The organism is Phytohabitans aurantiacus (assembly GCF_027923225.1).
Classification (GTDB): Bacteria; Actinomycetota; Actinomycetes; order Mycobacteriales; family Micromonosporaceae; genus Phytohabitans; species Phytohabitans aurantiacus.
On the sequence record NZ_BSDI01000078.1, the window covers coordinates 1 to 50,860 of the forward strand.

At 71.8% G+C, this 50,860-nt stretch carries 39 protein-coding genes and 1 pseudogene; 24 read left to right on the forward strand and 16 right to left on the reverse strand.

Going from position 1 to position 50,860, the window contains the following annotated elements; translation table 11 throughout:
- Positions 1 to 169: 169 nt before the first annotated feature.
- Positions 170 to 826 (reverse strand): TetR/AcrR family transcriptional regulator, encoded by a 657-nt coding sequence (locus QMG73_RS42160; RefSeq protein WP_281905200.1) that lies wholly within the window; start codon positions 824 to 826, stop codon positions 170 to 172.
- Positions 827 to 872: 46 nt separating this feature from the next.
- Between QMG73_RS42160 and QMG73_RS42165 the strand changes: the two genes are divergently transcribed.
- The 3 genes from QMG73_RS42165 to QMG73_RS42175 are packed head-to-tail and all read left to right on the forward strand — an operon-like array spanning position 873 to position 3,016.
- Positions 873 to 1,535, forward strand: a complete 663-nt coding sequence (locus QMG73_RS42165; protein WP_281905202.1) for a lysophospholipid acyltransferase family protein — start codon at positions 873 to 875, stop codon at positions 1,533 to 1,535.
- A complete protein-coding gene (locus QMG73_RS42170; protein ID WP_281905203.1) occupies positions 1,532 to 2,359 on the forward strand; it encodes a metallophosphoesterase family protein in 828 nt (275 codons plus the stop codon). Before QMG73_RS42165 ends, QMG73_RS42170 begins: the two co-directional genes overlap by 4 nt.
- On the forward strand, positions 2,360 to 3,016 hold the full coding sequence (locus tag QMG73_RS42175; protein ID WP_281905205.1) for a 4'-phosphopantetheinyl transferase family protein: 657 nt from the start codon (positions 2,360 to 2,362) through the stop codon (positions 3,014 to 3,016).
- Here the strand turns inward: QMG73_RS42175 and QMG73_RS42180 are convergent.
- The 5 genes and pseudogenes from QMG73_RS42180 to QMG73_RS42200 all read right to left on the reverse strand — a co-directional run bounded on the left by QMG73_RS42180 (position 3,013) and on the right by QMG73_RS42200 (position 5,957).
- Positions 3,013 to 3,546, reverse strand: a complete 534-nt coding sequence (locus QMG73_RS42180) for a GNAT family N-acetyltransferase (RefSeq protein WP_281905207.1) — start codon at positions 3,544 to 3,546, stop codon at positions 3,013 to 3,015. The genes QMG73_RS42175 and QMG73_RS42180 overlap by 4 nt on opposite strands.
- Before the next feature lie 67 nt (positions 3,547 to 3,613).
- Positions 3,614 to 3,865, reverse strand: a complete 252-nt coding sequence (locus QMG73_RS42185; protein ID WP_281905208.1) for a hypothetical protein — start codon at positions 3,863 to 3,865, stop codon at positions 3,614 to 3,616.
- Between the two features lie 9 nt (positions 3,866 to 3,874).
- Positions 3,875 to 4,291, reverse strand: a complete 417-nt coding sequence (locus QMG73_RS42190) for a hypothetical protein (RefSeq protein WP_281905209.1) — start codon at positions 4,289 to 4,291, stop codon at positions 3,875 to 3,877.
- A gap of 79 nt (positions 4,292 to 4,370) precedes the next feature.
- Positions 4,371 to 5,084 (reverse strand): annotated as a pseudogene (locus QMG73_RS42195) (sodium:solute symporter family transporter); the annotation flags it as partial.
- A 78-nt stretch (positions 5,085 to 5,162) separates the two neighbouring features.
- Positions 5,163 to 5,957 (reverse strand): SGNH/GDSL hydrolase family protein, encoded by a 795-nt coding sequence (locus QMG73_RS42200; RefSeq protein ID WP_281905210.1) that lies wholly within the window; start codon positions 5,955 to 5,957, stop codon positions 5,163 to 5,165.
- A gap of 133 nt (positions 5,958 to 6,090) precedes the next feature.
- Here QMG73_RS42200 and QMG73_RS42205 point away from each other — a divergent pair, with 133 nt between their 5' ends.
- The 3 genes from QMG73_RS42205 (at position 6,091) to QMG73_RS42215 (ending at position 7,929) form a co-directional block, all read left to right on the forward strand.
- On the forward strand, positions 6,091 to 7,227 hold the full coding sequence (locus QMG73_RS42205) for a lipase family protein (protein WP_281905212.1): 1,137 nt from the start codon (positions 6,091 to 6,093) through the stop codon (positions 7,225 to 7,227).
- A 4-nt stretch (positions 7,228 to 7,231) separates the two neighbouring features.
- Positions 7,232 to 7,639: a PPOX class F420-dependent oxidoreductase gene (locus tag QMG73_RS42210; protein WP_281905214.1), complete on the forward strand. Its 408-nt coding sequence runs from the start codon at positions 7,232 to 7,234 to the stop codon at positions 7,637 to 7,639.
- Positions 7,640 to 7,713: 74 nt separating this feature from the next.
- The gene (locus QMG73_RS42215) at positions 7,714 to 7,929 is read left to right on the forward strand and encodes a hypothetical protein (RefSeq protein WP_281905215.1); all 216 of its coding nucleotides are present in this window, start codon (positions 7,714 to 7,716) and stop codon (positions 7,927 to 7,929) included.
- 533 nt (positions 7,930 to 8,462) lie between these two features.
- Here the strand turns inward: QMG73_RS42215 and QMG73_RS42220 are convergent.
- The gene (locus QMG73_RS42220; RefSeq protein WP_281905216.1) at positions 8,463 to 9,806 is read right to left on the reverse strand and encodes a ferredoxin reductase family protein; all 1,344 of its coding nucleotides are present in this window, start codon (positions 9,804 to 9,806) and stop codon (positions 8,463 to 8,465) included.
- On the reverse strand, positions 9,806 to 10,762 hold the full coding sequence (locus QMG73_RS42225) for a LysR family transcriptional regulator (protein ID WP_281905217.1): 957 nt from the start codon (positions 10,760 to 10,762) through the stop codon (positions 9,806 to 9,808). Before QMG73_RS42225 ends, QMG73_RS42220 begins: the two co-directional genes overlap by 1 nt.
- Before the next feature lie 89 nt (positions 10,763 to 10,851).
- Between QMG73_RS42225 and QMG73_RS42230 the strand changes: the two genes are divergently transcribed.
- The 8 genes from QMG73_RS42230 to htpG all read left to right on the forward strand — a co-directional run bounded on the left by QMG73_RS42230 (position 10,852) and on the right by htpG (position 24,475).
- The gene (locus tag QMG73_RS42230) at positions 10,852 to 14,061 is read left to right on the forward strand and encodes a S8 family serine peptidase (RefSeq protein WP_281905219.1); all 3,210 of its coding nucleotides are present in this window, start codon (positions 10,852 to 10,854) and stop codon (positions 14,059 to 14,061) included.
- Positions 14,062 to 15,087: 1,026 nt separating this feature from the next.
- A complete protein-coding gene (locus tag QMG73_RS42235; RefSeq protein WP_281905221.1) occupies positions 15,088 to 16,305 on the forward strand; it encodes an esterase-like activity of phytase family protein in 1,218 nt (405 codons plus the stop codon).
- 50 nt (positions 16,306 to 16,355) lie between these two features.
- Positions 16,356 to 17,183 carry a polysaccharide deacetylase family protein gene (locus tag QMG73_RS42240; RefSeq protein ID WP_281905223.1) on the forward strand — a complete coding sequence of 276 codons (828 nt, stop codon included), beginning with the start codon at positions 16,356 to 16,358 and terminating at the stop codon, positions 17,181 to 17,183.
- A 32-nt stretch (positions 17,184 to 17,215) separates the two neighbouring features.
- Complete coding sequence (locus tag QMG73_RS42245) at positions 17,216 to 18,487, forward strand: SGNH/GDSL hydrolase family protein (RefSeq protein WP_281905225.1); 1,272 nt, start codon at positions 17,216 to 17,218, stop codon at positions 18,485 to 18,487.
- Between the two features lie 80 nt (positions 18,488 to 18,567).
- Entirely contained in the window at positions 18,568 to 19,917 is a 1,350-nt protein-coding gene (locus tag QMG73_RS42250) for a glycoside hydrolase family 6 protein (protein ID WP_281905227.1), read from the forward strand.
- Positions 19,918 to 20,013: 96 nt separating this feature from the next.
- A complete protein-coding gene (locus tag QMG73_RS42255) occupies positions 20,014 to 20,682 on the forward strand; it encodes a hypothetical protein (protein ID WP_281905229.1) in 669 nt (222 codons plus the stop codon).
- A 136-nt stretch (positions 20,683 to 20,818) separates the two neighbouring features.
- Positions 20,819 to 21,862, forward strand: coding sequence for a methyltransferase (locus tag QMG73_RS42260; protein ID WP_281905231.1), 1,044 nt, complete (start codon positions 20,819 to 20,821; stop codon positions 21,860 to 21,862).
- A 765-nt stretch (positions 21,863 to 22,627) separates the two neighbouring features.
- Positions 22,628 to 24,475: a molecular chaperone HtpG gene (gene htpG / locus QMG73_RS42265; protein WP_281905233.1), complete on the forward strand. Its 1,848-nt coding sequence runs from the start codon at positions 22,628 to 22,630 to the stop codon at positions 24,473 to 24,475.
- A 127-nt stretch (positions 24,476 to 24,602) separates the two neighbouring features.
- On the opposite strand, the gene QMG73_RS42270 is transcribed toward htpG, so the two are convergent.
- The 3 genes from QMG73_RS42270 to QMG73_RS42280 form a co-directional block, all read right to left on the reverse strand.
- Positions 24,603 to 25,400, reverse strand: a complete 798-nt coding sequence (locus QMG73_RS42270) for a class I SAM-dependent methyltransferase (RefSeq protein ID WP_281905235.1) — start codon at positions 25,398 to 25,400, stop codon at positions 24,603 to 24,605.
- Between the two features lie 44 nt (positions 25,401 to 25,444).
- Positions 25,445 to 26,875, reverse strand: a complete 1,431-nt coding sequence (locus tag QMG73_RS42275; RefSeq protein WP_281905237.1) for a ricin-type beta-trefoil lectin domain protein — start codon at positions 26,873 to 26,875, stop codon at positions 25,445 to 25,447.
- A 260-nt stretch (positions 26,876 to 27,135) separates the two neighbouring features.
- Positions 27,136 to 30,255 (reverse strand): ATP-binding protein, encoded by a 3,120-nt coding sequence (locus tag QMG73_RS42280; protein ID WP_407676934.1) that lies wholly within the window; start codon positions 30,253 to 30,255, stop codon positions 27,136 to 27,138.
- A gap of 111 nt (positions 30,256 to 30,366) precedes the next feature.
- Here QMG73_RS42280 and QMG73_RS42285 point away from each other — a divergent pair, with 111 nt between their 5' ends.
- The 5 genes from QMG73_RS42285 (at position 30,367) to QMG73_RS42305 (ending at position 36,358) form a co-directional block, all read left to right on the forward strand.
- On the forward strand, positions 30,367 to 31,338 hold the full coding sequence (locus QMG73_RS42285; protein ID WP_281905238.1) for an alpha/beta hydrolase: 972 nt from the start codon (positions 30,367 to 30,369) through the stop codon (positions 31,336 to 31,338).
- Between the two features lie 74 nt (positions 31,339 to 31,412).
- Positions 31,413 to 32,399 carry a helix-turn-helix domain-containing protein gene (locus tag QMG73_RS42290; protein WP_281905240.1) on the forward strand — a complete coding sequence of 329 codons (987 nt, stop codon included), beginning with the start codon at positions 31,413 to 31,415 and terminating at the stop codon, positions 32,397 to 32,399.
- 79 nt (positions 32,400 to 32,478) lie between these two features.
- A complete protein-coding gene (locus QMG73_RS42295) occupies positions 32,479 to 35,226 on the forward strand; it encodes an AfsR/SARP family transcriptional regulator (RefSeq protein WP_281905243.1) in 2,748 nt (915 codons plus the stop codon).
- A gap of 26 nt (positions 35,227 to 35,252) precedes the next feature.
- A complete protein-coding gene (locus QMG73_RS42300) occupies positions 35,253 to 35,756 on the forward strand; it encodes an anthrone oxygenase family protein (protein WP_281905245.1) in 504 nt (167 codons plus the stop codon).
- Positions 35,757 to 35,767: 11 nt separating this feature from the next.
- Positions 35,768 to 36,358, forward strand: a complete 591-nt coding sequence (locus QMG73_RS42305; protein WP_281905247.1) for a hypothetical protein — start codon at positions 35,768 to 35,770, stop codon at positions 36,356 to 36,358.
- Positions 36,359 to 36,728: 370 nt separating this feature from the next.
- Here the strand turns inward: QMG73_RS42305 and QMG73_RS42310 are convergent, their stop codons facing one another.
- Positions 36,729 to 38,057 carry a cellulose binding domain-containing protein gene (locus QMG73_RS42310; protein WP_281905248.1) on the reverse strand — a complete coding sequence of 443 codons (1,329 nt, stop codon included), beginning with the start codon at positions 38,055 to 38,057 and terminating at the stop codon, positions 36,729 to 36,731.
- Between the two features lie 236 nt (positions 38,058 to 38,293).
- On the opposite strand from QMG73_RS42310, the gene QMG73_RS42315 reads away from it, so the two are divergent.
- Together QMG73_RS42315 and QMG73_RS42320 are read left to right on the forward strand one after the other, a co-directional pair.
- On the forward strand, positions 38,294 to 38,722 hold the full coding sequence (locus tag QMG73_RS42315; protein WP_281905249.1) for a hypothetical protein: 429 nt from the start codon (positions 38,294 to 38,296) through the stop codon (positions 38,720 to 38,722).
- Positions 38,723 to 38,793: 71 nt separating this feature from the next.
- Positions 38,794 to 42,117 carry an AfsR/SARP family transcriptional regulator gene (locus QMG73_RS42320; RefSeq protein ID WP_281905251.1) on the forward strand — a complete coding sequence of 1,108 codons (3,324 nt, stop codon included), beginning with the start codon at positions 38,794 to 38,796 and terminating at the stop codon, positions 42,115 to 42,117.
- 332 nt (positions 42,118 to 42,449) lie between these two features.
- On the opposite strand, the gene QMG73_RS42325 is transcribed toward QMG73_RS42320, so the two are convergent.
- Both QMG73_RS42325 and QMG73_RS42330 read right to left on the reverse strand, forming a co-directional pair.
- Complete coding sequence (locus QMG73_RS42325) at positions 42,450 to 43,838, reverse strand: hypothetical protein (RefSeq protein ID WP_281905252.1); 1,389 nt, start codon at positions 43,836 to 43,838, stop codon at positions 42,450 to 42,452.
- A 74-nt stretch (positions 43,839 to 43,912) separates the two neighbouring features.
- Complete coding sequence (locus QMG73_RS42330; protein WP_281905254.1) at positions 43,913 to 45,499, reverse strand: pectate lyase family protein; 1,587 nt, start codon at positions 45,497 to 45,499, stop codon at positions 43,913 to 43,915.
- 262 nt (positions 45,500 to 45,761) lie between these two features.
- Between QMG73_RS42330 and QMG73_RS42335 the strand changes: the two genes are divergently transcribed.
- Both QMG73_RS42335 and lexA read left to right on the forward strand, forming a co-directional pair.
- Positions 45,762 to 46,169, forward strand: a complete 408-nt coding sequence (locus QMG73_RS42335; protein WP_281905257.1) for a VOC family protein — start codon at positions 45,762 to 45,764, stop codon at positions 46,167 to 46,169.
- An 840-nt stretch (positions 46,170 to 47,009) separates the two neighbouring features.
- Positions 47,010 to 47,678, forward strand: a complete 669-nt coding sequence (gene lexA, locus QMG73_RS42340; RefSeq protein ID WP_281905260.1) for a transcriptional repressor LexA — start codon at positions 47,010 to 47,012, stop codon at positions 47,676 to 47,678.
- A 217-nt stretch (positions 47,679 to 47,895) separates the two neighbouring features.
- Here the strand turns inward: lexA and prfH are convergent, their stop codons facing one another.
- Both prfH and QMG73_RS42350 read right to left on the reverse strand, forming a co-directional pair.
- Positions 47,896 to 48,504, reverse strand: coding sequence for a peptide chain release factor H (prfH, locus tag QMG73_RS42345; RefSeq protein ID WP_281905261.1), 609 nt, complete (start codon positions 48,502 to 48,504; stop codon positions 47,896 to 47,898).
- Complete coding sequence (locus tag QMG73_RS42350) at positions 48,501 to 49,595, reverse strand: RNA ligase RtcB family protein (RefSeq protein WP_281905262.1); 1,095 nt, start codon at positions 49,593 to 49,595, stop codon at positions 48,501 to 48,503. The genes prfH and QMG73_RS42350 overlap by 4 nt, the downstream gene beginning before the upstream one ends.
- A gap of 121 nt (positions 49,596 to 49,716) precedes the next feature.
- On the opposite strand from QMG73_RS42350, the gene mmuM reads away from it, so the two are divergent.
- Complete coding sequence (gene mmuM / locus QMG73_RS42355; protein ID WP_281905264.1) at positions 49,717 to 50,622, forward strand: homocysteine S-methyltransferase; 906 nt, start codon at positions 49,717 to 49,719, stop codon at positions 50,620 to 50,622.
- Positions 50,623 to 50,860 lie beyond the last annotated feature (238 nt).

A 50,860-nucleotide genomic window follows, 5' to 3' on the forward strand; every position in this document is an offset into this window, starting at 1 on the left:
CGCCCCGCGCGCCCCGCGCCGTGCGCGCCCCGCGCCCGGCGCGCCGCGCACGCCGCGCGCCGCGCACGCCGCGCACGCCGCGCACGCCGCGCGCGGTCGCGGCGGCGCCCCGCGGCCGCCGATCAAGGGCATGTGCATCGATCAAGGGCAAACGCACGCGGAAATGCGCTCAAACCACGTGCGTTTGCCCTTGATCGGCGGGAGGGGGAGGGGAGGCGGGAGCGGAAGGGGGAGGGGGGAGGAGGTGGGACAGGGTGTGGCGGGCGTAGGCCGCCGCTGGGGTGCGGCGGAGGCGGAAGCCGTGGTGGGCGGCCAGCATGACGCCGGTCAGGTCGAAGACCAGTTGCTCCGGGTCGGTGCCCGCGGGCAGTTCGCCTGCCGCGATCGCCTGACGGGCCTGGATGCGCAGGTCGCGGTGCCACAGCTCGGCGAGGCCGGCGATCGCGTCGCGTACCGGGCCGTCGCGGTCGTCGAACTCGGTCGCGGCCGCGATGAAGAAGCAGCCGCCGGGGAAGACGCCGCGTTCGAGGTAGGAGAGCCACGCGGTGCACAGGGCGCGCAGCCGTGGCAGTCCGGGTGCGGTGCCGGCCGCGCGGTCGGCTACCTCGCGTGTGAATACGGCGGCCGCCGCGTCGACGACCTCCAACTGGAGGCTCTCCTTGGTGCCGAAGTGGCCGAGCAGGCCGGACTTGCTCATGCCCAGGTCGGCGGCCAGCCGGCCGATTGTCAGGCCCGAGAGGCCTTCGACGGAGGCGACGGCCGCGCCGTGCGCCAGGATGGCGGCGTGGGTGCCGGCGGTCGCCTCGACGGATCTGCGGGGACTCACAGCGGTCGACGATAGCATCCGAACGTTCGGTCGCTATAGTTCGCTCATGCTCGCACTGATCACCCGGCAGCTCGTGGCGCCGATGGCCCGGCTCGTCTACCGCCCGGTCGTCGAGGGCCGCCATCACGTACCCAGGCGTGGTCCGGTGATCCTGGCCAGCAACCACCTGTCGTTCATCGACAGCATGGTGATCCCGCTGGTCGCGCCGCGGCCGGTGACGTTCCTGGCCAAGGCCGAGTACTTCGACCGGCGCCGCACCCGCTGGTTCTTCTCCGCGTTCAACGCGGTGCCGGTGCGGCGCGGCAACCACCGGGTCGCGCAGGCGTCGCTCGACGCGGCGTTGGAGGTACTCGAGGGTGGCGGGGCGTTCGGCGTCTATCCCGAGGGCACGCGCTCGCGCGACGGGCGGCTCTACCGCGGTCGCACGGGCGTCGGCTGGCTGGCGCTCACCTCGCGGGTGCCGGTCGTGCCGGTCGGGCTCACCGGCACCGAGGAGATCCAGCCGGTGGGCGCGAAGCTGCCCCGGGTGCGGCGGGTCACCGTACGGTTCGGCGCGCCGATCACTTTCGGGCCCGAGTACGGGGAGGCGGGGCAGGCGCGGGCGCGGCGGCGGGTCACCGACGAGATCATGGACCGGATCGCGGAACTGTCCGGACAGGAGCGGGCCACCGTCTACAACGAGCGCGGCATCGATACGATCCCCGGGTGACCCGGCTCCTCGCGATCAGCGATCTGCACGTCGCGTACCAGGAAAATCGCGACTTCGTCAGCGGCCTGCGCCCCACGGAACCGGACGACTGGCTGCTCGTCGCCGGCGACGTCGGCGAGATGGCCGCCGATGTCGAGTGGGCCCTCGGGCTGCTGCGCGAGCGATACGCCGAGGTGGTGTGGGCGCCGGGCAACCACGAGCTGTGGACGCCGCGCGACGACCCGGTGCGGCTGCGGGGCGAGGAGCGCTATCAACATCTCGTCGACGTGTGCCGCCGGCTCGGCGTGCACACACCCGAAGACCCATACCCCGTCTGGGATGGCCCCGGTGGGCCGGTCACGGTCGTGCCACTGTTCACTTTGTACGACTACTCGTGGCGCCCCGACGGCACGTCCACAAAGGACGAGGCGCTCGCGCTGGCCTACGAGCGCGGTGTCGTGTGCACCGACGAGATCCTGCTGCACCCCGACCCGTACCCGAGCCGCGACGCCTGGTGCGAGGCGCGGATCGCGGCGACCGAGCGACGCCTGTCCACATTGGAGCCCGAGGTGCCGGTGGTGTTCGTCGGCCACTATCCGCTGGTGCGCGAGCCGACCAGGGTGCTGTACCACCCCGAGTTCGCGCAGTGGTGCGGCACCGACCGCACGGCCGACTGGCACCGGCGGCATCGCACCGCCGCCGCCGTCTACGGTCACCTGCACATCCCGCGCAGCACCCGGTACGACGGGGTGCGCTTCGAGGAGGTCTCGGTGGGATACCCGCGCGAGTGGCGCAAGCGGGGGAGCGTGCCGCCCCAGCCGCGCCAGATCCTGCCGGAGTCATAGGTGATCGAGGAGATCCTGCCGCCGGTGGTGGTGGCCGAGGAGGCGTTCGCCGATCCGCCGGGCGTGCCGCTGTTTCCCGAGGAGGCGGCCGCCGTCGCCAAGGCGGTCGCCAAGCGGCGCGACGAGTTCACGACGGCGCGGTACTGCGCCCGTGCCGCGCTGCGCCGGCTCGGTGTCGCGCCGGTGCCGATCCTGCCCGGCGAGCGGGGCGCGCCCCGGTGGCCGGCCGGCATCGTGGGGAGCATGACGCACTGCCTCGGATATCGGGCCGCCGCGCTGGCGCGCCGCCGAGACGTGGTGACGATCGGGATCGACGCCGAGCCGAACGAGGCGCTGCCGGACGGCGTACTCGATGCCATCTCGCTGGAAGCGGAGCGTGAGCTGCTCGCGCGCCTTGCCCTCGACGCGCCTCGGGTGCACTGGGACCGGTTGCTGTTCAGTGCCAAGGAGTCGGTCTACAAGGCGTGGTATCCGCTGACCGGGCGGTGGCTCGACTTCTCCGAGGCGGATGTGGCGATCGACCCGGCGGCGGCGGGGTTCACGGCGCGGCTGCTCGTGCCCGGGCCGGTGGTGGCGGGCGTGGAGTATCGGGAGTTCGCCGGCCGCTATCTGGTGCGCGGCGGTCTCGTGGTGACCGCGATCGCGGTGCTGACCTAACCTTCGAGGTCGGCCGGGCGCATGCGGAAGACCTGGAGCCGTAGGCCGTAGTACTTCTCGGTCTCGCCGACCCAGTCCATGCCGATGTGGCGCGCGACCGCGCCGGCGCGGTCGTTGGCGGGTCGGGTGACGGCGAACACCTCGTCGAGGCCCTCGTCGAACGCCCACCGCGCGAGCCGCTGGCCCGCCTCCACCGCGTATCCCTTGCCCCAGACGTCGCGGTGCAGATGCCAGCCCATCTCCAGGTCGTCGCCGCCGGGTGGCAGCGGCAGCAGCACCGCGCCACCGATCACGCGGCCGTCGTCGCGGCGTTCGATCGCCCAGCGGCCGGCCGGCGGCACGAGGCGCTCGTCTTCGCCGATCCAGTGCTGGAGCACGAGTCGCATCGCGCCGAGGTCGGCGACCGTGTCCATGGCGGGGCTCAGCCACCTGGCGATGCTCGCGTCGCCGTAGACGCCGAGCGCCGTCTCGGCGTCGTCGAGGTGCCACGGCCGGAGGGTGAGCCGCTCCGTCGTCAGTTCTTTCGCCACCAGGCCACTGTATGCCGGCAAGGTGACCACCACGTCCCTCTCGCGTCACGCGATGTAGTGGCCGGCGTCACTCGGGTGGTGGCGATGGGGGCTCCGCTGGCCGGAGCCACTGCCACACGAGGAACACCAGGCCCAGGGCGAGCATGCCCAGCCCCGCCCACAGGTTGATCCGTACGCCCTCGGCCTTGTCGATCTCGGCCCGCGAGTCGAACAGGCCCGCGGCGCCGACGATGAGGCCGTACGCCACGAACAGCCCGCCGATGACGCGGCGCACGTCGAACAGGCGCGCGGCGGCTGAGCGGCGTTCTTCGTCCGACATGTGTGCCCCCTAGAAGACCGGGATGTAGAACAGGACCGCGAGGATCACCGCGATGGCGCCGAGCAGGGTCGGGTTGCGGTACCAGGCGACGCGCTCGGCGAGCAGTTCGCCGCTCGGGGTCACCCCGTACACGAGCCCGCGCAGGTCGTCGTCTGGCTTGGGGCTCGTCAACGGGGTCAGGGCCGCCGCCACGATCAGCACCAGGACGAACGCGATACCCGCGCCCCAGAAGCTCTCCTCGAGGTCGGAGTTGAAGTTCAGCACGCCGGCCTTGTAGAGCAGGTAGGTGGCGAGCGCGCCGAGGGTGCCGGTGAGCAGCGACCAGAAACCCGCCCACGCGGTCATCCGCTTCCAGAACATGCCCACGATGAACGTGGCGAACAGCGGCGCGTTGAACATCGAGAAGAGCGCCTGGATGTAGTTCATGATGTTGCTGAAGCCGGCCGCGGGCGGACAAGGCCCGCTGCACCTCGGCGAAGTTCGTCGTCCAGTACCCGAACGAGAGCACGAAGCCCAGCCCGAACGCGATGCCGATCCAGTTGGCGCCCAACGGGTTGCCGGTGCCAGCGGTGTCGGCCCAGGAGTGCAGCCCGGCCTCGCCGAGCTGGCTGCCGCGCACCGCGTCGGCGAGCCCGCCGAATCCGCCCACCTTCACCAGTCCCAGGACGGTGATGGGCACCAGGCCGGCAAGGATCACGAAGAACTGGAGTACCTCGTTGTAGATGGCCGACGACAGGCCGCCGACGATGATGTAGGCGAGCACGACGAACGCACCAACCACAATGGACGTCCACAGTGGCCAGCCGAGCAGCGCCTGCGTCACGAGCGCCAGCGCGTACAGGTTGACGCCCGCGATCAGCACCTGCGCCACGGCGAAGCTGAGGGCGTCCAGCAGGTGCGTCGGCCGGTTGAAGCGCAACCGCAGGTACTCCGGCACGCTGCGCACCTTCGAACCGAAGTAGAACGGCATCATGACGATGCCGAGGAACACCATCGCCGGCACCGCGCCGATCCAGTAATAGTGGACGGTCATCGCGCCGTACTCCGCGCCGTTGGCCGCCATGCCGATGATCTCCAGGGCGCCCAGGTTGGCCGATACGAACGCCAGGCCGGTCACCCACGCCGGCAGCGACCGGCCGGAGAGAAAGAAGTCGACGCTGGTGCGCACCGAGCGGCGGGCCGCGAAGCCGACCCCGAGCACCGTTACGAAGTACATCATGAGCAGGACGTAGGCGAGCGCGTCCAGTCGCAGCCGTAGGCCATCCTCCACGATGGCCTACGTACCCCGTGGCGCGCTTTACACACCCGCTCGCAGGGCCGCTTCCACCGCCGCCGCGTAGCCGGTCTGGCCGGCACGGTTGGGGTGGTAGGACTCGCTCAGCGGGTTCGAGGTGCCGTTGAGCCACTCGACGTCGTCACAGACCGCGTGGCCGGTGAAGTGGGCGCGGGCGTCGACGAACCCGAATCCGTGTGCCGCCGCCCGGTCGCGGGTCGTCACCGCGAGCAGGTCGGCGGCCGCGTTCAGCTCCTTCTGCTCGCCGGGGGAGATGCGCGCGATCAGGTTGCACTCCTCGCCGTTGAACAGCCGCGGGTACCCGACGACGACCACCCGCGCTGCCGGTGCCAGCGCGCGGATGCGGGCGTACAGCTGGTCGAGGCGGCCGGGCAGGACGGTACGGATCTGGTTCTCGGCGCTGTCGATCTGGGCCCAGCAGGTGTACGGCCACGGCAGCGCGCACCGGCTGATCGCCGAGGACCAGCCGATGTCGTTGCCACCGGCCGAGACCGTCACGTAGGCGGTGGCCGCGTTGAGGCTCGCCAGCTGTCCATTGAGGACGCCCGAGACGGTGGCGCCGGAGCACGCGGCGAACGTGAGCGTCGCGCCGAGGCGGGCGGCGTCGAGCACGGGGTACGCGTACTGCGAGCGCTGGCAGGAGCCGCTGTCGGAGTAGTAGGAACGGGTGCCGGTACCGGAGGAGTAGGAGTCGCCGAGGGCCGTGTACGCGGGTGCCGCGGCGTGGGCCGGTTGGGCGATCCCGAGTACGGCCATCAGTGCGGCGGTGATCAGGAGGGCAGGGCGGCGTAGGGGCATGGTGGCCTCCCCAAATCGGAGATCGTGGATCTCAGGGTGACAGCATCATTCGACCTTGGGAAGGCTGCTGAAGGAAGTTTTCAGCCGGACTGTGGCACGATGACGTCCGGACATCGATAGCCATGGAGGTGTCGTGCGTGCCATCCGTGCCATCCGTGCCATCGCGACGGTGACGGCCACCGCGATCGTCGCTGTCGGCGCCGCGGTGCCGGCGTCGGCGGGCCACCGACCCACCGCGCCCGGCCGCCTCGTCAGCGCCGAGCCGCTCCCCGACGAGCTGCGGCTGCCCGGTGCCGGCACCGCCTGGCGGCTGCGATACACGTCCACGTCGTGGAGCGGCCGCGCCACCGTGGTGAGCGGCACCCTCTCGCTGCCGCCCGGCCGGCCGCCCCGCCACGGGTGGCCGGTGGTCAGCCTCGCGCCGGGCTTCGGCGGCACCCCGGACGCCTGCGCGCCATCCCGGGCCGGCGTGCCACCGTTCGCGCTGCCGTTCGGCCAGGCGCTGCTCGCCGCCGGGTACGCCGTCGCGGTCACCGACTACGAGGGCATCGGCACGCCGGGGGAGAGCTCGGTCGTGCACGGTCCCGCCGAGGCGTACTCGGCAATCGACATTGTGCGGGCCGCGCGCCGCCTCGCGGCCGTGAGCCGCGTGTGGGCCGCGGTCGGTTACTCCCTCGGCGGGCACGCGGCGCTGTGGGCGGGGCACCTGGCGCGGCGGTACGCGCCAGAATTGCGGCACACCGGCACCGTGGCGATCGCGGCGACGACACAGTGGACAGCGCAGTTCGCCGCGCCACCGTTCCGCGACCCGGCGGCGCCGTTCAGCCCGATCGTGCCCTACATGGGGCGCACGCTCGCCCTGACGCACCCGGGGGAGTTCCGAGCCGCGGACTGGTTCACGCCGGCGGGGCTCGATCTGGTCGAGCTCGCCGGGCGGGCGTGCGTCGAGGAGATGGCCGGCACGATCGCGGGCGTCACCAACGGCGCCGCGCTGCGCGACCCGGCGGCCGCGGCGGACGCCTTCGCGGCGCTGCTCGCGCCGCACGAGGTCCCCATTGGACGGTACCGGGAGCCGGTGCGGCTCGCGCACGGCACCGCCGACACCCTGCCCGCGGCGCTCAGCGAGATCACGGCCGGCCAGCTCGCCGCGGCGGGCACGGACGTCGAGTACACGCCGGTGCCGGGCGCCGACCACTTCACGGTGCTCGCCGCGGTGGCGCGCGCCACGGTCGACTGGCTCGCCGAGATGTTCACCGGCGTGCCAGGGTAGAGGCATGACGATGCCGCCGCGCAGCCACGCTGACCTGCTCGAACGCCCCACCTTCGCCAACCTGGCCACCGTGCGCCCGGACGGCGCGCCGCAGGTCAACGTGATGTGGTTCGCGTGGGACGGCGAGCGCATCCGGATGACCCACAAGCGCACGCGCCAGAAGTTCCGCAACATCGGGCGGGAGCCGCGCGTCGCACTGTCCATTCCGGACCCCGACGACCAGTACCGTTTTCTGGAGGTGCGCGGCATCGTGGAGAGCATCGAGGACGACGACGAGAAGGCATCGTTCTACCAGTCGCTGCAGGAGCGGTATGGCCGGGTGTACCCGATTCATGACGCTCCCGACCGCGTGATCGTCACGATCCGGCCGGAGTCTTTTGTCGCTGTGGTGGATGGCACGGTTCAGAAATAAACGTCTGTCACTATACTGATCGTCGCGTACCCGTTACGCGGTGCATCGGTCGGTGGCAGTCAAAGGGGAGTGCCGTGGCGACGTTCAGGCTGAAGGAGATCGCGGCAGACGAGCTCATCGTCGAGGCGACCCGCGTGGTGACCGACGGGGCCAACATCTACTTCGAAGACTACGTCGACGGCGTCTGGCGCATCTCCCTGTCGGTGCCGGCCGAAAACGTCGAGCGCCTGCGCCGCTCCACAGGCGAGCGCCAATGGATCGCCATCCGCCCCCAACCGGTCACGGAATAACCCCCCGCGCGCCCCGCGCGGCCTCCGCGCGCGCCCCTTTCCGCCGATCAAGGGCGAATGCACGTGGTTGGATCTCTTTTCCGCGTGTATTTGCTCTTGATCGATGAGAATGCCCTTGATCGACGCGGCTGAGGTGAGCGATCCGGCCTTGCCGGACGCCGCGTTGTTCAAGCGCGGCGCGCTCGTCCGATTTTGAGCTGCCGCGGCGTCCGTCGCGGTCCAAACCGTTGCTCCCGCGGCCTCACCCTCCGCGTCCCCACGACCTAGCCCGTTCCCAGCCCTTGGTGATCGGCGGCCGAGGCCAACGCGCGGGCAAAGCCCGGGCCGGAACGTGAATCGCGCAGGGTGAGGCCGCGGGAGCAACGGTATGGACCGCGATGAACGCCGCGGTAGCTCAAAGCGTCGCAAGCCAGCGCGCCGATCAAGGAGATCCGCATGGATCAAGGGCAAAAACACGCGGAAAAGAGATCAAACCGCGTGCATTCGCCCTTGATCGGCGGGGAGAGCGGGGCGGGGCGCGGGCGCGGGGAGGGTTAGGCGAGGGTGAAGCGTTCGGCGTGGATTTGGCGGGTGGGGACGCCTAGGGCTTTTAGGCTGCGGAGCACGGCCTCGGTCATCGGGAGCGGGCCGCAGACGTAGATGTCGCGCTCCGTGATGTCGGGCACCGCGGCGGCCAGGTTTTCGGGTGCGAACGGCATGTTGGGCGGCGAGCCGGCGCCGGTGCGGCCGGTGAGCAGGTGGACGCGGGCGCCGCGCTCGCGGGCCAGGGACTCCAGCTCGGGCAGCAGCACCGCCTCGGCCTCGCTGTGCACGCGGTAGAGCACCACGGACGGCTCAGTCGACTCTTCCAGCAGGGCGCGGATCGGGGTGATGCCCACGCCGCCGGCGATGAGCAGCAGCCCGGGGCGGGTCTGGTGAAGGGTGGTGAAGGCGCCGTACGGGCCCTCGGCGAAGACGCGGCTGCCGACCGGCACGCCGCGCAGCCCGGCGCTGGTCTTGCCGACGGCCTTGGCGGTCAGCCGCAGCGAGCGGCCGTTCGGTGCGGCCGACAGCGAGAACGGGTTGGCCTGCCACCAGTTGTTGTGCCCGGGAAACCGCCAGATCATGAACTGCCCGGCGCGGGCCGGCAGCTTGTCGAGGTGCCGGCCGGTGACGTGCACGGAGACGACGTTGTCGGCCTCGGGCACCACAGCGGCCACCCGGAACCCGTGATAGACGTTGCGCCACACCGGCACCACGATCCGACCGACGACCAGGGCGGTCAGGACCAGGACCCAGACGGTCCACCAGTACACCTCGGCGGCGGTCGACTGGGTGAACGTGGTGCCTTCGAGGGCCTGGTGGGCGAGGCCGATGCCGACGGCGACGTACAGCAGCAGGTGCAGGGCGTGCCACACCTCGTACCCGAGGAGGCGGCGGATCTGCCGCATCGACAGGGCGGCCACCACGACGATGATGCTGGCGGCGATCATGCCGAGCATCGAGGCGGTCACCCCGGCCAGGCTCCAGAACGTGTCCCACGGCCCTTCCGAGCCGAGCGCGGTGTATCCGGAGACGACGATCGTGGCGTGCGTCAACACGGTCCACAGCAGCGTGAAGCCGATCCAGCGGTGCCAGCGGGTGAGCCGGTCCATGCCGAGGCGGCGGTCGAGCCACGGCACCCGGGCGACGAGGGTCAGCTGCAGCATCATGATCAGGGCGGTGTGCAGGCCGAAGAACTTGCCCACCGTCAAGATCGAGTTCTTGCCCTTGCCGTACTTGATGAAGAGGATCTCGATGACCAGTACGTGCGCTAACCAGGCCCCGAGCAGCACATACGTGGCCAGCCTTCCCGGGGCCACCGCCGTGCGGGTCAGGGGCCGAGCCGTCGCCGTCATCAAGATCTCCCGCCGTCGTCCGGGTGTATCCCGGCATTATCGGTGAGAGGAGCACGTCGCGAGGCCAGATACGCCGCTACGAGCGCGTCGCGCAGCCGGGGAGCGTGGGGGGCGAGCGGGCCGCGCGCCGGCCAGATGAGCCGCTGGCGCACCCACATCGGGTCGCCGGCCAGCGGCCGCACCACCACACCGGCGCGTGCCGGGGTCAGCGCGTGGGCCAGCGCCACCCCGTGGCCCTGCCCGATCAGCGGGAAGACCAGCTCACCGCTCATCCGCTGCACCCGCCGCGGGGTGAACCCGGCCCGCCGGCAGGCGGCCCGGAACTGCGCCCGCATGCGCACGTCCTTGCCCTCCCCGGCCAGCCACTGCTCGTCGGCGAGGGCGTGCAGCGGCACCTTGTCGTGCCCGGCGAGCGGGTGGCTCTCGGGCAGTAGGACGAAGATCGGCTCCAGCGTGAGCTCCGCCTCGCCCAACTCCGGCGGCAGCGCCAACTCGAACCCGGGATAGTCCACCCCCAGCCCGAACTCCAGCCGCCCGCCGGCCAGCAGGTCGATCAGCTCCTCCGCGGTGTCGGCCACGTGCAGGGCGACGTCGGCCCGCGGAAACAGGGTGCGGGCGGCGGTCATCATCAGCGCCGTCAGCGGGCCGGGGATCGAGCCGAGCCGCACCGCGTCGAGGGCGGTGTCGGCGGGCCCGCGCTGGCGCACGTCGCGCAGCAGGTCGCCGTACAGGGTGAGGATGCCGGTGGCGTGGGACAGGACGATGCCGCCGAGCGTGGTGAGGCGCGCGCCGCTGCCGTCGCGCTCGAACAGCGGGGCGCCGAGCGCGCGTTCGATCCGCTGGAGCTGCGCGGTCAGGGCCGGCTGGGTGTACCCGAGCGCGGCCGCCGCCCGGCTGATGCTGCCCGCCTCGGCGATCGCGGCGACCACGCGCAGGTGCCGGATCTCCAGGTCCATAACGCGATGCTATGGGGTGCTGGGATTACCCGGAAGATCATCGAACTCGCGACAGTGTGCGAATGCGCCGGATAGCGATAGTGCTCTGTATGGCCGTGGCCTCTAGTGGGGTAGCCCCAGCCGCCGCCGCGTCACCAGCGTGGCGGGTGAACACCGAGGCGCCGGGCGGGCACTGGGTCACCCTCGTGACCGGCGACCGCGTGTACCTCGACGGCGACCGCGTCGCGATCGAGGCGGCGGCCGGGCGCGAGCGGGTCGGCTTCAGCCAGTACAGCCGGGAGGGCCACCAGTACGTGGTGCCGAACGACGCGCTGCGGCTGGTCTCGTCGGGCCGGGTCGACAGCCGGCTGTTCGACGTGACCGGGCTCGTGGCGGCCGGCTACGACGACAGCCAGGTCGCCGAGGTGCCCACCATCCTCAGTGGAGTCAGCCCGCGATCGGGCCGGGTCACCCGGTCACTGTCCAGTGTGGGCGGTTCGGCCGTGAAGGTGGAGAAGCGGCGGGCGGCCAGCTTCTGGGCCGACGTGACCGCGAACAAGGCCGGCAAGGTGTGGCTCGACGGCCGGCGCACGGTCAGCCTCGACCGGAGCGCGGCGCAGATCGGCGCGCCGGACGCGTGGGCGGCCGGATACGACGGCAGCGGCGTCACCGTCGCGGTCCTCGACACCGGCGCCGACGCCACCCACCCCGACCTGGCCGGGCGGATCGCCGAGCAGCGCGACTTCACCGGCACCGACCTGCGCGACACCGTCGGTCACGGCACGCACGTGGCAGCCACCATCGCGGGCACCAGCACGCGGTACCGGGGCATCGCGCCTGGCGCCACCCTGCTGATCGGCAAGGTGTGCCCGACCAGGCAGTGCAGCGAGTCGGCCATCCTCGCGGGCATGGAGTGGGCGGCGCCGCGCGCCGACATCGTCAACATGAGCCTCGGCGGCCCCGACACCGGCGACGCCGACCCGCTCAAGGTCGCCCTGAACGCGCTGACCGCCAGCACAGGAACGCTCTTCGTCGTCGCGGCCGGCAACAACGGCGCCGAGGGCGGCGTCTCCTCGCCCGCCACCGCCGACGCCGCCCTCGCGGTGGGCGCGGTCGACCGCCAGGAGAACCTGGCCTCCTTCTCCAACCGCGGGCCGCGTGCCGACGGCGGGATCAAGCCCGACATCACGGCACCGGGCGTCGACATCGTCGCCGCCCTGTCCAAGGACAGCGGGTATCCGGCCTCCTCGCCCGGGTACACGCAACTGAGCGGCACGTCGATGGCGACGCCCCACGTGGCCGGCGCCGCCGCGCTGCTCGCGCAGCAGCACCCGGCCTGGCGGGCCGGCGAGCTGAAGGCGCAGCTCATGGCGTCGGCACGGTCGAACCCCGCGCTGACCCCCAACCAGCAGGGCGCCGGCCGCGTCGACCTGACGCGCGCCGTGCGCCAGGCCGTGCTGGCCGCGCCGGTCAGCCTCGCGCTCGGCACCCAGGCGTTTCCGGCCGGCGACGACACGCCGGTCGTGCGGACCGTGACCTATCGCAACGAGGGCGCCGCGCCGCTGACGCTGGCGCTCACCACGCCCGCGACCGGCCCAGACGGTGGTCCGGCGCCCGCCGGCATGTTCGCGGTCAGTCCGGCACTTTTGACGGTACCGGCGGGCGGCACCGCCTCGGCGACGCTCACCGCCGACACGCGCGTGACGAGCCCGACGGGCGCGTTCCACGGCGCGGTCGTGGCCAGCTCCGCGGATGGCACGATCTCTGCTCGGGTACCGCTGACGATCGCCAAGGAACACGAGTCCCGCCGGCTCACCGTCACCGTCCTGGACCGCACCGGCGCACCCGCGACCGACTACTCACTCAACATCGTGGGCGTGGACTTCCCGGTCATCAAGGTGCCGTACAGCGCGACCGGCACCACGACCACGTCGCTGCGCGTCGGGCGGTACGACCTCCAGGCCACCGTCGTCACGCCAGAACCGGGCGGTGGCAGCTCGACGCTACTGGTGCGGCCCGCGTTCACGGTCGGCTCGGGCGGTGACGCGCAGGTCGTGCTCGACGCCCGGCAGGGCACGCCCGCGTCGGTGACCGTGCGGCGCGAAGGGGCCGCCAGCCGCCTGGCCGACCTCGGGTACCACCGTGTCCTCCCGTCGGGGTACAGCCTGCCCTACCGGGTCATCGGCAACACGTTCGACAAGCTGTACGCGGCCAGCCTCGGTGACCCGCTGCCGGCCGACGCGGGCACGCTCACGGCTGAGGTGCGCGCGTTCTGGGCACGGTCCAATGCGGACGGTACGTTTACGGACTCGCCGTACGAGTACGACCTGGTGTGGTACAAGCGGGGCGCGCTGTTCCGGAACTTCCGGCACGTGGTGCGCGACAGCGAGCTGGCGAAGGTGACGCACCGGTTCTACTCGGTGACGCCCGACGCGCGCAGCGCCATCATGCACAACTGGGGCTTCCCGGCCGAGGGCGGTTCGGCGCTGTCGGGCCCGATCCCGTTCACGATCCCGGGTGAGCGCGTCAGTTACCACTCGGCCGGAGGGGTGAACTGGGACAGCCGGCTCGACCAGCGCGGCCCGGGGTACGGCACCCAGTTCTGGACGGCGCCGGTCACGTGGAAGGCCGGCAAGCAGTACACAGTGGAGTGGCAGAAGGGCCCGGCCTCGCCCATCTTCAACAGCGACCTGGTCTTCTTCACCCGCAAGGGCAACATGATGTCGTTCAATGTGCCGCCGTTCGGTGACCAGGCTGGCCACACCGGATACTCCACACTGGACACCGGGAAGATGTCGTTCTATCGTGACGGCACGCTGCTGGCCGACATCCCCACGTACTTCTACGACGCCGGCGGTGCCGTGCCCGCCACGGAAAGCACGTACCGGCTGGAGTACGCGGTGACCCGGGGCGCCGACGGCTCCTTCGACAACGCGACGGCGATCAGTGGCGCCTGGACGTTCCGCTCCGCCGAGACGCCCGCCGACAAGGCGACCTCGCTGCCGCTCGCGTCGGTGGCGTTCCGGCCGGCGCTGGACCTGGAAAACAGCGCACCCGGCGGCCGGCCGTACGCGGTTCCGCTTACCATCGAACGCCAGCCGGGCGCGGCGCCGTCCGCCCTGCGCAAGGCAACGGTCGACGTCTCGTACGACGAGGGCGCCACCTGGCATCGCGTCCCGCTCCTGCCGACGGGGCGCGCGAGCTGGCTGGCCCTGCTCAGCCACCCGAAGCAGGGGTCGGTGTCGCTGCGCGCGAGCGCCGAGTACGCCGACGCCGCTACCGTCACGTACACCGTGACCCGCGCCTACAACCTCCGCTAACCCCGCGCCCCACCGCGCCCTCTCCCCTCCGCGCCCTCTCCCCGCGCTGCGCTGCGCTCCGCGCCCGTCCCCTCCGCCGGCACCTCCGCCCACCGTGACGGCGTGTCGCCACGCCTGGCCCGCCGATCAAGGGCGAACGCACGTGGTTGGATCTCTTTTCCGCGCGCGTCCGTCCCCAGGCCGGCCCGGCACGGCGTGTCGCCACGCCCGGCCCGCCGATCAAGGGCGAACGCACGTGCTTTGATCTTAAAACCACGTGCGTTCGCCCTTGATCGTGCGGATTTCCCTTGATCGGCGGCCCGTGCGGTCCGCGTGTCGTGGCGGGTGTGGTCCGGCCGCGACCTGTGCGGTCCGCGTGGTGCGACGGGTGTGGTCCGGCCGCAGCCTGTGCGGTCCGCGTGTCGTGGCGGGTGTGGTCCGGCCGCGGCCTGTGCGGTCCGCGTGGTGCGACGCGCGCGGTCCGGCTGCAGCCTGTGCGGTCCGCGTGGTGCGACGGGTGTGGTCCGGCCGCAGCCTGTGCGGTCGGCGTGGTGCGACGGGTGTGGTCCGGCCGCGGCCTGTGCGGTCGGCGTGTTGCGGCGGGTGTGGTCCGGCCGCGGCCTGTGGGGTCCGCCTGTGGCGCGCCGGCGTGTCGGTGGCCTGGCGTGGCGCCCGGGTGCTCGACCGGTACGGGCGTTGGCGCGGCGAGGAACGGCCGTTGCGCGAGATCGTGGTGAGTAGCTGTCCCTGTAGGGGCAGCAGATCGCCACGATCTACAGCCGGTGGCGGTGCCCGGCCGGCGCGCTGGTTGTGTGGCCGCGGAGGGTGAGGCCGCGGGAGCAACGGGCATGGCGCACGGCGGACGTCGCGGTAGCTCGGAGCCTGGTTCTGAACTTGACCCCGACGCCCGGGCTCCAAGATTTCCGCCGACAGCGACCGCTGCCCGCGTCGGGTGCTCGGTCTGTCGCCAGGACACGTCATCTGGTGTTCACCTTGGGTTCAGGGTGGTGTCGCGGGTTGGCGAGTGGTGGGCGCTTGCATCCCCTCGTGACGATCTCCGCGATACGCATCAAGGCTGTAGCGTCTGTGGCCGCGCTGGTGTCGGTGCTGCCGGCGACCGCGGCGGCGGGTAAGCCGTCTGAGGCGCCCACGCTGCTGGGCAGGGCGCTGCTGCCGGCGACGGACTATCAGCCGGGGCCGGTCTCCGGCACGCTGCTCGCCCCGACGACGGTCAACGGCGTGACGCCACCCTTTCCGGGCCAGCCGATTCCCGGGTTTTCCGCCGTCATCCCGGCCCGCGCCGGTGACCGGTCGGGCAAGCGGCTGCTCGCCATGCCCGACAACGGGTTCGGCGCCAAGAATAATTCTGCCGACTTCCTGTTGCGCGCCTACTGGATCCGCCCCGACTACCGCACCGGCGACGTAAACGTGGACGGGTTCCTGAGCTTCCGCGACCCGGACCGCAAGGTGCCGTTCCCCATTGTCAACGAGAACACCGCGGAGCGCCTGCTCACCGGGGCCGACTTCGACATCGAGTCGCTGGCCCGGGACGCGCGCGGTGACCTGTGGATCGGCGACGAGTTCGGACCGTACCTGGTCCGGACCGACCGGACGGGCAAGGTGAAGCAGGCGCCGATCCCGCTGCCTGACGGTGGCAAGTCGCCGCAGTCGCCGGATCTGGCACCGGGCGAGACGCCGACGGTACCGGCCAGCCGGGGCTTCGAGGCGATGGCAGTGAGCAGGGACGGCTGGAGGCTGTACCCGATCCTGGAGGGTGCGCGGACCGACGATCCCGACCAGCGCCGCCGGATCGTGTACCAGTTCGACGTGCGGAAGAACCGGTACACGGGGCGCACGTGGTCGTTCCGGGTCGACGATCCGTCCTTTGTGGTCGGTGACGCGGCGGTACTCGACGGCAAGCGGCTCATCCTCATCGAGCGTGACAACGCGATGGGGCCGGCGTCGGCGGTCAAGAAGCTCGTCGTCACCGAGTTGGGCAAGGCCGACGCGCTGACCCGCCGTACCGTCGTCGACCTGCTCGACATCGCCGACCCGCGCGGGGTGTCCACACCGGCTCGGCCGGGAGAGTACGGCGTGGGGCCGGTGTTCAAGTTTCCGCTCCAGTCGGTGGAGTCGGTGCTGCCGCTCTACGGCGACAAGGTACTCGTCGCCAACGACAACAACTTCCCGGGCAACGACGGCCGGATTCCGGGCCGGGCCGACGATACCGAGCTGATCGTGATCGACGTGCCAGGTTTGCGGTAGCGCGACCACGCTACGATCCCTGCTCACACCGACCACAACGGGGGAGAGCTGTGGGCAGGGATCGCCGTGCTGTGCTGCGCCAGGCGCTGACGTTCGCGGGTGGCGTCGCCACCACCATGTCGGCACATCGGATCGCCAAGGAGGTCGGGCCCGATCGCCTTCCGCTGAGCGGAGGGTACGCGCCCGGCGGGGTCGCCAGCAGCGGCGACACGGGTATGCGGGGCGAGACCGTCGCCCGGCGCGGGGAGACGGTGGTGCGGTGGCGGGTGCGCACCGAGAAACCGTTGGTGGCGTTGACGTTCGACGACGGGCCCGGTCCGGAGTGGACACCCATGGTGCTGAACGCGCTCGACCGGCACCGGGCCAAGGCGACGTTCTTCGTCGTGGGCGAGCGGCTGACCCGGCACGAAGGGTTGGTGCGCAACAGGATCGCGCGGCACGAACTGGCCAACCACACCTGGTCGCACCAGGACCTGGCGCGGCTCGACGAGGCCCAGGTACGCGACCAGCTCCTGCGGACCCACTTCGCGATCAAGCGAGTGACGGGTGAGTCGCCGACGGTGATGCGACCGCCGTGGGCGCACCTGGGTGGCAGCACGCTCGTGGTGGCCGAGGAGTTCGGGTACGACGTGGTCATGTGGTCGCATCAGATGCACGAGAAGCGCTTCAAGGCCAACCCGCCGGCGCAGGCGCGCGACATCGTCGACAACGTCGGGCCGGGCTCGATCGTGCTGGCGCACGACGTCGGCAAGCGTGAACGGCTGGTGGCGTTGAGTCAGCTCGACGCGATCATCGTCGGGCTGCGGATGCGCGGGCTGGAGCTGGTGACCGTCTCGGAGCTGATCGCGGCGGCGTCCCCCACGGGCCAGTCACATTGACTAGGATGGATCACCTTGGGGAGGTGGTTCCATTGCGCAGGTGTGCGCTTGTCGCCGTACCGCTGCTGCTGACGCTGCTCGGAGCTGGAGGGTCGGCGGTCGCTGGTGCGGCGCGGACGCCGGATGCCACAGTGGACGCTGGTGCGTCCGGTGGGTGGGTGACCACGTGGGGTGGCAGCGCGATGGCGCCGTCGGCGCTGGTCTCGTCGGTGCAGGAGCTCGACGACCAGACCGTGCGCAACATCGTCTACACCTCCGCGGGCGGCGGTGAGCTGCGCATCCGGGTGAGCAACGCGTTCGGCGACCGGCCCGTGCGGATCGGCGCGGCCACCGTGGCGCGCCAGCTGCGCGAGGCGGAGGTCGACGCGACGACGCTGCGCGCGCTGACGTTCGGCGGGCGGCCGGGCGTGCGGCTGCCGGCCGGTGGCCAGGCGCTCAGCGACCCCGTCCGCATGCCGGTGCCGGCGCTCGCCAACCTCGCCGTGAGCCTGTATGTGCCGGAGGCGACCGGCCCCGCGACCTACCACCAGGACCCGCAGCAGGACAACTGGCTGGCGGCCGGCGACCACGCGGCCGACGCCGGCGCGGCCGCGTTCGGCACCAAGGTGGGCACCTGGTTCTTCGTCGACGCGGTGCAGGTGCGCGGCCGCGCGCCCGGCACGATCGTGGCGGTCGGCGACTCGATCACCGACGGCACCTCCGGCCAGTGGAACGCGAACACCCGCTGGCCGAACTACCTGGCCAGGCGGCTGGTCGAGCGATACGGCCAGGCGGCGCCGGCCGTGGTCGACGAGGGCATCAGCGGCAACCGGATCCTCAACGACTCGACGTGTTTCGGTGTCAACCTGCTCGAGCGGCTCGAGCGCGACGTGTTCAGCCAGGCGGGCGTGCGCACCGTCGTGTTGCTGGAGGGCATCAACGACCTGGGCTTCAGCCAGACCGACAACAGCGGCTGCACCGCGCCGAACACCGAGGTCAGCGTCGCGCAGCTCGTCGCCGCGTACCGGCAGATCGCCGCACGGGCGCACGCGCGCGGCCTGAAGATCTACGCCGGCACGCTGATGCCCGCGCAGGGCTTCTCATACTGGAACGACGCCGCGGAGCGCAAGCGGCGCGAGGTAAACGCGTGGATCCGCGGGTCGGGCGCCTTCGACGGCGTCGCCGATTTCGCGACGATCATGGCGTACCCGGGCCGTCCCGAGCTGCTGGATCCCAAGTACGACAGCGGCGATCACCTGCACCCCAACGACGCCGGATATGAGGCGATGGGCCGGGAGGTGGCCCGAATCCTGACCGGAGAGTGACCGGATGGTGACTTGACACCGGTCGGGGTGCGGGCGAGCCTCGATCCATTGAATTCGATGCGTTGACGTCAGGAGACATAATGCCTCGCACGGCGTTCCGCCGCGGCCTGACCGCCATCGGCGCGGCCGCGATCTTAGTCCTCTCAGCCGGCACCACCAGCGCGTCCGCGCACGGGCGCGACACGGGCCGCCTCTACGTCCCGCCGCCGAATCCCGCGGCGGTCACCCACATCGCCGACCTCGCCAAGTCTGGCAAGATCCGCGACGCCCTGCTGCTGGCCAAGATGGTCAGCAACCCGCAGGCGGTGTGGTTCACGGGCGGCACGCCCGCCGAGGTCAAGGCCAAGGCCCGCCAGACGGTCGCCGCCGCGGCCAAGCAGCACGCGGTACCGGTCCTGGTCGCCTACAACATCCCGTTCCGCGACTGCTCGCTGTACTCCGCGGGCGGCGCGCTGAACACGGCCGACTATCTGGCGTGGGTCGACGCGTTCGCCGCCGGCATCGGCAAGAGCAAGGCGATCGTGCTGCTGGAGCCCGACGGGCTGGGCATCATCCCGTTCTACACCGACCTCGGCGGCACCCAGGAGTGGTGCCAGCCGAAGGACGCGGCCGGCAACCCGCAGCCCGGCGCGTCACCCGCCGAGCGGTTCACCGCCATGAACGGCGCCGTCGACCGGCTCAAGCGGCAGCCCGGCGTCAGCCTGTACCTGGACGGCACCCACAGCGGCTGGCTGGGCGCCGGCGACGCGGCTGACCGGCTGGTCAAGGGCGGCGTGCAGCGGGCCGACGGGTTCTTCCTCAACGTGTCGAACTACCAGCCCGACCCGCAGCAGCAGAAGTACGGCACGTGGATCTCGGGCTGCATCGCGTTCGCCAACAACCCCGAAGAGGGCGGCTGGCGGCTCGGAAACTACAGCTGGTGCGCCAGCCAGTACTACCCGGCCAGCCCCAACGACTTCAGCACGTGGGGCCTGACCGACAAGTGGTACGCCGACAACCTCGGCACCGCCGTGCCTACCACCCGGTTCGTCGTCGACACCAGCCGCAACGGCCACGGGCCCAACGACATGTCGGCGTACGCGGCCGCGCCGTACAACCAGCCGGCCGGTGTGGTGAGCACGCTGCGCAACGGCAGCTGGTGCAACCCGCCCGGCCGTGGCGTCGGCCTGCGCCCCACCACGAAGACCGGTGTGCCACTGCTCGACGCGTACGTGTGGGCGAAGATCCCCGGCGAGTCCGACGGCACCTGCGACATCCGGGGCGGCGCCCGCGCCTGGGACTACACCGCCTACAACCCGTGGAACGTGCCCGCCGAGCGGCAGGACACCTTCGACCCGCTGTGGGGCCAGGTGGATCCGGCTGCCGGTGCCTGGTTCAGGGACCAGGCGCTCGAACTGGCCAAGCTGGCCAACCCGCCGCTGAAGCGGTAAGCCCCGGTCCGTGCGGGGCGCCGGCTCCTTCTGGGCCGGCGCCCCGTTGCCGCGTCCGGCTACTCTGCGCCTGTACGACCTCATCGGAGGTGCGGCATGGTGGATCAGGCTTCCGGGGATGTCCGCGTACGGCTCTGGGTGGCCGGGGTGTCCGGAGTCCTCGCCGCCATCCTGCTGTTCTACTTCGCACACCGCGTTTACGTCGAGACGGCCTCGTACGCGGCGTACCGCGCCGGCACGCTGGCATCGGAGCCGGCGGAGGTCATGGATGCCGAGTACTACAGCGGCACTGGCGGATACGCCGGCGGAAACGCGCAGGAGGTCACCTTTCGCCTGCACAGCGGCGGTGAGCGCAGCTCCCTGGTGCGGGTCCGGGACAGGTACCTCGACGTCGAGAAGGGGAACACCGTCCGGCTGGGCATGTGGCACGGGCACCTCGTCACCGTGGAAGGCGCGTACGTGCGCACACCGTGGACACCGGGCGCCTCGCTGGTGTTCGTTCTGCTGCCGCCGGCGTTCGTGCTCGCGGTGCTGCAGTGCTACCGGCTGCTGAGGTCGCGGCGCGAGCGACCGGAACTCCTGCCCAATGACAACTCCAGCGTCTCCTACATTTCGGCTGCCGGCCTGCTCGCGTTCGGCACGGGCCTGGTCATGCTGCTCATCCAGGACGTTCCCTGGTCGGCGGTGCCGGCGTTCGTCGTGAGCGCCCTGGGACCGTTGACGTGGTTCACGGTCCGCGAGATCCGGTTGCGCCGTTCGTCGTGAGCGCGGTTACGGTCCGCGGGAACTGCGGGTGGGGCCGCGGTGAGGGCGTCGTCCACGGAGGACGTTCAGGGCTGCGCGCACCTGACGGTGGCCGGTACGATCTGATCGACATTGGACGATCACGCGGGGGGCTCGCATGTCCGATCAGCCGGCGCAGCGCGTGTTCACCCCGCCGACCCAGCCGGGCCCCGACGCGGTCGCTGACTCCGCGCCGCCGAATCCCGGGCGGATCATCGAGCTGAGCGCCGGATACATGGTGGCGAAGGCGCTGTTCGCGGCTGTCGAGTTTGGACTGTTCGCCGCCGCGGGCGAGAACGGTGCGACACCGGCGGAGCTGGCGGAGCGTTGCGGGATTCCCGAGCGGAGCGCTCGCGCCCTCGGTGACCTGCTGGCCGACGCGGGCCTGATGGTGCGCGACAGTGGCGGGTTCCGCAACGCGGCCGACACCGAGCTTTTCCTGTCCGGGCGCGGGCCGGCCGACCTGCGGCCGCTGCTGCGGTACTGGGATCAGGTCAGCTATCCGGCGTGGGAGCGCGCGACCGAGGCGTTCCGCACTCGGCGGGGTGTGCGCGGTGACCTGACCGAGGAGCAGACCGCGGTGTACGAGGCGGCCGTCGCCTCGATCACCGCTGAGACGGCCGCTGACCTGGCCCGCGAGTACGACTTCAGCGGCCACCGGCGGGTCCTCGACGTGGGTGGCGGGGTGGGCACGTTCGTGGCGCCACTGCTGTCCCGGTACCCCCATCTGAGCGCGACGGTGCTCGACCTGCCCGAGGTGGCCGTGGAGGTCGCGGCCCGCGCGGCGGCCGGGCCGCTCGCTGGCCGTCTCGACGCGGTCGGCGCCGACTTCTTCGCCGACCCGCTGCCCCGCGACCATGACGCGATCCTCGTGGCGAACGTGGTGCACCTGTTTCCGCCGGACCGCATCGCCGAGCTGTTCGGCAGGCTGCGCGAGGTGGCCGACGCGGACGCGCGCCTGCTGCTCGTCGACTGGTGGCGCACCGATATCGCGCCGCATCCGTCGGCGCGGTTCGGCGCTGGTGAGTTCCTCGTGATCAGTGGCGGAGACCTGTACCAGGTCGACGAGGTCGCGGGGTGGCTCGCTGAGACGGGCTGGCGGTTCGAGCGGTTGCAGCCGCTGCCGCCGCCGGCTGGCGTGATCGTGGCGTCGCCGGCTTAAGGCCGCGATCGGGCCGCCTTGGCGCGCGCCGATCAAGAAGCCGTGGCCCTCTGGGCCGCCATAGGTCGGTGAAAGAGGGGCAAACCAGCCCGCGCCCGTCCTTCCCCTGACGCTGCCGCCGGGTTTGAGGGGTTGGCGGCGGCGTTTTCGCCGCGCCCTGCGCGCCGATCAAGGGCAATCGCATGGATCAAGGGCGAATGCACGCGGAAAAGAGATCCAACCGCGTGCGTTCGCCCTTGATCGGCGGGAGGCGTGCGGGGCGTGGCGACACGCCGTCACCGGCGCCCGGCGGCGGGGGAGAGGACGGGCGCGGGCTGGGTTGCCCCTCCGTCAGCCACCTGTGGCGGCCCGGCGCGCGAAGGCGTCTTGATCGACGACCCTTCGCGGGACTAGGGCGAGCCCACAACCAGGACCGACATCCGAGCTACCGCGACGCCCGCCGCGCGCAAGACCGCAGCTCCCGCGGCCTCACCCACCGCGCACCCACAACCCACGCGGGCGAAGCAACAAAATCCCTGATACTGCGGCCTCCGGCTGCCGCCGAGACGACAAAAACAGGGTTCCTGCCGCCTCAGCCAGGGCCGGACGGCGAGGCGGCGACAAGCGCGGAGCGCGACCAACGCGGACAGAGCCCGCCGCAAGATCGCGCTGCGGGGTACGACGCTGATCGTGGAACGCCCCGCGTGCTCCCGAGGAACGGGGGGCCCGCGCTCGGCGAGTATTCTCTTGGGCGGCAAACGCGTGTTCGCGGAGAAGGGAGATTCGGTGAGCAGGGAAACGCTGGAGTTTCAGGCGGAGACGCGGCAACTCCTTCACTTGATGGTCCATTCGATCTACTCGAACAAGGACATCTTTCTCCGCGAGCTGATCTCCAATGCCTCCGACGCGCTCGACAAGGTCCGGCTCGAGTCACTGATCAATAAGGAGCTGCAGGTCGACACCTCCGACCTGCACATCGCGATCGATGTCGACAAGGACAAGCGCACGCTGACCATTCGCGACAACGGCATCGGCATGAGCCACGACGAGGTGGTCTCGCTGATCGGCACGATCGCCAAGTCGGGCACCGCCGAACTGTTGCGCAAGCTGCGCGAAACGACCGACGCGGGCGCCTCTCAGGAGCTGATCGGGCAGTTCGGGGTCGGTTTCTACTCGACCTTCATGGTCGCCGACCGGGTGACGCTGGTGACCCGCAAGGCCGGCGAGAGCCAGGGCACGTTCTGGGAGTCGACCGGCGAAGGCACATACGAGATCGAGACGCTCGACGAGGCGCCGCAGGGCACGGCGGTCACGCTTCACCTCAAGCCGGAAGACCGCGACGACCAGCTGTTCGACTACACCGGGGAATGGAAGATCCGCGAGGTCGTCAAGCGGTACTCCGACTTCATCGCGTGGCCGATCCGGATGGCCGGCGAGGAGCAGCCGCTCAATTCGATGAAGGCGCTGTGGGCGCGGCCGCGCAGCGAGGTCAGCGACGACGAGTACCACGAGTTCTACAAGCACGTCAGCCACGACTGGACCGACCCGCTCGAAACGATCCACATGAAGGGCGAGGGGACGTTCGAGTACGAGGCGCTGCTCTTCGTGCCGGCCCGCGCGCCTTTCGACCTCTTCTCCCGTGACGGAAAGCGCGGCGTCCAGCTGTACGTCAAGCGGGTGTTCATCATGGACGATTGCGAGGCGCTGATCCCGCAGTACCTCCGCTTCGTCAAGGGCGTCGTCGACGCGCACGACCTGTCGCTCAACATCTCCCGCGAGATCCTGCAGCAGGACCGCCACATCCAGATCGTCCGCCGCCGGCTGATCAAGAAGGTCCTGACCACGCTGAAGGACCTGAAAGCCGCCGATGGCGAGAAGTACACCACGTTCTGGAGCGAGTTCGGCCGCGTACTCAAGGAGGGTCTGCTCGAAGACCCCGACAACCGCGAGCAGCTGCTCGACCTGATCATGCTGTCCTCGACCGCGGCCGAGTCGACGTCGCTGCGCGAGTACGTCGAGCGGATGAAGGACGGCCAGAAAGACATCTACTACATGACCGGCACGTCGCGCGCGATGGTCGAGAAGTCGCCCCACCTGGAGGCGTTCCTCGCCAAGGGATACGAGGTGCTCATCCTGACCGACCCCGTCGACGAGGTGTGGGTCGAGCAGGTGAACGAGTTCGACGGCAAGCCGCTCCAGTCGGTGGCCAAGGGCAAGGTCGACCTCGACGGGGCCGAGCCTCCCGCGGAGCAGGCAGCCGGCTTCGAGGCGCTGCTGACGTGGCTGGGCGAGAAGCTGGCCGACGACGTCAAAGAGGTGCGGCTCTCGACCCGGCTGACCACCTCGGCCACCTGCATCGTCGGCGACGAGCACGACATCACCCCGACGCTGGAGAAGATGTACCGGGCGATGGGGCAGGAGCTGCCGCACACCAAGCGGATCCTCGAGCTCAACCCGGAGCACGCGCTCGTCACCGGGCTGCGCGCCGCGCACGAGGCCAACGCCGACGACCCGGCGCTGGCCGAGGCCGCCGAGCTGCTCTACGGCATGGCGCTGCTCGCCGAGGGCGGCGAGCTCGCCGACCCGCCCCGCTTCACGCGCCTGCTCGCCGACCGCCTGGCCCGCTCGCTCTAGAAATTTCGAGCTACCGCGACGCCCGTCGTGCGCCAGACCGTTGCTCCCGCGGCCTCACCGTCCGCGTCCCCACCAGCGTGATCAGGGCGTCCCTGAAGTCGTTAGGGCGACGTGAGGGACGCCCTGATCACGGCAGTGTGTGGGCCGGCGGCTTCGCGGCGCGGGTGGCGTAGTAGCCGGGCAGCCAGCCGGCGGTGGCGTCGGCGTGGTGCGGGGCCTCGTCGAACCCGGTGATCACGAAGCCGGCGGCGAGCTGCCCGCCGATCTGCTCGGCCATCGTGTGGCTGTACTCCAGCGGCGCGTTCGCTCCCCACAGCCGCTCGCGCTCCTCGGCCGGGACGTGCGTCAGGTCGCTGTACGGCAGGCGGTGGCGGACGACCAGCTCGCCGCGCGTGTCCATGGCCTCGTGGTCGAACAGGTACACGTCGGGGTTGAGGAAGCCGCACAGCAGCGCGCCGCCCGGCCGCAGCACCCGGAAGCACTCGCGCCACACGGGTGCGAGCTCGGGCACGAACAGGTTCGAGACCGGGTTGAGCACAACGTCGAATGTGGAGTCACCAAAGGCTGACAGGTCACGCATGTCGCCCAGTACCGTGCGCAGCTCCAGCCCCTCGCGCTCCGCGACCATCTGGTCCTGGGCGAGCTGACGGGGCGAGTTGTCGAAGACCGTGACCCGCGCGCCGGCCGCGGCGAGCGTCGGGCCTTGCTGCCCACCACCCGAGGCCAGGCACAAAATGTCTACATCGGACAGGTCGGCGGGGAACCACGCCCGGTCGACCGGCTGGTACCCGATGAGCACGACCGACCAGTCACCGGCGCGCGCCCGCGCGACGGTCTCGGGAGTGACCGGACGCGACCACTCGTTGCCACTCTCGACCTGAAGGTCCCACGCCGCGCGATTGTGCGCTACCGGATCAACGCTCACGGGCATACGGTAGCGCCCCGGCGGCCGCCGGGGCGCCTACCTTTTCAGCTTCTGGTCCAGGCCTGGTTGCTGTCGCCGTTGCAGGTCGCGACATTGACCGCGGAGCCGTTTCCGGTGCCCGCCGCGTTCAGGCACAGGGCCGGGTTCGCGACGCTGGTGATGGACTGGTTGGCGTTGACGGTCCACTGCTGCGACGTGGCGCCCGTGCAGTCGGTGATGACGACCGGGTCGCCGGCCGCGCCGGAGCCGCCCACGGTCATGCACTTGGTGCCGTAGATGCGCAGCTCGTTGCCCTGGACGTTCCAGGACTGGTTGCCGCCGCCGTTGCAGTCCCACAGGTCGAGCTGGGTGCCGTTGGTGGTGCTGAAGCCGGGCACGTCGACGCAGCGGCCCGATCCGACACCGCGCAACGGCTCGCCGGGCGGCGCGGGCGGCAGGTCGTTGACGGGCTCGGTCTCGCCGAAGCCCCAGCCCCAGCGCAGCCGGGCGACGCCGGTGGGGCTGTTGTCGACCAGCGTGCCGTCGGGGTTGAGCGACTCGATCGAGTACGAGTCGCCGAACCGCAGACCCGGCCAGTACACGATGCCCATCTTCAGGGCCCGCGCGGTGTTGGTGGTGGCGGCGAAGTAGGCGGTGGAGACGTTGCCGTCAGTGGCGCCGTAGTTCAGGCCGATCGTCATCGGGGAACCGGCCTCGTCGATGATGGTGCGGCTGGCATAGTCGCCGATGCGAGGCTTCAGGTTGGCGAGCCACGCCTCCTGCGTGGTGTCGCTGGCCCAGAACCCGTAGAAATGCAGTGACAGCAGCGTGCCGCGCAGCTCCTTCGCGGCGCCGACGCCGGTGACGTTGTCGTTGTAGCCGGTGCCGCTGATGACGACGCGCTTGCGCGGCACCTCGTTGTGGCGAGACAGCCACTTCGACGTGACCGAAACCCACTCGTCGAGGCTGTAGCCGAACGGCTCGTTCATCGGTTCAAAGTAGACACGCGGGTTGTCGCGGTACTGCCGCACCACGGTGTCCCACATCTTGTTCCACGCGGCGGGGTCGTCGACGAACCCGTCCTTGGCGCTGCTGGCCTCCCAGTAGCTGACAATGACCTTGAAGCCGCTGTCGGTAGCCGCGTCGATCGTCCCCCGGTAGGACCGCCACCAGGCGGTGCCCACGCTCGACGGGTTGATGGGCAGCCGCAGCGTGTTGGCGCCGAGGTTCTGCCGGAAGCCCTTCACCATCTTCTGGCTGGTGCGGTAGACCGTGCGATAGTCGTCGGTCTTCGACAGCCCGCTCGGGACCACCTCGTCCGCGGCGTAGTTGTCGCGCGGATCAGCCCAGTTGACGCCTCGGAACTCGCTGGTGTTTCCCGCGCCGCCACCCTCGACGGCGGCGTCCGCCTGCGCAGCGGTGCCGAGCAGCAGCAGGGCTACGGCGCCGACGCCGAGGGCCTTGAGCTTTCTCGGTCTTGTCCGGTTTTTTATCATTGGCGCCTCCGTGGGGTGAGGTCGACAGCAGGTGGACAGTGATGGGTCAGCGTAAGGTTGCAGTACCCCTTCGTCAATGCCCTACACAAAGCCAGGAGCAGCCCACCGACGCCGCGTCGCGACCTGCGCCTTGCGCACCGCCCTCCCAGGGTATTCGCGGCCGATTGCGTGTCCGTGTGCTCTGGGCCGAGGTCTGTAAGCCAGTGTTGATGCCACGTTTCGGTCATTAGCCACAACCCGAGCAGAAGGCTTGGCCAGGGTTAGAGGCGCCACTGGGTCGGGGTGGGTGGGGTGTAGGTGCAGGTGGCGCCCGTCGAGATGGTTTCGCGTAGGTGGGTTGCCAGCGCGGGGTGGAGCTGGTCGAGGCGCCGGAGGGTGTCGCGGATGCGGGCGGTCACGGTCTTTCGCGCGCGTTCGGCCTCGTCGCCGAGGCGGCGCCCGCGCCCGCCCAGGCCGGCCGCGGCGCGCAGCTCGTCGATGAGCGACTGCCGCTCGCGGTCCAGGTCGGCGGCGCGGGCGTCGTCGCCGCGTGCGGTGGCGCGGTCGATCTCGTCGTCGAGCTGGCCCAGGCGCCGCTTGTACTGGGCCTTCGCCTCGTCGTCGAGGATGTCGTCGCCGCCCATCCGGCCGACGGCGACGGTCACCGCGCCGCCTTCGGGGCTGAGCAGGAGCACGGCCGGGATGTCGGTGCCGGGGTGGCCGAGCAGGTGGCGCAGGTCGTGCAGGCCTTTCGCGTCGGGCATGTGGGCGTGCGCGCCCGCGTATCGAAGAGACCACACCGCGCCGTCGCGGCGGAACTCGTTGGGCGCGGGAGCGGGTGTCTCGGTGCGCAACCGCCGGACCCGGTCGACCACGTGCCGCATACCCAGGTCGGCGGCCTCGCTCTCGACGTCGTCGATCAGCGTCGCGGCGGCTTTGGCGTCACCGGGAGCGTCGCGGTCGAGCAGGACGCGAGCGAGCTGCGCGCGGGACTCGACGGACCAGGGGCGGGACTGGAGCCGGTCGGCGGACTCGGCGGCGGCGGTGAGGCCGGCGACCGCCTCGTCGTGGCGGCCGGAGGCGGCGTCGAGCAACCCTAGCCACAGGTCGGCGGGGCCACTCACGTCGCACCCGTACAGCGAGACGAGCCACTCACCGCGGTACGGCGTGAGAGCGGCGTGGGCCCGCTCGCGCAGTGCGCGGTCGTCGCTGGCCGCCGCGGTGTGGGCCTGGAAGCGCAGCCACAGCGGCTCGAAGTCGCGCGGACGCTCCTTGCCGCTGGCGACCGCCGCGGTCAGGTGCGCGAGGGCGGTGGTCGTGTCGCCGGAGTGCGCGGCCACGACGCCGGCGAGCAGGTCGGCGTGCGGGTGCCCGGACTCGACGAGCCCGGCGTGCAGCGCGGCCAGCTCGTCGAAGCGGCCCTGGAGCAGCCACGTCGCCCAGCGCAGGTGCCCCGCGACGTACTGGAAGTGCGGGTGGCTGTGGTCGGCGAACGACTGCACGGCCTTGTCGAGGGCTGCCTCGGCGTCGGCGAAGCGGCCCGTCATCGTGGCGATGATGCTGGTGTCGACGGCGGACGCGAAGGCGGAGCGGGGCCGGCCCTCGCGGGCGGTCAGGGTCAGAAACGCCCGGTACTGGTCGAGGTAGGCCGGGTCGCCCTGCTCCAGCAGCGCCACCCAGCGGAACGAGGCCGCGAAGTACTCCATGCCGCGGTCGCCGAGGCGGCGGGCGACCGCCATCAGCTCCTCGGTGAGCGTGACCCGCTCGCGAGCGGTGCCAGGCCCCCAGACGGAGTCGTGCAGCGCCCACAGCGCGAGGCCGAGCGTGTCGTCGTCGCCGCTGTCACGGGCCGCCTTGGTGAGCCGGCGCGCGAGATCGGGAACCAGGCGCGCCGCGGGCTCGGTGGCGTCTTCGCCGACCAGCACGCGGTGCACCTCGCGGAGCAGGTCGACGGCGAGCCGCGGCTCCGCGCTGGCGGAGTCGATCCGGTGCACCGTGAGCGCGACCCTGGCCAGCAGGTGCGGATCGCCGATCTGGCGGGCCAGGCCGGCGGCATCCTCGATGACGGGCCAGAAGCTCGTGATGTCGTTGTGGTGCAGGTCGGAGGCCAGGTGCAGGGCGATCACCACCCGCTGGCGCGGGTCGGCGTGGGTGGCCCGCTCGTATGCCCGGCGGTGGTGGACGATCGCTTCGTCGGTGGCCATCCGGCTGCCGGCGTCGCGCGCGGCGGCGAGCAGCAGGTCGACCACCTGGTCGTCGGGCAGCTCGTCGCCGGCCAGGTAGGCGTGGCGGGCCAGGTCGGCGGGGACCAGCTCGGCGGCCAGGGCGGGCGCGCGGTCGACGGCCCGCACCACGGCGGCGTGCCGGGCCCGTGCCGCGGCCTCGTCGAGCTCGCCGTACAGCGTCTCGCGCACCAGGTCGTGCGCGAACGCGAACCGGCCGCCGCCCAGCGCCACCACCAGCCGCGCCGCGACGGCCTGGTCGAGCAGCCGGTCGGTGTATGCCACCGGGGCGGCGGCGCTGGCGGCCAGCACCTGCCGATGGAACTCGCGCCCTAGCACCGCCGCGGTGGCGAGCGCCTCGGCGACCGGCGGCGGCAGCAGCGACAGCCGGCGGCGCAGCGCGTCACGGACGCCGGGGGCGATCGCGGTGACGGTGCCGCCGCTGTGCCACAGCCGGGCGGTCTGCTCGACGAAGAACGGGTTGCCTCCGGTGCGCCGGTGCACCTCGGTGACCAGGGACTCCTCGGGCTGGCGGCCGACTGTCTGCGCCATCAGCGCACCCACCTCGTCGCGCGTCAGGCCGGTGAGTGACACGGTGGTGGCCCGCGCGACGAGCGGCATCAGCAGCGGCCGCACCGGGTGCTCGGCGGACTCGACCTCGGCGTCGCGGTAGGTGCCGATCAGCAGCAGCCGCTCGAACCAGGTGTGCTGCGCGGCGAACTCCAGCAGCCGCAGCGACGCGGTGTCGGCCCAGTGCAGGTCGTCGAGGACCACCACGACCGGCCGGTGCTGGGACACCGCCACGAGTGCGCTGGTCACGGCGTCGAACAGCAGGAAGCCCTCGGGTGCTGGACCGGCCGGCGCGTCGCCGAGCAGGACCGCGAGGCCATCGCCGGCCACCTCGTCGGCGGCCGCCCACTCCTCGGGCGTGGCGCCCCGGCGCAGCCCGCGCACCACCTGCGTCCACGGCCAGTAACCCGGTGCGCTGCCCGAATCCCAGCAGGCGCCGCTGAGCACGAGCGCGCCGGACCCGCGGGCCTGCTCGACCGCCCGCGTGACAAGTGTGGTCTTGCCGATGCCGGCCTCTCCCGTGACCAGCACCAGACCGCCGTGGCTGCCAGCCGCCCGGCTGATCTCGGCGCCGAGCACCGCGGCGGGATGGTCGCGTCCGATCAGCACACCCCAGACCGTAGCGTCACCCTCCGACACCGCCCCGCACCCGCCAGATGGCGGGTACTTTCCGCCGCGTGGCGCTCGATCGAGCCGCGGTGCGAGCACACGATGGTGGGCATGACCGTACCGGTTGGACCTCCGCCCCCATTCGACCCCGAGCTGGCCGCCGCCCTCGCCACGATCGGTGAGCTGCCGTCCAGCCTGACCCTCGACATGATCCCGGCACTGCGCGAGAACGGCATCATGCCGACGCCCACCGACGACGAGCTGCGCCGCGGCGGCGAGTACGAGATCGAGGAGCGCGCCGTGCCAGGCCCGTCCGGCGATCCGGACATCTCACTGCTGATCTGCCGGCCGACCGGGGCGACCGGGCCGGTGCCCGCCCTGTACGCCATCCACGGCGGCGGCATGATCCTCGGCGACAACCGCAGCGGCCTGCTGGGCGCGCTCGAGATCGCGGCCGAGTTCGGCGCGGCGGTGGTGTCCGTGGAGTACCGGCTGGCACCGGAGCACCCGCACCCGGCTCCGGTCGAGGACTGCTACGCGGGTCTGGTGTGGACCGCCAAGAACGCCGCCGAGCTGGGCATCGACCCGGACCGGATCATCGTGGCCGGTGGCAGCGCCGGCGGCGGGCTCGCGGCGGGCGTGGCGTTGCTCGCCCGCGACCGCGGCGGTCCCGCCCTGCTCGGGCAGCTGCTGCTGTGCCCGATGCTCGACGACCGCAACGAGAGCCAGTCCGGGTACCAGATGGTCGGCCTCGGGCTGTGGGACCGTAGCGCCAACGAGACGGGCTGGACGGCGCTGCTCGGCGACGCGCGCGGCGGGCCGGACGTGTCCCCGTACGCGGCTCCGGCGCGGTCCACCGACCTGTCCGGGCTGCCGCCGGCGTTCATCGACGTCGGGTCGGCCGAGACGTTCCGGGACGAAGACGTCGACTACGCCACTCGCATCTGGCAGGCCGGCGGCGTGGCCGAGCTGCACGTGTGGCCAGGCGGTTTCCACGGCTTCGACGCGTTGGCACCGCAGGCCGCCATCTCCCGGGACGCTGGCGACGCCCGCCTCCGCTGGCTCCGCCGCCTCCTGCGGTGATCAGGGCGTCCCTCAAGTCGTTAGGGCGACTTGAGGGACGCCCTGATCACCGGGAGCGGTGGGAGGATGGGAGGGTGAAGGAGCTGGCCGGCAGGCTCGCCGCGCTCGATCCCGACGCGGGCGCCGCGCTGCGGGTCATCACGTACTTCGACAGCCTGGTCGAAGCGCACGCCGGGCTGGAGGCGATCGTGCGCGGGGCGGCGGTGCTCGCCGGCTGCCCGGCCCGGCTGGTCGACCCCGAACGCCGGGTGCGCGTGCGGGTCACGCCCGACGGCCAGCGCGACGACGCGGTCGAGCCGCCAGACGGTGCCTGGCTCAGCACTCCGGTGATACCGCATGGGGCGCTGTGGTTGGAGCGTGCCGGGCCCGCGGGGCCGGTCGACGCGATGGTCCTGGAGCGGGCCGCGGCGGCGGCGCGCGACGCCCTGGACCGCACCCGCGGCCGGGCGCCGGCGCCCCGCGACCCGGCGCTGGTCGAGCTGCTCTGCGACCCCGCCGCACCCGAGCCGGCGCGGCTCGCCGCCGCGCACAAGCTGGGCCTGCCCGCCGGCGGCCCGGTGCACGCGCTCGCCGTCGAGGGCGGACTCGCGAGCGTCCAACTCGCGGTCACACCGGTGGCGGGCGGCCGGCGTACCGGAGTCGGCCCCGCCGGCGCGGTGGCCGACCTGCCCCGGTCCTGGGCGGCGGCCAGGACCGCGCTGAGGTTCACGGCCGAGGGCACGGCACAGGACCCGGGGCCACGCGTCGTGTACGCGGACGAGCTGGGCGGTCTCGCGGCGCTCGCCACCGCCGTCGGGCCGGGCACGCCGCCGGTACCCGATGTGCTGGCCCTGGAGCGTGCGGCGTCGGCGGCGCCCTGGATGCTCGCGACGCTGCACGCCGTGGCGACCACGCCGAGCCTGCGCACGGCGGCCGGCACCCTCACGCTGCACCACTCGACGCTGCAGGACCGGCTCGCGCACGCCGAGCGCCTGCTGGGCTGGGGCCTGCGGGACGCGCCCGGCAAGCTCCGCCTGCAGCTCGCCCTCGCGCTCCGGAGGTTGCACCGCAACCCCGCTTGATCATCTGCCGTTGATGTATGCGCATTTGTGTGCGGTCCCCGTGCTTGACTGAGCGTGAGCGCTTCACCTCGGGGGGACGATGAGCGGGCGCGAGGTACGTTTCCTGGTTTTGGGGCCCTGGGAGATCCACCAGGGCGATCGTCCGGTGCTGGTGCCGGCGGGGCAGATGCGCGTGCTGCTGGCGTCCCTGCTGGTGTCGGTGGGCCGGTCCGTGGCGGCGGACACGCTCGCCGAGCGACTGTGGCCCGAGCACATGCCGGTGCACTCGCGCGCGACCGTGCACACCTACGTGGCCCGGCTGCGCCGGCTGCTCGGCCAGGGCGTCATCGAGACCACGCCGGGCGGATACCGGCTCGCGGTGCCGCCGGACCGGATCGACCTGTGGCAGTTCCGCGAGCTGATGGCCGACCCGGGCACCTTGCGGTCGGCGCTCGCGTTGTGGCGCGGGCAGCCGTTCACCGGGGTCGAGTCGAGCTGGCTGGACCGCGAGGTGGTGCCCCGGCTGCGCGAGGAGTGGTTCGCCGCCACGGAGCGGCGGATCGACCTCGACCTGGAGACCGGCAACCCCGGCGCCCTGGTGCCCGAGCTGCGCGACCTGACCCGCCAGTACCCGACCCGCGAGTCGCTGTGGCTGCGGCTGATCGACGCGCTGCACCGCTCCGGCCGGCGCGCCGAGGCCCTGGAGGCGTACCGGCGGGTGCGCACCATCCTCATCGACGAGCTCGGCATCGAGCCCGGTGAGGCGCTGCAGCGCACCCACCAGCGGGTACTGCTCGACGGCGCGGCCACGGCGCTGGTGACCGCCACCCGGCAGCTCCCGCACGACGTGGCGCACTTCAGCGGTCGCGCCGAGCTGGCTCACCTCGACGCGCTGCGCCCGGTGCTGGACGGTGAGAACCGGCGGCTCACCCACGTGGTGGCGATCGACGGCGCACCCGGCATCGGCAAGACCACGCTCGCCGTGCACTGGGCGCACAAGATGGCGTCCGCGTACCCGGACGTGCAGCTCTACCTCAACCTGCGCGGCCACGGTCCGGGCGAGCCCGTGTCGGCGTCGTCGGCGGTCGAGACGCTGCTGCGCGGGCTGGGCGTCCGCAACGACGTGATCCCGCCCAACGTCGAGGAGCGGGCGGCGCTCCTGCGCGGCACCCTCGCCGGCCGCCGGGTCCTGCTGCTGCTCGACAACGCCCGCGACGAGGACCAGGTACGGTCGCTGCTGCCCGGCGGCGACAGCCTGGTGATCGTCACCAGCCGCAACCGGCTCGGTGGACTGTCCATCAGGGACGGTGCGCACCGGGTCACGCTCGGCCCGCTGCAGCCGCGCGAGGCGCTGTCGCTGCTGGCCGCCGCGTTCGGTCCGGATCGGGTGGCCGCCGAGCGCGACGCCGCCACCCGCCTCGTCGAACTGTGCGACGGGCTGCCGCTCGCCCTGGCGATCGTCGCCGAGCGCGCGCAGGGCGTCGGCGGGCTCACCGAGGTGGTACAGGCGCTGGTCGACGAGCGGGTCCGCTTCGACGTGTTCGGTGACGTGTCGGCGGACCTCACCGGAGGCGGTGACCCGCACGCCGACCTGTGGGCCGCGCTGTCCTGGTCGTACCGGGCGCTCGGCGACGCGGCGGCGGCCATGTTCCGCAAGCTCGGGCTGCACCCGGCCGGTGACATCGGGCTGGACGCGGCGGCGGCGCTGGCCGGCGTGCCGGTGCGGCTGGCCCGGCAGGCTTTGGCGCAGCTCGTCGCCGCCCACCTGGTACGCGAGCCGCGGCCGCAGCGGTACGAACTGCACGACCTGATCCACTGGTACGCGACCGAGCAGGCCGCGCGGCACGACACCCCTGCGGAGCGGCGGGCGGCGGTCGGCCGGGTCATGGACTGGTACCTGCACACCGCCGTGCACGCCGACGTCCACCTGCTGCCGCACCGCCGTCGCGACTTCGTGGCGCCGTACGAGCCGGAGGTGACGCCGCCGCGCTTCGCGGACGCGGGGGCGGCGATGGCGTGGTTCGAGCGGGAGTACGACACGCTGCGGGCGGTGGTGTCGTGGGCCGCCACGAACGGCTGGGGCGGGCACGCGTGGCGGATCGTGACCGCGTTCTCCACGTTCTTCGACCGGCGGATCGCGTGGCGGGACGCCATCGAACTGCACGAGGTGGCGGTACGAGCAGCCAAGGCGGCCGGTGAACTGGCCGGCGAGGGGTACGTGCGCAACGCGCTCGGCTCCATGCACTACCTCAAGGGCGACCCGGACGCGGCGATCAAGAACGTGCGGCGGGCGCTCGACTGCTTCCGGGACGCCGGCCACGGGCGCGGCGAGACAATGGCGCTGGGCAACCTCGGGCTCATGTACGCCGACCGGGGCGACCACCTGGCCGCCCGGCGGTACGCGGAGCTGGCACTGGAACGCTGCGAGGTCATCGGCTACGACCGCGGCCGGGCGCTCAACCTCGACAACCTCGGGGTGGCGCTGTCGGCCGGCGGCGAGCACGACCGGGCCATCGCGTGCCACCACCGGGCGGAGGAGATCAACCGCGAGGTCGGCGACGCCAACAGCGAGGCCATGAACCAGCATCACCTCGGCAAGGCGTACACCGCGCTGCGCCGGCACCGGGACGCGCTGCGGGCCTTCCGGCGGGCCGCCTCGACGTACCGCAGGCAGGACAACCGGCGGCTGGAGGCCCTGGTCTTCGCCGACGCCGGGCGCACGCTGCACCGGGCCGGGCACGCGGCCCTGGCCCGGGGCGTGTGGGCGGCGGCCCTGGCGACGCTGAAGGAGTTCAACGACCCGCACGTGCTGCGGGTGCAGGAGGAGATCGCGGCGACAGGTCTGTGAAAGGCGCCTCGTGGTTTCCTGAAGGGATGTTGGTGTTTCGGGGTGTCACGCTGGTCCTGGCCACGCTGACGGTCGGCATCATGGCGGGGATCTTCCAGGTGTACGCGTACTCGATCATGCCCGGTCTGGGACGCACCGACGACCGCACCTTCGTCGGCGCCTTCCAGCAGGTCGACAAGGCGATCCTCAACCCGCTGTTCCTGCTGACGTTCATGGGCGCGTTCGTGTTCACTGCACTAGCCATGGCGCTCAGCTTCGGCAAGGACGGGCGGTCGGCGCTGCCGTGGCTCATCGTCGCGACGCTGCTCTACCTGCTGGTGTTGATCGTCACGTTCGCGGTCAACGTGCCGATGAACGACGCGCTGCGAGCGGCCGGCGCACCGGACACGATCAGCGACCTGGCCGCCGTTCGCGAGCGGTTCGACGAGGCCAAGTGGGTGCGCTGGAACCTGGTGCGGGCGATCGCGTGCACCGGCGCGTTCGGCGCTCTGATCTGGTCCCTCGTCCAGCACGGCCGATCGACGGGCTAGGCTGCGCCCCTGTGACTCACGTGCTCGCCCGGTTGGCTGGATACGGAATGGTCCTGCTGCCGCATTGGCCGTACGCCTTCACCCGCGACCCGGACGGCAGCGTGCGCGCGACCCGATGGACCTCGGAAGGCGCCCTCGAAGCGGTGATCCAGCCCGGCTTCTACGACGCCGGTGGCGTGGTCGACGTCGCGGTCGGCCCCGAGCACCCCCACTGGGTGGTGGAGACGTCGCTGTTTCAGGTGCGATGGCCGCTCGGGTTCAGCGTCGCCTCGTCCCACGACCCCGAGGACCACACGCCGTTCTACCTGCGCGGGCCCGGCGAGGCGACAATCTATCCGCAGGGCCCGGTGCCCATGCAGACCGTCGCCGACCCGTACGCGCTGGTCGGCCCCGAGCAGGTCGTCGTCGACCGCCGTGCGCGCGACGGCGGCTCGGTCGTCGAACTGGCCTACGAGCACGACGGCACGCCCTGGTGGCAGGGGCACTGGGTAGTGCCATTCGGCACCGAGCGCTGCCTGGTCCTGACCGCCCAGTCCCAGCGCAGCCACGACGCCCAAACCCGCGCGGCAGCAGAAGAAGTAGCGACCAGCATCCGCACCTAAATCCCCGCGCCGCGCGCCCGCGCCGCGCGCTGCGCGCCCGCGCTCTCTGCCCGCCGATCAAGGGCAAATGCACGTGGTTTGATCGCTTTTCCGCGTGCGTTCGCCCTTGATCGATGCGAATGCCCTTGATCGGCGCCGTTGCGTTCGGCGATCAAGCAGCCACAGCTCGCCAGAATCAGGGCTTTCGAGCTACCGCGACGCTCGTCGCGGTCCAAACCGTCGCTCCCGCGGCCTCGCCCTGTGTGTCCCCACGACCAACCCCGAGGTGTCGACCGTGGATCGCGGACGGTGAGGCCGCGGGAGCAACGCGCATGGACCACGACGGACGCCGCGGTAGCCCAATGCTCGATCTTGATGGGGCCGTGGCCCGCTATCTGGTGGCGCAGGTCGCCGTGGGTGAGGTGGGAGCGCCGGTCGCGCTTCCGGTCAGGCCGAAGGTCGCGGTGGCGCCGGCACCGAGAGCGCCGTTCCAGCTGGCGTTCGTGACGGTGACGGTACCGCTGGCGACCGTGAAGCTGCCGTTCCAGAGCTGGGTGACGGACTGGCCGGCGGGCAGCGCCCAGGTCACCTGCCACCCGGCGATCGGGGCGGTGCCGGTGTTACGCACGGTCACCTGTGCCTGGTACCCACCCTGCCACTGCCCGGTGATGGCGTAAGTGGCCGCGCACCCGGCGCTCGGCGGCGGTGTCGTTGCCGGTGGTGTGGTGGCGGGCGGCGTGGTCGCGGGCGGTGTCGTCGGGTTCCCACCGCCCGACGTCGTGTAGCTGACGCTGGTGTACGCCGCGCCGCACTGGCTGCCGCAGGCCGCCGGGAGGGTGAACGAGTACACCCGGCCGCCGTTGATGAGCTGGTCGGACACGTCGCGCACCCGGATCTGGAACTGCGTGCCGCCCGACGCGGTGCCGCCGATGATGTACGACTGGCCCATGTCGCTGTTCATCTGCGCGGCCCGCCACACACCGTCGGCGAGGTACTCGACGCCGTGGATGCCGTTGGCCAGGTGCGATACCGAGATGGCCGGCCACCACCGCTGCGCGCCCTGCAGGAAGCCGATCCGGATGTCGCCGGAGTAGCTGGGGGCTGGCACGAACTTCCAGCTCATCCGGCGGTTGTTGAAGTTGTTGGGCAGCAGGCTGCCGACCGGCGCCCCGTTACGCGTGAACCGGCTGAGCGACGGCTTCGACAGGTCCAGGTGGTACGGGTCGTCGCGGCACCACGCGTTGGCGTCGCCGCAGCTGTCGGCCACCACCATGGTGAGCGTCGCGCCGTTGTACGCGTCGGCCACCCAGGAGCCGTTACGGCAGAACGCCTGGCCGGGCGCCCCGTCGTTGACGCCGGTGCAGAAGTCGCCCACCGACACCTCGACGTACCGGCCACAGTTGAGCCCGTTGTTCCAGATGCCCATCTTGTCGGCCTGGGCGGGCGAGATCGGGCGGGGATAGAACGCGTAGTCACCGGGTGTGTCGTACACGTTGAGTGCGACGAAGTCCTGGCTGTCCAGCTCCGACTGGGGTAGCCCGCATCCGCCGTACGGCGAGCCGAGCCCGTCGAAGTAGGTCGTGTTGCCGGTGACCGGGGTGACCGGCTCGGGCACCGTCGCATGTGCCGCGACGAGGGGTAGCGCCGCCGCCACGGCCGCCAGTGCGGCGGCGCCGGCGAGCCACACCCGCAGGCGGGCGCGGGAGGACGAACTGTGCATCAAGGTCCTTTCCAGGGCGTGCGGAAGTGGTGCGTCATCTAAGGCCCTGGATTTCCCGCTACCGCACATCCTACGATGCCGGGCGGCTTCCGGTCGTGCTGACCGATTGGCGACAGCCCGCGGCAGCCGAGGCCCGGTACCGTACCCCCGTTGACCTGCGCCGTTCCCATTTCGGCGGGTGGCTGGCCGGTGCTTTCTCGGCCGGCGGGCAAGGGGCACGAGGGCGGGAGGCCGGTGTGCGGGTACGTGGGGTGCGGTCGGCGGTGGCTATGGTGGCCACGGCCGTGCTGCTCGCGACCGGCTGCGGCGCGGGCGACGACAAGCCCGACCAGTGGGTATCGCCCGACCCGACCCGCACGAGCGTGCCACCGGGTCGCGAGGGCGTCGCCGGCATCCCGCCGCAGCCCGATCAGGCCACGGCCCGCAAGTACGCGGACGCGCTGGACAAAATCGACCGCGACGTCGTGAACGGTGATGTGGAGCAGGCGGTCGACCGCGGCCGAGCCCTCTGCGTGACGGTGCAGCGCGCTCCCGAAGACGAGGACGCGCTGGTCAAGGAGACGGTGGCGACGTTCACGTCCCAGCGGCACCCGAAGGGCTTCGGCACCGCGAAGTCGAAGCGCATCCTGACGGCGGTCCGCAAGTACCTCTGCCCGGACTACTGACCCGCACTCCGGACGGGCGGGCGTATTACTCTCGACGCGGGCGTCTGGAGGCGCCAGTTCGCGAGGTGGCGATGAGCGAGGTCGAGTTCCGCGTGCTCGGCCCGGTCGGCGTGTGGACGGGCGGCCGGCGGCTCGGTCCGGCGACCGCGCAACAGCGCACCGTACTGGCGTTGTTGCTGCTCAACCTGGACAGTGTCGTGCCGGTCGAGAAGATTTCGACGGCGCTGTGGTCGGGTTCGCCACCCGCGTCGGCGCGCAACGCGATACAGGGGTACGTCGCGCGGTTGCGGCGGGTACTGGCCGGTGCCGGTGGAGTCGCCGAGGTCGTCACCTCCGGCCCTGGGTACCAGCTGTCGGTCGACCGGTCCGTGGTCGACCTGTACCGGTTCCGTGACCTGGTGGCGAAGGCGCGTGGTGGCGACGCGGCCAGCGGCGAGTGGCTGCGGGAGGCGCTCGGGCTGTGGCGCGGCCCGGCGTTCGCCGACGTCGCGGGGGAGTGGCTGCCCAGCGCGGTGGCCCCCGCCCTCGACGAGGAGCGCCTGGCGGCGGTAGAGCAGCACCTCGCCATCGACGTCGACCTCGGCCGGCACGCCGACGCCATCGCGCGGCTGTCGGGGGTGGTGGCCGAGCACCCGTTCCGCGAGCGGTCGGTCGTACTGTTGATGACCGCCCTGCACCACAGTGGACGCGGCGCGGAGGCCCTCGCCCTGTACCGCGACACCCGCCGGAGGCTGGTGGCCGAGGTCGGCATCGAGCCGGGCGAGGCGCTGACCCGCCTGCACCAGCGCCTGCTCGAAGCGAGCGCCGGCCGGCCCGCGAGGTCTGAGAAAGCGCCCGCGCGTTCCGAAAAAGCGGAACGGACAGAGGCCGCCAACAAAGTGCCCGCCGACAAGGCGTGGATCGTGCCGCACCAGTTGCCGGCCGACGTGGCCGGGTTCGTCGGTCGCGCCGACTCGCTGTCTTTCCTGGATGGTCTGCTGCCCGCCGAACCCGCCTCGGGCGGGCCGGTCATCGCTGTCGTCGGCGGGCCACCCGGCGCCGGCAAGACCACGCTCGCCGTGCGGTGGGCGCACCGGGTCAGCGACCGCTTCCCCGATGGGCAGCTCTTCGTCGACATGCGCGGCTTCCACACCGGCCCGCGCATGACGGCCACCGAGGCGCTACCGCTGCTGCTCGTGGCGCTGGGCGTCGCCGCCGACCGCATCCCGATGGGCGTCGACGCGCAGGCCGCCCTGTACCGCTCGGTGCTCGCCGGTCGCCGCGTGCTGCTCGTACTCGACAACGTCGCCGACCCCGACCAGGTGCGGCCGCTGGTGCCCGGCGGGCCCGGCTGCCTGGTACTGGTCACCAGCCGCGACCGGTTGAGCGGCCTCGTGGCGGTCGACGGCGCGCAGCGCGTCACGCTCGACGTACTGTCCACATCGGACGCCATGGACGTGCTGGCCCGGGCGGCCGGGCGGCGCAAGCTGGGCGGTGACTGCGCGGCCGTCGCCGAGCTGGCCGAGCTGTGCGGCCGGCTGCCGCTGGCGCTGCGGATCGCCGGGGCGCGGCTGGCGGACCAGGCACACCTGGGCGTGCGCTGGCACGTCGACGAGCTCGCCGCCCGTGGCCGGATGGCGCGGCTGCGGGTCGAGGGCGACGACAGCGCCACGATCCGGAGCGCCTTCGACCTGTCGTACCAGGCGCTGCCCGCCGCCGCGGCCCGGATGTTCCGGCTGCTCGGCCTGGCGCCGGCGCCGGGCGGCCTGACCAGCTCCGCGCTGGGTGCGCTGGCCGGCGTGCCGCCGGCCGACGTCGAGCCGCTCGCCGACGCGCTCGCCCAGCTACACCTGGTCAAGGTCTCCGAAGACGGCAGGCTGGTCAGCCACGACCTGCTGCAGGAGTACGCCGCGCAGCTCGCCGCCGAGCACGACCCGCCCGGCGAGCGGGAGGCCGCGGCGACCCGGCTGCTCCACTTCTACCTGCACTCCGCCGACCGGGCCGCGGTCGCGCTCAACGGCGTGTCCCGGCTGCGCGTACCCCGCGATCCGGCGCCAGACGGGCTGCCGCTGGCCGAGTTCGCCGACCTGGTGGCCGCGCGCGACTGGGTGGCCACCGAGTGGCCGAACCTGGTCAGCGCGCTCGGCATCGCCGCCTCCACCGGTCGTGACCGGCTGGCGTGGCAGCTGGCCTGCGCGATGCACTCGGTCATGCGGCTGCGGGCGCCGCTGGCACAGTGGCTGTCGGTGGCGGAGACCGGGCTGGCCGCCGCGCGCCGGGCCGGCGACCCGCTGGGCGAGGCGACGATGCGGCTCAGCCTCGGCTTCCTGCACTGGCGCACGGCCGAGTTCGAAAAGGCGGCCACCGAGTACGGTGCCGCGGCCACCCTGGCGCACCGGGCCGGCTGGCGCCGGGGGCGGTCGGCGGCGCTGTGCAGCACCGCGATCGCGTACGCGGGGCTGGGGCGGACCCGGCCGGCGATCCGGCGGTTCGAGCAGGCGCTCGCCATCGACCGGGAGATCGGCGACGAGACGGGTGAGTCGGCCACGCTGACCAACCTCGCCGCCGCGTACGAGGAGGTCGGCGACCTGAGCCACGCCGCGCGGCTGGGCGAGCTCGCGCTGCCGCTGCTGCGCCGCACCGGCCAGCACCAGGGCGCGGCGGTCGCGAGCGACAACCTGGCGACGGTACATCGGGAGCAGGGGCGCCTTGCCGAGGCGCGCGCCACCGCGGAGAAGTCGGTGGCGATCTGCCGCACCATCGGCGCCCAGCACGAAGAGGCGTCCGCGCTGATCACGCTGGGCCTCGTGCACCGCGACGCCGGCCGGTACGGCGAGGCGGCCTGCGCCCTGACCTCGGCACTCGACATCGCGCAGCGGCTGTCGGACAGCCGGCTGGAGATGTTCGCGCAGACGGGCCTCGCCGCCGTCGAACTGCGCCAGGGCATCGCCGACGGTGCCGCCAAGCGGCTCGGCGTCGCCATCGACATCGCCCGGCGCACCGGCCACCGCCGGGGTGAGACCGAGGCGCTGATCGCCCAGTCCACGGTCGACGTGGCGCGCGGCGCCCACGACGACGGGCACCGGCACGCCACGGAGGCCCTGCACCTGGCGCGCACGTCCGGGTTCGCGCTGGCGGCGGCGCACGCCGAGGCCCGGCTGGCCGCCGCGGCCCTCGGCCTCGGCGACGCCGCCGGGGCGGTCGAGCACTGCCGCCGGGCGCTCGCCACGCAGCGGCGTGCCGGGCAGCGGCTCGCTCAGGGGCGTACCCTCGTGACCATGGGTCACGCCTGGCACCTGTTGGGCAACACCCAGATGGCACGGCACCGGTGGCAGCAGGCGCACGCGCTGTTCACCGAGGTCGGTGCGGCCGAGCGAGACGAGACGGCGGCGCTGATCACCTCGGTCTGCCAATGATGATCATCGTTTCAGTGCGTTTTCAGTGCCCGATCAGCGCTCAGCGGTAGCGTCCTCCGCGCAGGAGCTCGACCGGACACGGCGGTCACCCCACCGCAGCGGTCCGCACCGGAGCTCCCGCGAGAAGCGGCGCCCGCCGGTGACACCGGTCGGGGTCCGCTTGCGGCCGGTCAGTCCCCCTGACCGGGCGTGCGGCCTTTCGGGCGCCTTTTGTGGCTCGGAGTCCGGCGGTGGCCATGCCGTCCGCCAATCGGCCTACCCGTACCGGGCCGAGGCAGCGGACGGACAGAGAAGCCCCCCAACGGCGTGACCGCCGGACTCCGGGTCGCGGCCTACCCGACGTAGGCGTCGACGTACTTTCTCAGCGCCGCCTCGATCTGCGAACCGAACGGCACGCTCACCTGCTTCTTGTCGTCGGTCTCGGTGCCGAGGATGGCACTGCGGCAGTAGGTGTCTTCGCCGTCGAGGCGCACCTGCCCCAGTACTCGGGCGGTGCGCGCCTCGCGGATCTCGAAGGTGTACCGGCCCAGCACCATGTCCTGCGAGACGTCTGGGGTGTTGATGCCGAGGTACTCGCACTTCTTGAGCACCCGGCCCGTGGTGCTGTTTCCGCAGGCCACTAACTGGATCTTCGTGACGTCTTCGGTGTACCAGGCGTCGGGTCCCCTGGCGTCTCCGGCCCCGTTCACGTAGATCGGGTGCGGGCCGGGGCCCTGGTAGGGCGGCGCACCCGGGAAGCCTCGGCCCAGGCAGGCGGCCGAGTACCCGTAGACGGTCTCGGGCACGCCAGGGGGCAGCGTGGGCGTCGGCGACACGGTGCTCTCGGGTGTCGCTGCTTGGGTGCCGACCGGCCGGGTGCTCTCCTCGTCGCCCGACGTGCCGACCACTGCCCAGGCGGCGCCCGGGAGCAGGGCGAGCGCCACGAGGCCCGCGAGCGAGGCCAGGGCTCGGCGGCGGCGCCGGCGGATCAGCTCGGCGTGTGTCTCGACCGCGTCCGGCATGATCACGGTCGCGGCCGGCCGGAGCCCGGCGATCACCCGGACGGCGACCGGGGCATCGGGCACGGCACCGCTGAACCAGGCGCGGGGCGCGCCGAACTCGCCGATGACGAGCCGGTCGCCGCCCACCAAGCGGACCGACCTGACCCGTTCCCAGGGCAGCGGCTCGCCCTCGGCGGCCTGTGTGATCGCGCCGGCGGTGACGGCCAGCGGCCCGAACACCAGCCGTTCGCCGTGGCCCGCCGCCGCGAGCTGGTGCGCCACGACGAGCGGCATGACCCGCTGGTCGATGGTCTCGAGCAGATCGGTGTGCGGTTCGAGGCCGTGCAGGGTGACCCGGGTGGGCTCGGCGGCACCGTCGAGACGCACCACGATGGCGCTGTCCTCCACGCGACCCAGCGCCCACTCCCACAGCACGACCCGCACCGGCTCGGCCTTGGTCGCATCGATGAAACCCCGCTCGTACGCCACGAGCCAGCGGCGGCCGTGCCGTGGCGGGGCGAGCAGCGCGTACGCGACCCCCGAGGCGATCGCCAACGGTGGCAGCAGGACGGTCGCAAACGGTACAGGCAAAAGGATCAGCGCGAACGGCAGGCCGATCGCGGCGCCCAGCCACCCTGCTTTGATCGGATTTGCGCGGCGGGTGCGCGCCGCACCCAGCCGCGCGCCGAGATCGTGCCTGGCCGCTTCCGCGGCGACTGTCTCAGGTGGACGGAGCAACACGGAAACCTCCCCGACCCATAGTACGAGCCGTCACGGTCCATCTCGGACCGTGACGGCTCGGGTGGGAGTCGGGGTCAGCCGCTCACCTTGCCGGTGCCGGCTCCGGCGCTGACGATCGCCTTGACGTTGCAGGCGGTGTCGAGCGTGTACGCGTACGGGATCGCGGCGACGCTGCCGCCGGTCTGGCCGCTGCCGCTGTTGACGAGGCAGTTGTTGCGGGCCACCAAGCGGCCGTTGGGGGAGTCACCTTCGGCGAGGTGGTACGGGTCTTCGACGTTTTCGAAGTAGTTGCCTTCGACCAGCACGCCCGAGTTCATGGTGGCGGCGACGCCGTAGTCGTCGTTGTTGAGGTAGTAGTTGTTGTAGACGTGCACCGGATCGCCGTACCGGACGCGCGGGTTGCGCTGGTCGGTGGCGTTGAACCAGTTGTGGTGGTAGCTCACCTTCAGGCGTCCGGAGTCCTGCGCGGAGTCCTCGTCGTCGCGGCCGAGCAGCATGTTCTTGTCCGAGTCGTGGCTGTGGTTCCACGACACGGTCACGTAGCTGGAGCCCCGCTTGATGTCGAGCGCCCCGTCGTTCTGGCCGGACAGGTCGTTGTGGTCGATCCAGACGTGGTGCGAGAACATCTGCACGTTGATGTTGTCGTCGGCCGAGCCGGTGATCCGCAGGTTGCGCAGGATCACGTTGTGCACGGCGTTGGCCGGCGGCGAGGTGATGCCGTCGTCGATCGGCAGCCCGACGTTGAGCCCGTACCCGCTGAAGCCGGAGCCGCTCCCGACGCCGATGACGGTCTTGTCCGAGCCGACGTCGGTCATCTTCGACAGGCTGATCATGCCGCTGACCCGGATGACGAACGGCTCCGGCCGAGTGGCGTAGCTGTTGAACGCGGCCTCGGTGCTGACCGTGACGGTCTGCCCGCCGGTGCCGCCGGTGGTGCCGTTCTGGCTCCAGGCGTTGACGCCGGCCCACCCGTCGGCCTGGTTCGGTCCGGGGTTGCCCGGCGGGCTCGTCGGCGGCGTGGACGGTGGCGTACTGGTTGTCGGCCCCGGTCCCGGCGTGTCCGACACGGCCACGTCGTCGAACGAGGCCGACCCGTAGAACGTGGCGACGCCGATGCCGCCGCTGGCGAACTGGGTGTCGGTGGCGGTGAGCGGGGCGCCCCCGTTGACGTTGCCGCTGATCGCGGTGCCGGCGACCGTCAACGACAGCGTGTACCAGGTGCCGGTGGAGACCGTGACACTCGTCGAGGCGAGGGTGGTGGAGGAGCCATTGACCAGCTTCTTGAGCTCGACGGTGTTGTTGGAGCGGAGGGCGAGGTAGTAGTAGCTGGTGTTCGACTGTGCGCGGGCGAGCACGGCGACGAACCGGTTGGAGCCGTTGAAGGCGATCGGCTTGGCGCGTGCGGTGACGGTGTAGTTGGTCCAGGACGCCGAGCCGGCGCGGGCGCGGGCGTCGGAGCTCGTGCCGCCCTGACGCAGCACGTTGGACCCGTCGGCGACCACCGACCAGGTGCCGCCGGAGGAGGTCCAGCCGGAGGAGTTGCCGTCCTGGAAGTCGTCGGAGAAGAGGGTCGCGGCGGACGCGCTGTTGACGCCCACGGCGATCAGCCCGACCGAGAGGGCGAGGGTGGCGCAGATTGCGGTGAGTGGCTTGATACGCATCGGTTGACAGGTCCCTTCGTGTGGGCAGGGCCTGTGTCGAAGTCATGGCAGACTGACCGCGAGCACGGGGTCGCGGGTGGGTGTGGGTCGCAGGGAAAGCGCTTTCCTCTGCTCATTGTTACCCGTTGTTGGCGGGCTGTCAATCGATGGCTGTCATGCTTTGTGGGGCTTTTGGAGCCACGATCGGGGGAATGCCGCCCTCGGCCGCTGGCACGCGCATAGGCTGCTCGGGAAGCGAACCTCAGGGATCAAGGAGGATCGGATGACCTCGCGACTGAACCCTTACCTCAACTTCCCCGGCAACGCCCGCGCCGCGATGGAGTTCTACCGCGACGTCCTCGGCGGCGACCTCAAAATCAACACCTTCGGCGAGTACGGCGGCGACGAGGCGATCAAGGACAACGTCATGCACGCCCAGTTGGAGACCTCGCGAGGCTTCACGCTGATGGCTTCCGACCTGCCACCCGGCATGGAACACCAGCCCGGCACCAACATCTCGATCAGCCTGAGCGGCCAAGACGGCGACGAGCTGCGCGGGTACTGGGAGAAGCTCGCCGCGGACGGCACGGTGACGATGCCGCTGGAGAAGCAGATGTGGGGCGACGAGTTCGGCATGTGCGTCGACAAGTTCGGCATAGCCTGGATGGTCGACATCGTCCCGCAGTCCTAACACCCTCCGCCTCCGGCAGGCCGCTGCACACGTTCCGCGCGCTTGGCGTCGCGCTGCGCCCGGTCCGCGCGCCCGGCGTCGCGCTGCGCACGCGCGCGCCCGGCGTCGCGCTGCGCCCGGTCCGCGCGCCCGGCGTTGCGCCGCGCCCGTCCCGCGCGCCGGGCGTCGCGCGCGCTCGGCGCGTCGCGCCCCCTCTCTTGCGCCGATCAAGGCCGAATGCACGTGGTTGGATCTCTTTTCTGCGCGCGTCCGCCCCCAGGCCAGCCGGGCACGGCGTGTCGCCACGCCGCTTCCGCCGATCAAGGCCGAATACACGTGGTTGGATCTCTTTCCGCGTGCATTCGCCCTTGATCCATGCAGATCTCCTTGATCGACGCCGGTGAGCTGGGCGCAGCGTCGGCTTGAGGTCCATCGCCGCGGTCGGTCGGGCGTCGCTTGCGCCGACCGACGCCCGGTTTGCCCGCTTCCGCGCCGCCGCCGTCCGGGCTGTGAACGTTTAGGGCTGCTCTGGCAGCCCTAAACGTTCACAGCACCTCGGTAGGACGGTGGTCGATCTTGATCGAAGTAGCGAAACCCGGTGACACGCCGGTCTTGCGGTGGGTTTGGGACTTTGACCAAGAAAGCGGCGGATCCCGCCCGCGACGAGCGAGGCCGGACGAGCGCGCCGTGTCCGATTCGCCGCGCCGCGCCGCGCCCCCCGCCCCGCGGGGAGCTCGCGCCTAGCGCGCAGCTCGCGCGCAGCGCGCAGCTCGCGCGCAGCGCGCAGACCGCGCCCAGCGCGGGGAGGCCGGGGAGCGCAGCGAGCGTCTTCGGCGTGCCGCTCCGCCTGCGGGGCACACGATGGGTGACGATCATCGGGTGGTACTGACCGAGGACTTCGACACGTCCACGCTGACCTCCCGGCAGCGGGGCATCCTGACCGTCATCCGGGACTGGATCGTCAGGTACGGCTACCCGCCATCCACTCGCGAGATCGGTGACGCGGTCGGGTTGGCGTCGACGTCTTCGGTCAGCAGGCACCTCAACGCGCTCGAGGATCTCGGCTTCCTGCGCCGTGGGCGTACGGTCACGCGGCCCGTCGATGTTCGCATGTTTCTGGAGGCGGGTGACGGCGAACGGGAGCGGACCGACCCGTCGACGGTGGGCGTACCGCTGGTGGGCTCGATCGCCGCCGGCGTGCCCATTCTCGCCGAGGAGACGACCGAGGAGACGCTCAACCTGCCGCGTGACCTGGTCGGCAAGGGCAACCTGTTCTGCCTGCGCGTACAGGGCGACTCGATGATCGACGCGGCCATCTGCGACCGTGACATCGTCGTCGTGCGCCAGCAGCACGAGGCGTACAACGGCGACATCGTGGCCGCGATGATCGACGACGAGGCGACCGTCAAGGTGTACCGCCGCCGCAACGGGCACGTGCTCCTCGAACCCCGCAACCCCGCCTACGACGTCATCGACGGCGACCGCGCCGTGATCCTCGGCCGGGTCGTCTCGGTGCTGCGCCGCATCTAGAGATTTTGAGCTACCGCGACGGCCGTCGTGGGCGAGACCGTAGCTCCCGCAGCCTCACCCGCCGCGGCTACACAACCACGGCGCCGCGACGAACGGCGGTAGGCTTCCGCGATCCGGGCGGGTGGGTTGTGTGGCCGCGAAGGGTGAGGCCGCGGGAGCAACGGGCATCGACCGCGGCGGCCGTCGCGGTAGCTCGGATTCTGGTTCTGGGTGGGGTCTAGGGGCGCTCGACGCGGGTGGGGTTGCCGCGGACGAGCTGGTCGTGGACGCGCCAGCGGGCGGTGGTGAGGGCGCGTGCCGCCAGGTCGTCGCCGTGTTCGATGCGCTCGCGCAGCAGTCGCACGGCGATCCGCCGGTTGAGCGTGAACTGCCGTTCGGTGTCGACCACGACCACCATCCCCGTCGGCCGGTGCGTCGCGCGGACGGCGGTGCTGGCCTTGTTGCGGTGCTGGCCGCCGGGGCCGCCGGTGCGGCAGGCGACGATCTCGACGTCTGCCTCCGCGAACGCCGTCCGCGACGCGTCGACCCGGCACGGCTCGGAGATGACGTACCAGTTCTTGCGGCCGGCGCTCGCACGGTACGGGCTGGGCGCCTGCCAGCACAGCGTGCCCGTCCAGGAGCCGGCGAACTCGGCGGCGCCGGCGCCGGAAATCCGGACCAGGGCCGACCGGTAGGTGCCCGGCTGGTCGCCGGCGACGGCCTCGACGCGGTGGGTCGCCAGGCCGCGCCGGGTGGCGTCGCCTTCCAGGCGCCGCAGCAGGTGAGCGAGGGCCCACGCGCATTCTCGCGGCCCGCGCCCCGCCGACATCAGCAGGTGTACCGTCATCGCCGCCCCCGCTTGGGATGGTCGGCCGTCTTGTACGTGACCAGCGGCACCGTCGTCGCGATCGGGGTGGCGAGACCGTGGTCGGTGAGGTCGGCGATCACCTGCTCGATGCGCTTGTACGCCGTCGGCGCCTCCTCGAACAGCAACTGCCGGTCGCCGCACACCACCAGCGACCCGACCGGCGTGCGGCGCAACTCCCCGACGGTGTGCTTGGCCCGGCCGCGGCGCAGGGCGTCGGAGCGTGACATCTTGCGGCCCGCGCCGTGCGCCACCGACAGGTTGGCCTCCGGCCCGGCGTGGGCGGCCACCAGGTACGAGCGGGTGCCCCGGGTGCCGGCGATCAGCACGTCGCGGCCGTCACCGGGGGCGGCGCCCTTGCGGTGCAGGTAGACGCCGTCGCGGACCTCGACGAGGTTGTGGCACACGTCGACGATCGGCTCGGTGGGCTCGGCGCCGAGGGCGTGCGCGACCCGGGCGGCCATGAGGCGCCGGTTGAGCGATCCCCAGCGTACGGCGGCGTCGTGGGCCGCCAGGTAGCCGGCCGGATCGGGAGTGGGGCCCGCGCCGTGCGCCTCGGTGTGCGCCCGCAGGATCCGTTCGCCGAGCCCTCGCGATCCACTGTGGACGATGAGGACGAGGTCGCCGGCGTCCAGCGCGAGCCGGCTGGCGTGACCCGGTTCGAAGACGGTGTCGACCCGGGCCAGCTCGACGAAGTGGTTGCCGCGGCCGACAGTACCCAGGCCCTCGCTGAACCCGGCGGGAACCTCGCCGTCGGCCACGGCCCAAGCCGGGTCGGACGCTTCGATCGGGTGGTCGAGGTCCGGGAATCGGGCGGCGAGCTTCTCGGGTACGGCCCGCTTGAGCCTGATCGGGTACACGGCGATGCCGCAGCCGATGTCGGAGCCGACGAGGAACGGGTACAGGACGGTGGAGGTCATCGCGGCGCCAATGGGCGCACCCTTGCCGGGGTGCAGGTCGGGCATGCCGGCGACGTGGAGCATGCCGTCGAAGGCGGCCACCTGGTGGCACTGCGCGACGGCGTCGGACTCGATCCAGCTGGACGGTGAAGCGAAGACGGTGACGGTGGCCATCGAACTTTCCCTGGAGAATGGGCGTGGAATGGGCGGGCTTCCGTCAGTACGTCATGGTCATCACGATCCCGGACCCGCCCCGGACGCGGCAACCGGTTTTCCCGCGTGACAGAGTCGTGGTGTGTTCAGCGATCGCGTGCTCGTACTGGACGGCGGGCTCTCCAACCAGCTCACCGCCCAGGGCCACGACCTGTCCGACGAGCTGTGGTCGGCCCGTCTGCTGCGCGACGACCCGGAGGCGATCGTCGAGGCGCACCTCGCGTACTTCCTGGCGGGCGCGAGCGTGGCGATCACGTCCAGCTACCAGGCGACGTTCGAGGGGTTCGCGAAGCACGGCATCGACCGCGACGAGACCGCCCGGCTGCTGCGCCGCAGTGTCGCGCTCGGCCGCGAGGCGGTCGAACGAGCGCGGGCGCGCGGGATCGACCGGCCGCTGTGGGTGGCGGCGTCGGTCGGACCGTACGGCGCGATGCTGGCCGATGGCTCGGAGTACCGCGGGCGGTACGGGCTGGGCGTGGACGCGTTGGAGGCGTTTCACCGGCCCCGGATGGAGGTGCTCGCCGAGGCGGGGCCCGATCTGCTGGCGGTCGAGACGATCCCCGACGTCGACGAGGCCCGGGCGCTGGTGCGGATCATCGGAGACCTGGGTGTGCCGGCGTGGCTGACGTACAGCGTCGGCAGCGATCGGACGCGGGCCGGACAGCCGCTGGACGAGGCGTTCGCGCTGGCGGCGGACGTGCCGGCGATCGTCGGCGTGGGGGTGAACTGCTGCCTGCCCGAGGATGTCGAAGCCGCCGTCGGGGCGGCTTCGCGTGCGGCGGGCAAGCCCGTCGTGGTGTACCCGAACAGCGGCGAGTCCTGGGACGCTTCGGCCCGGGCGTGGCGGGGGCGGTCCACGTTCGACCCCGAGCGCGTGTCGGCGTGGCGCGCGGCGGGCGCCCGGCTGATCGGCGGCTGCTGCCGCGTAGGCCCCGACCAGATCACCCAACTCGCGGCGGCACTGGAGGACGCGGACCGCGACGCCTAGTGCCGCCGCTCGCCCGGCACGGCGTGTCGCCCCGCCTGCGCGTGCGCGCAGCCACGCCCTGCGCGTGCGCGCAGCCACGCCCTGCGCGTGCGCGCAGCCACGCCCTGCGCGTGCGCGTCGATCAAGGGCAAACGCACGTGGTTGGATCTGGCGGTTTCAGGGGGTCAGTGCAACGAGGTGCTGGTTGAGCTTCTGGGCTGGAGTATGCCAGTTCAGGGTTTGTCGTGGCCGTCGGTTG

Bases quoted from the DNA above. Each gene is read 5' to 3' on its own strand.
- QMG73_RS42255 (WP_281905229.1), top strand. From the start codon at position 20,014: ATGGTGGATCAGGCTTCCGGGGATGTCCGCGTACGGCTCTGGGTGGCC.
- QMG73_RS42335 (WP_281905257.1), top strand. From the start codon at position 45,762: ATGACCTCGCGACTGAACCCTTACCTCAACTTCCCCGGCAACGCCCGC.
- lexA (WP_281905260.1), top strand. From the start codon at position 47,010: ATGGGTGACGATCATCGGGTGGTACTGACCGAGGACTTCGACACGTCC.
- QMG73_RS42310 (WP_281905248.1), bottom strand. From the start codon at position 38,057: ATGCACAGTTCGTCCTCCCGCGCCCGCCTGCGGGTGTGGCTCGCCGGC.
- QMG73_RS42200 (WP_281905210.1), bottom strand. From the start codon at position 5,957: ATGCCCCTACGCCGCCCTGCCCTCCTGATCACCGCCGCACTGATGGCC.
- QMG73_RS42190 (WP_281905209.1), bottom strand. From the start codon at position 4,291: ATGAACTACATCCAGGCGCTCTTCTCGATGTTCAACGCGCCGCTGTTC.
- QMG73_RS42350 (WP_281905262.1), bottom strand. From the start codon at position 49,595: ATGGCCACCGTCACCGTCTTCGCTTCACCGTCCAGCTGGATCGAGTCC.
- QMG73_RS42210 (WP_281905214.1), top strand. From the start codon at position 7,232: ATGACGATGCCGCCGCGCAGCCACGCTGACCTGCTCGAACGCCCCACC.
- QMG73_RS42260 (WP_281905231.1), top strand. From the start codon at position 20,819: ATGTCCGATCAGCCGGCGCAGCGCGTGTTCACCCCGCCGACCCAGCCG.
- QMG73_RS42220 (WP_281905216.1), bottom strand. From the start codon at position 9,806: ATGACGGCGACGGCTCGGCCCCTGACCCGCACGGCGGTGGCCCCGGGA.
- QMG73_RS42230 (WP_281905219.1), top strand. From the start codon at position 10,852: ATGGCCGTGGCCTCTAGTGGGGTAGCCCCAGCCGCCGCCGCGTCACCA.
- QMG73_RS42330 (WP_281905254.1), bottom strand. From the start codon at position 45,499: ATGCGTATCAAGCCACTCACCGCAATCTGCGCCACCCTCGCCCTCTCG.
- prfH (WP_281905261.1), bottom strand. From the start codon at position 48,504: ATGACGGTACACCTGCTGATGTCGGCGGGGCGCGGGCCGCGAGAATGC.
- QMG73_RS42295 (WP_281905243.1), top strand. From the start codon at position 32,479: ATGAGCGGGCGCGAGGTACGTTTCCTGGTTTTGGGGCCCTGGGAGATC.
- QMG73_RS42275 (WP_281905237.1), bottom strand. From the start codon at position 26,875: ATGATAAAAAACCGGACAAGACCGAGAAAGCTCAAGGCCCTCGGCGTC.
- QMG73_RS42250 (WP_281905227.1), top strand. From the start codon at position 18,568: ATGCCTCGCACGGCGTTCCGCCGCGGCCTGACCGCCATCGGCGCGGCC.
- QMG73_RS42225 (WP_281905217.1), bottom strand. From the start codon at position 10,762: ATGGACCTGGAGATCCGGCACCTGCGCGTGGTCGCCGCGATCGCCGAG.
- QMG73_RS42185 (WP_281905208.1), bottom strand. From the start codon at position 3,865: ATGTCGGACGAAGAACGCCGCTCAGCCGCCGCGCGCCTGTTCGACGTG.
- QMG73_RS42285 (WP_281905238.1), top strand. From the start codon at position 30,367: ATGACCGTACCGGTTGGACCTCCGCCCCCATTCGACCCCGAGCTGGCC.
- QMG73_RS42320 (WP_281905251.1), top strand. From the start codon at position 38,794: ATGAGCGAGGTCGAGTTCCGCGTGCTCGGCCCGGTCGGCGTGTGGACG.
- QMG73_RS42165 (WP_281905202.1), top strand. From the start codon at position 873: ATGCTCGCACTGATCACCCGGCAGCTCGTGGCGCCGATGGCCCGGCTC.
- QMG73_RS42300 (WP_281905245.1), top strand. From the start codon at position 35,253: ATGTTGGTGTTTCGGGGTGTCACGCTGGTCCTGGCCACGCTGACGGTC.